The sequence below is a fragment of the Phaeobacter sp. CAU 1743 genome, assembly GCF_039839315.1.
GTDB lineage: Bacteria > Pseudomonadota > Alphaproteobacteria > Rhodobacterales > Rhodobacteraceae > Phycobacter > Phycobacter gallaeciensis_A.
Window position 1 is genome coordinate 1 of record NZ_JBDOQR010000012.1, and the last position, 56,788, is coordinate 56,788.

49 protein-coding genes and 1 pseudogene are annotated in these 56,788 nt (G+C 62.2%); 32 read left to right on the forward strand and 18 right to left on the reverse strand.

Annotated features, from left to right (window positions below; genetic code table 11):
- Nucleotides 1-107 (forward strand): annotated as a pseudogene (locus AAFO90_RS06820) (IS5/IS1182 family transposase); the annotation flags it as partial.
- 13 nt (nt 108-120) lie between these two features.
- Here the strand turns inward: AAFO90_RS06820 and AAFO90_RS06825 are convergent.
- From AAFO90_RS06825 to galE, 3 genes are read right to left on the reverse strand one after another with little or no spacing between them, the layout of a single operon-like run.
- Nucleotides 121-1,044, reverse strand: a complete 924-nt coding sequence (locus tag AAFO90_RS06825) for a glycosyl hydrolase (RefSeq protein ID WP_347508891.1) — start codon at nt 1,042-1,044, stop codon at nt 121-123.
- A 46-nt stretch (nt 1,045-1,090) separates the two neighbouring features.
- Nucleotides 1,091-2,911 (reverse strand): glycosyltransferase, encoded by a 1,821-nt coding sequence (locus tag AAFO90_RS06830; protein ID WP_347508892.1) that lies wholly within the window; start codon nt 2,909-2,911, stop codon nt 1,091-1,093.
- Nucleotides 2,898-3,797, reverse strand: coding sequence for a UDP-glucose 4-epimerase GalE (gene galE, locus AAFO90_RS06835; RefSeq protein ID WP_347508893.1), 900 nt, complete (start codon nt 3,795-3,797; stop codon nt 2,898-2,900). The genes AAFO90_RS06830 and galE overlap by 14 nt, the downstream gene beginning before the upstream one ends.
- A 14-nt stretch (nt 3,798-3,811) precedes the next feature.
- On the opposite strand from galE, the gene AAFO90_RS06840 reads away from it, so the two are divergent.
- The 6 genes from AAFO90_RS06840 to AAFO90_RS06865 all read left to right on the forward strand — a co-directional run bounded on the left by AAFO90_RS06840 (nt 3,812) and on the right by AAFO90_RS06865 (nt 8,039).
- Entirely contained in the window at nt 3,812-4,744 is a 933-nt protein-coding gene (locus AAFO90_RS06840; protein WP_274831134.1) for an IS5 family transposase, read from the forward strand.
- Between the two features lie 39 nt (nt 4,745-4,783).
- Complete coding sequence (locus AAFO90_RS06845; RefSeq protein ID WP_347508894.1) at nt 4,784-5,329, forward strand: hypothetical protein; 546 nt, start codon at nt 4,784-4,786, stop codon at nt 5,327-5,329.
- Between the two features lie 261 nt (nt 5,330-5,590).
- Complete coding sequence (pssA, locus tag AAFO90_RS06850; protein ID WP_065271682.1) at nt 5,591-6,334, forward strand: CDP-diacylglycerol--serine O-phosphatidyltransferase; 744 nt, start codon at nt 5,591-5,593, stop codon at nt 6,332-6,334.
- A 31-nt stretch (nt 6,335-6,365) separates the two neighbouring features.
- Nucleotides 6,366-6,989, forward strand: coding sequence for a class I SAM-dependent methyltransferase (locus AAFO90_RS06855; RefSeq protein WP_347508895.1), 624 nt, complete (start codon nt 6,366-6,368; stop codon nt 6,987-6,989).
- A 132-nt stretch (nt 6,990-7,121) separates the two neighbouring features.
- Nucleotides 7,122-7,388 (forward strand): hypothetical protein, encoded by a 267-nt coding sequence (locus tag AAFO90_RS06860; protein WP_065273607.1) that lies wholly within the window; start codon nt 7,122-7,124, stop codon nt 7,386-7,388.
- 9 nt (nt 7,389-7,397) lie between these two features.
- Nucleotides 7,398-8,039, forward strand: coding sequence for a DUF1523 family protein (locus tag AAFO90_RS06865; protein ID WP_347508896.1), 642 nt, complete (start codon nt 7,398-7,400; stop codon nt 8,037-8,039).
- A 48-nt stretch (nt 8,040-8,087) separates the two neighbouring features.
- Here AAFO90_RS06865 and AAFO90_RS06870 read toward each other — a convergent pair whose 3' ends face one another.
- A complete protein-coding gene (locus AAFO90_RS06870; RefSeq protein WP_347508897.1) occupies nt 8,088-9,665 on the reverse strand; it encodes a DUF5928 domain-containing protein in 1,578 nt (525 codons plus the stop codon).
- A gap of 140 nt (nt 9,666-9,805) precedes the next feature.
- On the opposite strand from AAFO90_RS06870, the gene AAFO90_RS06875 reads away from it, so the two are divergent.
- On the forward strand, nt 9,806-10,624 hold the full coding sequence (locus AAFO90_RS06875; protein ID WP_347508898.1) for a sulfotransferase family protein: 819 nt from the start codon (nt 9,806-9,808) through the stop codon (nt 10,622-10,624).
- Nucleotides 10,625-10,940: 316 nt separating this feature from the next.
- Here the strand turns inward: AAFO90_RS06875 and ilvD are convergent, their stop codons facing one another.
- Nucleotides 10,941-12,785 carry a dihydroxy-acid dehydratase gene (gene ilvD, locus AAFO90_RS06880; protein ID WP_274830474.1) on the reverse strand — a complete coding sequence of 615 codons (1,845 nt, stop codon included), beginning with the start codon at nt 12,783-12,785 and terminating at the stop codon, nt 10,941-10,943.
- A 111-nt stretch (nt 12,786-12,896) separates the two neighbouring features.
- Nucleotides 12,897-14,078, reverse strand: coding sequence for a benzoate/H(+) symporter BenE family transporter (locus AAFO90_RS06885; protein WP_347508899.1), 1,182 nt, complete (start codon nt 14,076-14,078; stop codon nt 12,897-12,899).
- Nucleotides 14,079-14,249: 171 nt separating this feature from the next.
- On the opposite strand from AAFO90_RS06885, the gene AAFO90_RS06890 reads away from it, so the two are divergent.
- From AAFO90_RS06890 to AAFO90_RS06910, 5 genes are all read left to right on the forward strand, one after another.
- Nucleotides 14,250-14,804, forward strand: coding sequence for an XRE family transcriptional regulator (locus tag AAFO90_RS06890; protein ID WP_347508900.1), 555 nt, complete (start codon nt 14,250-14,252; stop codon nt 14,802-14,804).
- 121 nt (nt 14,805-14,925) lie between these two features.
- Nucleotides 14,926-15,795 carry a DMT family transporter gene (locus tag AAFO90_RS06895; RefSeq protein ID WP_274830477.1) on the forward strand — a complete coding sequence of 290 codons (870 nt, stop codon included), beginning with the start codon at nt 14,926-14,928 and terminating at the stop codon, nt 15,793-15,795.
- A gap of 43 nt (nt 15,796-15,838) precedes the next feature.
- Complete coding sequence (gene smpB / locus AAFO90_RS06900) at nt 15,839-16,315, forward strand: SsrA-binding protein SmpB (protein ID WP_065271673.1); 477 nt, start codon at nt 15,839-15,841, stop codon at nt 16,313-16,315.
- A gap of 199 nt (nt 16,316-16,514) precedes the next feature.
- Nucleotides 16,515-17,366, forward strand: a complete 852-nt coding sequence (gene sseA / locus AAFO90_RS06905) for a 3-mercaptopyruvate sulfurtransferase (RefSeq protein WP_347508901.1) — start codon at nt 16,515-16,517, stop codon at nt 17,364-17,366.
- Nucleotides 17,366-18,550, forward strand: coding sequence for an amino acid aminotransferase (locus AAFO90_RS06910; RefSeq protein ID WP_347508902.1), 1,185 nt, complete (start codon nt 17,366-17,368; stop codon nt 18,548-18,550). Before sseA ends, AAFO90_RS06910 begins: the two co-directional genes overlap by 1 nt.
- Nucleotides 18,551-18,950: 400 nt before the next feature.
- Here the strand turns inward: AAFO90_RS06910 and amt are convergent, their stop codons facing one another.
- Nucleotides 18,951-20,270, reverse strand: coding sequence for an ammonium transporter (gene amt, locus AAFO90_RS06915; RefSeq protein ID WP_347508903.1), 1,320 nt, complete (start codon nt 20,268-20,270; stop codon nt 18,951-18,953).
- Between the two features lie 25 nt (nt 20,271-20,295).
- Nucleotides 20,296-20,634, reverse strand: coding sequence for a P-II family nitrogen regulator (locus AAFO90_RS06920; RefSeq protein WP_065271668.1), 339 nt, complete (start codon nt 20,632-20,634; stop codon nt 20,296-20,298).
- A 269-nt stretch (nt 20,635-20,903) separates the two neighbouring features.
- Between AAFO90_RS06920 and AAFO90_RS06925 the strand changes: the two genes are divergently transcribed.
- Nucleotides 20,904-23,150, forward strand: a complete 2,247-nt coding sequence (locus tag AAFO90_RS06925; RefSeq protein WP_347508904.1) for a PBP1A family penicillin-binding protein — start codon at nt 20,904-20,906, stop codon at nt 23,148-23,150.
- A 193-nt stretch (nt 23,151-23,343) separates the two neighbouring features.
- Here AAFO90_RS06925 and AAFO90_RS06930 read toward each other — a convergent pair whose 3' ends face one another.
- Nucleotides 23,344-23,931: an ABC transporter substrate-binding protein gene (locus AAFO90_RS06930; protein WP_065271666.1), complete on the reverse strand. Its 588-nt coding sequence runs from the start codon at nt 23,929-23,931 to the stop codon at nt 23,344-23,346.
- 3 nt (nt 23,932-23,934) lie between these two features.
- A complete protein-coding gene (locus AAFO90_RS06935; protein ID WP_347508905.1) occupies nt 23,935-24,699 on the reverse strand; it encodes a VacJ family lipoprotein in 765 nt (254 codons plus the stop codon).
- A gap of 188 nt (nt 24,700-24,887) precedes the next feature.
- Between AAFO90_RS06935 and AAFO90_RS06940 the strand changes: the two genes are divergently transcribed.
- The 6 genes from AAFO90_RS06940 to AAFO90_RS06965 all read left to right on the forward strand — a co-directional run bounded on the left by AAFO90_RS06940 (nt 24,888) and on the right by AAFO90_RS06965 (nt 30,779).
- The gene (locus AAFO90_RS06940) at nt 24,888-26,621 is read left to right on the forward strand and encodes a type I secretion system permease/ATPase (protein ID WP_347508906.1); all 1,734 of its coding nucleotides are present in this window, start codon (nt 24,888-24,890) and stop codon (nt 26,619-26,621) included.
- Complete coding sequence (locus AAFO90_RS06945) at nt 26,618-27,922, forward strand: HlyD family type I secretion periplasmic adaptor subunit (protein WP_347508907.1); 1,305 nt, start codon at nt 26,618-26,620, stop codon at nt 27,920-27,922. Before AAFO90_RS06940 ends, AAFO90_RS06945 begins: the two co-directional genes overlap by 4 nt.
- 93 nt (nt 27,923-28,015) lie before the next feature.
- The gene (locus tag AAFO90_RS06950) at nt 28,016-28,474 is read left to right on the forward strand and encodes a RidA family protein (protein WP_274830393.1); all 459 of its coding nucleotides are present in this window, start codon (nt 28,016-28,018) and stop codon (nt 28,472-28,474) included.
- Complete coding sequence (locus AAFO90_RS06955) at nt 28,471-29,244, forward strand: glycerophosphodiester phosphodiesterase family protein (RefSeq protein WP_347508908.1); 774 nt, start codon at nt 28,471-28,473, stop codon at nt 29,242-29,244. The genes AAFO90_RS06950 and AAFO90_RS06955 overlap by 4 nt, the downstream gene beginning before the upstream one ends.
- Nucleotides 29,245-29,289: 45 nt before the next feature.
- Entirely contained in the window at nt 29,290-30,477 is a 1,188-nt protein-coding gene (locus AAFO90_RS06960) for a GNAT family N-acetyltransferase (protein WP_347508909.1), read from the forward strand.
- Entirely contained in the window at nt 30,474-30,779 is a 306-nt protein-coding gene (locus AAFO90_RS06965) for a 4a-hydroxytetrahydrobiopterin dehydratase (protein WP_274830390.1), read from the forward strand. The genes AAFO90_RS06960 and AAFO90_RS06965 overlap by 4 nt, the downstream gene beginning before the upstream one ends.
- Before the next feature lie 128 nt (nt 30,780-30,907).
- On the opposite strand, the gene polA is transcribed toward AAFO90_RS06965, so the two are convergent.
- A complete protein-coding gene (polA, locus tag AAFO90_RS06970) occupies nt 30,908-33,745 on the reverse strand; it encodes a DNA polymerase I (RefSeq protein ID WP_347508910.1) in 2,838 nt (945 codons plus the stop codon).
- A gap of 394 nt (nt 33,746-34,139) precedes the next feature.
- Between polA and AAFO90_RS06975 the strand changes: the two genes are divergently transcribed.
- A complete protein-coding gene (locus tag AAFO90_RS06975; RefSeq protein ID WP_347508911.1) occupies nt 34,140-35,048 on the forward strand; it encodes a hypothetical protein in 909 nt (302 codons plus the stop codon).
- A 133-nt stretch (nt 35,049-35,181) separates the two neighbouring features.
- On the opposite strand, the gene AAFO90_RS06980 is transcribed toward AAFO90_RS06975, so the two are convergent.
- Entirely contained in the window at nt 35,182-35,364 is a 183-nt protein-coding gene (locus AAFO90_RS06980) for a zinc-finger domain-containing protein (protein WP_065271657.1), read from the reverse strand.
- A gap of 71 nt (nt 35,365-35,435) precedes the next feature.
- Between AAFO90_RS06980 and AAFO90_RS06985 the strand changes: the two genes are divergently transcribed.
- Nucleotides 35,436-36,365, forward strand: coding sequence for an ABC transporter ATP-binding protein (locus tag AAFO90_RS06985; protein WP_347508912.1), 930 nt, complete (start codon nt 35,436-35,438; stop codon nt 36,363-36,365).
- Between the two features lie 11 nt (nt 36,366-36,376).
- Nucleotides 36,377-36,844: a GNAT family N-acetyltransferase gene (locus tag AAFO90_RS06990; protein WP_347508913.1), complete on the forward strand. Its 468-nt coding sequence runs from the start codon at nt 36,377-36,379 to the stop codon at nt 36,842-36,844.
- Nucleotides 36,845-36,946: 102 nt separating this feature from the next.
- On the opposite strand, the gene AAFO90_RS06995 is transcribed toward AAFO90_RS06990, so the two are convergent.
- A complete protein-coding gene (locus tag AAFO90_RS06995; protein ID WP_274830386.1) occupies nt 36,947-37,411 on the reverse strand; it encodes a DUF1203 domain-containing protein in 465 nt (154 codons plus the stop codon).
- A 242-nt stretch (nt 37,412-37,653) separates the two neighbouring features.
- On the opposite strand from AAFO90_RS06995, the gene AAFO90_RS07000 reads away from it, so the two are divergent.
- From AAFO90_RS07000 to AAFO90_RS07015, 4 genes are all read left to right on the forward strand, one after another.
- Entirely contained in the window at nt 37,654-40,548 is a 2,895-nt protein-coding gene (locus AAFO90_RS07000) for an error-prone DNA polymerase (protein WP_347508914.1), read from the forward strand.
- 196 nt (nt 40,549-40,744) lie between these two features.
- Complete coding sequence (gene gpmI, locus AAFO90_RS07005; protein WP_347508915.1) at nt 40,745-42,277, forward strand: 2,3-bisphosphoglycerate-independent phosphoglycerate mutase; 1,533 nt, start codon at nt 40,745-40,747, stop codon at nt 42,275-42,277.
- Nucleotides 42,274-43,422 (forward strand): peptidase M23, encoded by a 1,149-nt coding sequence (locus AAFO90_RS07010; protein WP_274838203.1) that lies wholly within the window; start codon nt 42,274-42,276, stop codon nt 43,420-43,422. Before gpmI ends, AAFO90_RS07010 begins: the two co-directional genes overlap by 4 nt.
- Nucleotides 43,423-43,429: 7 nt before the next feature.
- Nucleotides 43,430-44,767: a S41 family peptidase gene (locus AAFO90_RS07015; RefSeq protein ID WP_347508916.1), complete on the forward strand. Its 1,338-nt coding sequence runs from the start codon at nt 43,430-43,432 to the stop codon at nt 44,765-44,767.
- A gap of 133 nt (nt 44,768-44,900) precedes the next feature.
- On the opposite strand, the gene AAFO90_RS07020 is transcribed toward AAFO90_RS07015, so the two are convergent.
- A complete protein-coding gene (locus AAFO90_RS07020) occupies nt 44,901-45,512 on the reverse strand; it encodes a glycine zipper 2TM domain-containing protein (protein ID WP_347508917.1) in 612 nt (203 codons plus the stop codon).
- Between the two features lie 296 nt (nt 45,513-45,808).
- Here AAFO90_RS07020 and AAFO90_RS07025 point away from each other — a divergent pair, with 296 nt between their 5' ends.
- On the forward strand, nt 45,809-46,891 hold the full coding sequence (locus tag AAFO90_RS07025) for a trifunctional transcriptional activator/DNA repair protein Ada/methylated-DNA--[protein]-cysteine S-methyltransferase (protein WP_347508918.1): 1,083 nt from the start codon (nt 45,809-45,811) through the stop codon (nt 46,889-46,891).
- On the opposite strand, the gene AAFO90_RS07030 is transcribed toward AAFO90_RS07025, so the two are convergent.
- The 3 genes from AAFO90_RS07030 to AAFO90_RS07040 all read right to left on the reverse strand — a co-directional run bounded on the left by AAFO90_RS07030 (nt 46,870) and on the right by AAFO90_RS07040 (nt 48,990).
- A complete protein-coding gene (locus AAFO90_RS07030) occupies nt 46,870-47,247 on the reverse strand; it encodes a hypothetical protein (protein ID WP_347508919.1) in 378 nt (125 codons plus the stop codon). The genes AAFO90_RS07025 and AAFO90_RS07030 overlap by 22 nt on opposite strands.
- Before the next feature lie 11 nt (nt 47,248-47,258).
- Complete coding sequence (locus AAFO90_RS07035) at nt 47,259-48,020, reverse strand: DUF6478 family protein (protein WP_347508920.1); 762 nt, start codon at nt 48,018-48,020, stop codon at nt 47,259-47,261.
- Nucleotides 48,021-48,096: 76 nt separating this feature from the next.
- On the reverse strand, nt 48,097-48,990 hold the full coding sequence (locus AAFO90_RS07040; RefSeq protein ID WP_347508921.1) for a hypothetical protein: 894 nt from the start codon (nt 48,988-48,990) through the stop codon (nt 48,097-48,099).
- 182 nt (nt 48,991-49,172) lie between these two features.
- Between AAFO90_RS07040 and AAFO90_RS07045 the strand changes: the two genes are divergently transcribed.
- The 4 genes from AAFO90_RS07045 to AAFO90_RS07060 all read left to right on the forward strand — a co-directional run bounded on the left by AAFO90_RS07045 (nt 49,173) and on the right by AAFO90_RS07060 (nt 55,598).
- A complete protein-coding gene (locus tag AAFO90_RS07045; RefSeq protein ID WP_347508954.1) occupies nt 49,173-52,319 on the forward strand; it encodes an ABC transporter transmembrane domain-containing protein in 3,147 nt (1,048 codons plus the stop codon).
- Nucleotides 52,309-53,199, forward strand: coding sequence for a type II CAAX endopeptidase family protein (locus tag AAFO90_RS07050; RefSeq protein ID WP_347508922.1), 891 nt, complete (start codon nt 52,309-52,311; stop codon nt 53,197-53,199). Before AAFO90_RS07045 ends, AAFO90_RS07050 begins: the two co-directional genes overlap by 11 nt.
- A gap of 60 nt (nt 53,200-53,259) precedes the next feature.
- Entirely contained in the window at nt 53,260-54,222 is a 963-nt protein-coding gene (gene accD, locus AAFO90_RS07055; protein WP_065271643.1) for an acetyl-CoA carboxylase, carboxyltransferase subunit beta, read from the forward strand.
- A gap of 101 nt (nt 54,223-54,323) precedes the next feature.
- The gene (locus tag AAFO90_RS07060) at nt 54,324-55,598 is read left to right on the forward strand and encodes a folylpolyglutamate synthase/dihydrofolate synthase family protein (RefSeq protein ID WP_347508923.1); all 1,275 of its coding nucleotides are present in this window, start codon (nt 54,324-54,326) and stop codon (nt 55,596-55,598) included.
- A 98-nt stretch (nt 55,599-55,696) separates the two neighbouring features.
- Here the strand turns inward: AAFO90_RS07060 and zapE are convergent, their stop codons facing one another.
- A complete protein-coding gene (gene zapE / locus AAFO90_RS07065; RefSeq protein WP_347508924.1) occupies nt 55,697-56,767 on the reverse strand; it encodes a cell division protein ZapE in 1,071 nt (356 codons plus the stop codon).
- Nucleotides 56,768-56,788: the final 21 nt, after the last annotated feature.

The following is a 56,788-nucleotide window of genomic DNA, read 5'->3' on the forward strand; positions in this document are numbered from 1 at the left end:
TCGCAAAGATCAAGGAATTCAGAGCCATAGCGACCCGCTACGAAAAGACAACGTCCAGCTACGCCGCCAATTGGCATCTCGCGGCTGCCATCATCGCCTCACGATGAATGTCCACAGACCCTAGTTGCCAACCTCCTGATCGTCGCCGATCACTCGGTTTTCCAGGCGCCAATCCGGCAAACCATATCCATCTGGCCAGGGGTAGACCTCTTTCTGGTTGAAGTAGACCACACCGGACAACAGCGGTTTGTCGGGCTGTGGTTGCCGAACTTCCCCTTCCCACTGCGCCACGTAGGCGGCGCTGCCGACAAAGCCAAGCTCTGCAACGATGACCGGCTTGCCGAAAACTTCTACACGAGCATAGGTTTCGTCCAGCCACTGTTGGTACTTGCGCGCGCCGCCGAGAATATCGATCTCCCATTGCTCGAGACCGAAAATCGACAGGCCTACAATATCAACGTAGTCGTCACCGGGGTAATAATCCTCCAGCCCGTCATCCCCTGCAGGCGACCAGACAACAGTGATGTCGGGGGCCTGATCACGGCAGATGTCAATCATCCGCTTGTACGAGGTGATATAGTCTTCCGGGTCCCAATCTGACCAAATGAATTGGCCTTCGTTGCGCTCCATTTCATGCGCCCACCGCACAGAGATCGGGCTTTGCAGATCCTTGAGCACCTGGCAGATGCCGCGCATATTGGCGTCATAATAGCCATTCAGGATGCCATTGCGCAGAAAATCCGGTGTGTTGCGTTCGTCCACGGTCCAGGTCCAAGGTTCGATCGTGACCATCAGGGCGCGCCCGCGTTCCAGCGCATATTCATCGGCATCCAGAAGGGAAATCAGCGACACGTCCTCCCAGGGCAGGAAGACATGCTCAATCACCGCATCGGGTTCGTCGCTATAATCTCCCTCAGGGTCAAATGCGCCATAGGGCATGTTGCCGGGCGGAAGAGGCGCAGCGGACAGGATGAGGGGAGATCCCGCGATTGCAATCGCAGCAAGTGTGCGCCTCGCGCGAGAGACTGGTTTGAAACGTTTCATAGACCCGGTCCTCCTATACTGTGGTCACCGCACTGGGTTTCTTCGGTCACCACGCTGGGGTGCGTTCATCACCCCAGTCAAAATTAAACCTATATCCAAACGGATCTCGATGTGCGCTGCCAGCCCCTGCGACGTTGACCTGCACGTCGACGATTTGCACCGATTCAAGGCCAATCGACAGGGCATAGGCGCTTTCTGCTGCGCGGATCGTAAAGGCGCTGAACAGCAATGTCGCTGTGGTCGCCGCAACCCCCGTCTGCACTACAACATCCCGCCACTGTAATCTGACGGGCCATCCGTTCTCGTAAAAATGTCTCAACACCGTCACGGTCAGTGTGGCGGTATAAAGGCTCCCGGAAAACAACGTCAGGAGATAAAAACCCTGCGCCTGTTCCAGATGTTCCGCCAGCAATACCGGTAGGATACACCCTAAAGCCAGAATCGCATAGACCGCCCAGACCTTGACCGGCAAACGGGTTGGCCCGGTATTGCCCTTGGGGGTGATCCGGAAATCGACAAAGCGCCCTGTTAGGCTGTCTCGTAGGGCTGAAATGCATCCCCACAATACCCAGGGCCATTGCAGCATCAGGAACAGGGTCCGTTCCCAGCTGATAAGGGGGGCATTCACGGGGCGGAAAACCTTCAGCCGCCGCAGGGCGCTTGCCAGCAGCAGCAAGGCTGCGATCTGTGGCACCGCGTGGAGCAGGTACTGAGGAAACGTGATTTCCGCGTAACGGACATCGAACACAACCGCGAGAATGGGCAGCAGGTACATCAGCAAGAAAGTCACGCCGAAGATGGGGTAGAGCATCTGGCAGAACAGGAACTGCCATTTCAGCCGCAGTGGCAGTTGTCGCAGATAGTGCGGCGTATGCACCAGCAACAGGGTCACCAGGCTGCGGGACCACTGGAACTCTTGGGTCGCGAGATCGGCCACCGTTGCCGGGCCGTCGCCGATGGCAATCGCATCCAGCGCATGCACCCCCCGCCAGCCTACCGCATTGATCAGCATTGTTGTGGAATGATCCTCGGCCAGCTCAGGCCCCAATCCGCCAGCCTCCTGCAAGGCACGGGTCCGCACGGCGTAGTGGGATCCGATACACATCGGTGCAAACCCGGCGGTATAGCCCGCCTGCAGAACTCCGTGAAACGCTCCTTCGGTGTGGAGACGCGTGCGCGCCGCCCAGTTCCGGGAGGCGTTTGACGCACAGATGGATGGGGCGCTGACATAGCCCACATCCGCATCTGCAAAGGGGCGCAACATTTCGCGCAGGTAGCCCGGTTGCGGCACGTGGTCGGAGTCTAGCTGGCTTACGATATCGTATTCCGCGTAGCCCCAGTGATCGTAGAAATAGGCAAGATTGCCTTCCTTGCAGCGTGTGCGCCTTGGCCAGGTTGCCTGATGATACTCTTCCACTCCTTTGCGGCTGGAAATCTTCACGTCGTGACGGGTGCACCAATCTATGGTGTCGGCGCTGGGGTCTTCATCCGCGAGCCAGGTGTCATGCGGATAATCCTGCGCCAGCATCGCCTCAAGCGTGGCCTGCACAACCGCGAACGGTTCTGAGGGCGTCTTGGTCACGATCATGGCCACGCGGAATTGCCCAGGCTCTGGATCGGGCGCGCAGGAGCGAACTGCGCGCAACGCGAAATAGACGAAATAGCATTGCAGGAAGCTCAGCCAGCCCAGCAACCCGGTCACAAGGGCAAACCGCCAGGGTGATGCGATGTGCTCAGGCGAGAACCACCATGTCCAGAACCACAGGGTTGCGCCCGCCCATATCCCCAGCAGGGCCCAGAACAGGACCCGTTTGCGTCCCACGATTATACGGGACAGGTTGCGATATCGGGGGTCACGCTGCGACATTGCATTTCAGCCCGAACCACGGGGCCGCATCTTCAATGATCTGGTCCAGCGAAGACAGCTCGGCACGGAACCCCAGCACCTCGGCGGCGCGGGAAGGGTCTGCAGTCAACGACGGCGGATCACCGGCGCGACGAGGTTCGATCCGGATGGGTAGCTTCCGGCCGGTCTTGGCCTCGATGGCGCGCACGATTTCAAGGATCGAATGCCCCCTGCCGCTGCCGAGGTTCAGCTTGATCGATGGCTTTCCCTGTATCAGGTGCTGCAGGGCCAGAACATGCGCCCTGGCCAGATCCGCCACGTGAATATAGTCGCGAATGCAGGTCCCATCGGGTGTCGGATAGTCATCCCCAAAGATCGAAAGGACCTCGCGTCGCCCCGACGCTGCCATCAGCGCAAGGGGGACAAGGTGGGTTTCGGGATCATGTTGCTCGCCCAGCTCGCCTTCGGGATCTGCCCCCGCCGCATTGAAGTAGCGCAGGCAGGCAAATGTCAGATCCGTCACATGGGCGAGATCTTCCAGCATCTGCTCGCCAATCAGCTTGGTCCGGCCATATGGATTGATCGGCCGTTGCGGCGTTGTCTCGACGATCGGCAATGTCTCCGGCACACCGTAGGTGGCACAGCTTGAGGAGAATACAATCCGCTTGATGCCGGTCGCGCTTGCTGCCTTCAGCAAGGAGATCATGCCGCCGACGTTATTGTCGTAATAGGCGTTCGGGTGCTGAACGCTCTCTCCGACATAGGCGGAGGCTGCAAAATGAAAAATCGCGGTGATCTTGTGCTTTGAGATCGCGGCCGCAACCGCATCCTGGTCGCGTATATCGCCCTTTACGAAGGGGCCTTGTTGCACAAATCGGTTGGGGGATTCACTGCATGAATCCAGCATGATAGCTGGGAGGCATGAGCAGCTGGGCCCCTACGAAGTACAAGACCACGAACTGGTCGGCTTACAATGAAGCACTGTGTCAGCGCGGATCGCTGACGATCTGGTTCGATCCCGAGATGGAGTGGGTCCCTCCGCCGACCGGGAAGCGCGGTCGCCAACAGAGCTTCAGCGATGCCGCGATCCAGGCCTGCCTGACGATGAAGGTGCTCTTTGGCATGCCTCTGCGACAGACGACGGGGTTCGTTCAGAGCCTCTTGCGCCTGGTCGGGCTGGACTGGACCGTGCCGGACTTCAGCACGCTCTGTCGCCGCCAAAGGGCGCTGAACGTGAATATCCCCTACCGTGGCGGCGCGGGTCCGCTGAACCTGCTGATCGACAGCACCGGTATCAAGGCTGAGGGCGAAGGTGAGTGGAATGCCCGTAAGCACGGTGGTTCCAAGCGCCGTATCTGGCGCAAGATACACATCGGCATCGACGAGGAAACGCTGGAGGTCCGGGCCGTCGAGGTCACCGGAAGCAACATCGGCGACGCGCCAGTCTTGTCCGACCTTCTCGACCAAATCCCGGCAGACGAAGAGATCGCCTCGGTGACCGCAGACGGCGCCTACGACACCCGGAAATGCCACGAGGCAATCGCCGCGCGCGGTGCCGCTGCAATCATCCCGCCCCGCAAGAATGCCAAGTCGTGGCGGCCTACGAGCCCGGGCGCCATCGCCCGCAACGAAGCGCTGCGCGCCTCGAAATACCTGGGCCGCGCCATCTGGCGACGGTGGAGCGGATACCACCGCCGGAGCCGTGTCGAGAGCAAGATGAACTGCATCAAGCTGCTCGGCCAATCCCTGATGGCGAGAGACTTCGAGCGCCAGGTCGCCGAGCTGCAGGTGCGTATCGCCGTGCTCAACGGCTACACGGCACTTGGAATCCCCGTCACAGAGCCCGTAGAGTAAGTCCGTCCGGGGAAGGGGAAAGCTCGCACATCAGCCGATTTGTGCAACAAGGCCGGAGATAGCCCAAGTTGGTTTTTGCCAAAAACACGGATTGAGCCAAATGCAAATTTTGTTTTCATCTTTGAGGACTTGGACCGATCGCTGGGTGGCAATCGTGAAACGATCACACTAGCGGATTTGGGTCTGGATATTCAGAGCAAAAGCTCTCCGTTGGCAAATCTGGTGAGTAAGGGCATTCCAAGTTTGGGACCAGGATGTTTTGGGGATTGGCTGGTAGAGAGGGGGAACGAAATTGTTGCAAATATACACATCGTGGATACGAGCATGCCGGATGATGTGCAGCGCGAATGTGTCAAGTACGGCGCTTCATCGTCATTCGGGGTCTACTACACGGTTAACACACTGACCTTCACAGGAGTATCGGGGAGAGATACTCCTGCAGTTTTCCTTGACGAAAGCGAGTTGGTCTTTTTGCTGAGAGCCGCTTCTTTCTGCCGGGATGAGCTTGGCGACTCTTCAATCGAATGTCCCAAAAAAGTTTTAAGTCACGTCTACGAGTTCCACTCAAAGCTCCTGACTAAGTAATACCCAGCATTTGCGTAGCGAAAGCCCGTAAGATGGCGTCGCCACAAGAGTGAAGGCCCATTAATGTGACGCACTACAAATTGGCTACCGCCCTCAGGATGCTTTTCCGCTTGGTGCGATACCTCCTCCCATTGCACGCCCCCCTGTGATCAGGCATAGCGTGGGCGCCTCTGCTGCGCTATGCAGAGGAGGGCGGGGCTTTGGATGATGCCTCCCCCGCCATGACCTCATATGACCTCTGACAAGACTGACCTCCGCCCCATGGACGATCTGCCCAAGAAGACCAAGAATGAATTCGCTCTGATCCAGCTTCTCCCCAACATCATGACGGTGGGGGCGATCTGCGCGGGGCTTTCGGCGATCCGGTTCGGGGTGCAGGGCAATTACGTGCTGGCGGTGCAGCTGATCCTGCTGGCGGCGCTGCTGGATGGTCTTGACGGGCGGTTGGCGCGGGCCCTGGGCAGCGACAGCAAGATGGGAGCCGAGCTGGATTCGCTCGCGGATTTCCTGAACTTCGGCGTCGCGGCGCCGCTGGTGATCTATTTCTGGGCCTTGCAGGACATGCGTAGCGCCGGGTGGATTTCGGTGCTGGTGTTCTCGGTCTGTTGCGTGGTGCGGCTGGCGCGGTTCAACGTGGCGGCGAAATCGGATGAGCCGGTCGTGGGCGAACGCCTTGGCTACTTCACCGGCATCCCTTCGCCTGCCGGGGCACTACTGGCGATGCTGCCGATGTTCGTCTCCTTCTCCTTCTCCGGCGGGCTGGTCGTTCCGGATCTGCTGATCTGCTTTCACATGGTTGTCATAGGTTTCCTTATGATCAGTCGCATCCCGACCTGGTCGCCCAAGGCGGTGAAGATCAGCCGGGAGAATGTGAAATACTTCCTGGTGGGCTGTGCCTTTGCCGGGGCGGCGGTTCTGACCTATGCTTGGACGACGCTGGTTGTGTTGTGCCTTGTTTACGTGGTTTTGGTGGTCTGGGGGCTGATCCGAAAGGTACCGGATTGAGCGGGTAACAAGAAAACGGGGAGGCACGGGATTGGAACTGAAGGCGGTTCAATCATCCTACGCGCGCTGGGCGCCAATTTATGACAGGACATTCGGGGCGGTTACCAATGCCGGGCGGCGCCGGGTCGTGAACTATATCAACCGGCGTGGCGGCAGCGTGCTGGAGGTTGGCGTTGGCACCGGGCTGTCGCTGCCACATTACGGCGCGGATCTGTGCGTCACCGGCATCGATTTCAGCACCGAAATGTTGGCAAAGGCGGAAAACCGCGTGGCCGAGATGGGGCTGGCCAATGTCGCCGGGTTGCGGCAGATGGATGCCCGCGATCTGGATTTTCCCGATGCCTCCTTTGACACTGTGGCGGCGATGCATGTGCTGTCGGTGGTGCCCGAGCCGCAAAAGGTGATGGCTGAAATCGCCCGGGTGCTGAAACCCGGCGGCGAGGTGGTGATCAGCAACCATTTCAAAAGCACCCAGGGCGTTCTCGCCTCGCTTGAGAAGATATCGGCCCCCTTTGCCAATGTACTGGGCTGGCATTCCGATTTCGAGATCGGGACCATCCTTGGCGAGGAAACGCTCAGCATCAAGGAGCAGGAAAGCCTGCCGCCCTTTGGGATGATGACCTTTCTGGTGCTGAAGAAAGCCCGCCAAAACTGATCTTGCCTCTGGCTGGCGGGATTGGCATCGCAGCAAAAACGCTTATGTTCAAAGGGGTAAGCCAGCGGGTTGGCCGGGTTCTGCTGTAGCGCAGCGCCGCGGGGTCGGGCCGCGCTGGTGCTGGGGGCGGTGATGCTGGGCTTTTTTCGGCTGTTTTTCTTTTTGATGATCGGGCTCACGGTGGTCTACGGCGCCGTGTCGCTTTATTCGCGGGAAATGCGTCGGGCCAAACTGAAACGCCGCTGGGCCGAGAAGGGCTTGACCGGAGATCGCGCGGCCTTCATCCAGCGGGGGTTGCGGCGGTATGACCATTCGTTCCGGCGTCGGCTGATCCTGCTTGTCTATGTGGTGCCGCTGGGGTTGATTGCGACGCTGATCTATATGGTGAATTTCAGATAGGAGGCCTTTATGGGCTACATCAAATGGGGATTTCTGATCACCGCCTGGCTGCTGTTCGGGGCCTTCCTGCACTATACGCTGCCGCAGTATGACGTGGTGCGGATCGTCAACACCTACGAGGAACGTCAGGAGCTGAATGACTGGACGCGGATGTTCTGGTCGACGCCGGACACCCAGTCGACCGAGCAGAGCAACCGGGATGTGCAGTTCATTCAGGCAGTGCGCCCCGATGGCAGCGCGATCGTCTACCGGAACGAGGACACCGGCTGGAACTGGCCGCCCTATTTCAAATTTGACACCGCCAATCTTTATACCGAAGCCAATGACGCGATCTCGAACAAGGCGGCGCCGGAATGGGTGGCGGTGCTGCATTATGGTTGGCGCAACGAATTCCTGTCGGCCTTTCCCAATGCGGTTGGGATCAAACCCGTTGCCGGTCCGGACGACAAACCTCTGAACTGGGTCAGCATCCTGATCCTTGTGCTGATCGCGGCGCTGTTCTGGGCTATCTACGTGCGCTGGCGCCGGTTCCGCCGCAACCGGCTCGACCCGATGATCGATGATGTGGAAGATAGCCTTTATGCCGCCGGGGACGCCATATCAGAGCGCCGCAGCAGGCTGCGCCGCTGGTTCGGGGGCGGCAACAAGTGAGCCTGCCCGCCGCGCCGGGGGTGCGGTGGCCCTGCTGGCTGACGTCGATTAATCGCTGAACAGACCGGGGTTCTGGCTGATGTCCTGTGCCTGCTCCGCCGTCAGGCCAAACACCTGGGCTAGCTTGGCGACCTTGTCTTCTGCAGTGTCCGCCTCGTGCAGGGTGACGAAGGGATCAAACCCGGCATCCCGGATCCGGTCGGTTTCATGCAGGATATCATTGCGGATCGTGGGCAGGATCCGGTCGAGGGTCTGTTTCGGTGTCTGCGCGCCAACGAGGCCGGATCGCTGGGCGTGGGCGATCAGATAGTCATCGGTGAAATTGCAGTCGAGGTGCAGCACCTGCGTCACTGAGCGGTCAGAGGCGAAATCATTCATCAGCTCCAGCCCCGACGGATCAATGCAGACGATCAGCCGGTTGCTGTCGTAGTATTCGAACAGCATCCGCATCAGGGCGCGGCGGTGGCGGGTGCGTTTCCACAGTGAGGCCTCGATCCCGCCAAGATCGGGTAAGGGCGTGTCTTCCTCGTGAAAGAGATAGGCGATGGCAGGAACTTCGGTGCGCTCGTTGACTTGCCGGATCAGCCTCTTGGCCACGTGCCATTTCTTGCACACGACCATGGTCAACTCGCGTTCGCGCCCCAGACTGCTTTCGGTTTCCCAGAACCGCGGCGCAAAGCGGCGTCCGTTGCGCCCACGCTGGGTAAGAAACTGGAACAGGCTGCGCCCCTCGTTCGAGATCTGGAACTCCACGCCCTCGGCCGCGTAAAGCCGACCGAGACGGCGTTTCAGATCCTTGGCATCCGGGCTGATCTTGCGGGCAAAGAGGTAATCCTGGCTCAGCAGCAGATCGTAGTGATCGTTGTAGAAATTCACCGGCATTCCGTAATCGGTGAACATCAGAAAGGTGAGCGTCCGGCACTGGATCTCATCACCCGGGATCAGGTGGCGGACCAGCGTCTGGAAAAAGGTCTCATCCGGGATCCATGTGGTGCGGAAGAAGCGCACCACATCGCGCCGGTCGCGCACGAATTGCAGGATCGCCTCGACGGTACGGCGCCGCAGGCACCACCACTGGCTGCCGATCTGGACCTGAATGTCCGACGGCACTGCCCGGTGCAGGCGGAGCTTTTTCTGCAGGTTATGGCTCCAGTCGAACAGAGCCTTGTTCTTGCGCTCGTTGAAAACATGCCGGTAGATCAGCCGGTCTTCCTTCATGCCGGTCTTGATCCAGTTGCTTTCGAAGAAATCAAAGCTTTCGATGAAGTCGAAATCGTTCTGGTCCAGATAGTCATGCGCGTATTGGGCGGTCTTGATCGCCATGCAATCGCCCGAGAGCATGTAGAAATGGGTGGCCCGGGGGAAGTTGTCGGCGGCGGTGCGCATGGCGGCAAGGGTGGCACGGACCAGCGACCATTCCCCCCAGCCGCATTTGATGCGCCGCCGCGGAAAGCAGACGTTGGGATTGTCGTCGAGAGCGGCGCGGATCTCGGCATAGTCCTGATCGCTGGCGCGGCCGTCGAAATGGATCACCATGTAATCGCCGACCGCCGTCAGCCGTTCGGCCTGCTGGATGATCGCCTCGGGGTCCTTATGGCAGAGCAGTATGTATGCAATTTTTGCCATTCTGACGACGGTACGCCCCTGTTTTGCCGGATTGTCTTCTTGATAAAGCTCGGAGCTGTTTGAAGAAACAAGATTATTTGTCTTTTGGTCGCGATGTGGTCATTGTTGCGTCGAGTGGACAGGAACGGAGTTGGTTGCGGATGGGATTCCCAGGAACCTGGATGACCGAGAGCGAAAGCGTGATTTACCGGGTGGTGCCGAAATGCGCCTGTTCGACCATCGGTCAGATACTCTATTATTCCGATCACGGCAGGTTCTTTGATGGCGATATTCACGATTCAAAGGAAGGCCTGCACAAATGGGCGCAGGAGGCCAGTCAGGAGCCGATCAGCCGCAATGTGCTGGGCCAGCGCACCTATGCCTTCACCTGCGTGCGCAACCCCTATACCCGGGTGCTCAGCTCCTTCTTTGACAAGATCTGCGGCATCCAGCGCAACGGCAAGCGCTATCGTGGCAATCTGGTGCCACGGCTGGTCTATGATTACGGGATCGAGGTCGGCGGCGAGGATGGCCAGCAGGAGTTCGACCAGATCAAGAGCTTCCGGCGGTTCCTTTTATTCGTGCGCGATACCATCCGGTTCCGGCGGCCGATGGAGCCGGATATCCACTGGTCGGCGGCCTCGGGGCATGTGTCGACCTTTATCGTGAATGGCGGACGCTACAACAAGATCATCTGGACCGAGGCCTTCAACGACGGCATGAGCCAGGTTCTGGACGCCATCGAGACGCCGCATCCCGTGGACCTTGCGGCAATCCCGCGCTTCAACGAAAGCGAAGGCCATGGCCCCAAACGCGCGCATCCGGTCGAGGATTACTTCGACGATCTGTCGATGCATCTGATCTATGAGATCTACAAGCGCGATTTCGACTTGTTCAAATACGATTTTGAAAACCCCGCCAACAAGATGCCCATCGGAGAGATCGATCTGGACGAGGTGCACGCCAAGCTGGGAGACTGATCGCGCTGCTTTTTACGCTGCGAAAGGGAAGGCTCCCGCCCATCGTCGGGCATTGAAAATGCCCATCCGCTGGTTGGGCGTGGCGCCGCTGGCGCGGCGCGAAGGGGTTTGCTGAGAAGCGGTTGAGGGGCAGGTCTGCCCTCAACGCGCCCTATCGATTTTCTTTGGGCTAGGCGCGTCAAGGGTGAACCGCGCGTGCCGCGCGGCGGCCGGGCCGCCCTTGACCCGGGCCGCAGATGCTGCGGTCGAAGGCCGGGTAAGAAAAAGGCCCCTCAGCCGGGTTGGCGAGGGGCCTTCGTCATTCATTCAGAGGTGGTCACTCGTCGTCTGGCAACGCGCGCACGGCGCCCTTGGCGGCGCTGGTGGTCAGCATCGCGTAGGCCTTGAGCGCGGTCGAGACCTTGCGCTTGCGCGGTTTCGCCGGTTTCCAGCCAGCGGCCTCTTGCGCGGCGCGGCGGCTGGCGAGTTCCTCGTCCGAGACGGCCAGGTGGATCGAGCGGTTGGGGATGTCGATCTCGATGGTGTCGCCCATCTGAACCAGACCGATTGCGCCGCCTTCGGCCGCTTCGGGGGAGACGTGACCGATGGAGAGACCCGAGGTACCGCCGGAGAAACGCCCGTCGGTCAGCAGGGCGCAGGCTTTGCCGAGACCCTTGGATTTCAGGTAGGAGGTCGGGTAGAGCATTTCCTGCATGCCCGGACCGCCGCGCGGGCCCTCATAGCGGATCACCACCACATCGCCTTCCTTGACCTTGCCGGTCAGGATGTCGCTGACGGCCTGATCTTGGCTTTCGCAGACATAGGCCGAGCCGGTGAATTTCAGGATGCTTTCATCGACGCCCGCGGTTTTCACGATGCAGCCATCGAGCGCGATATTGCCGAACAGAACTGCAAGGCCGCCGTCCTTGGAAAAGGCATGTTCGGCCGAGCGGATGACGCCGCCCGCGCGGTCGGTGTCGAGCTCTTTGTAGCGGTTGGATTGCGAGAAGGCCTCGGTCGTGCGCACGCCGCCCGGCGCCGCCTTGAACAGCTCTTCGGCCTCGGGGTTGTTGGCGACCTTGACGTCCCATTTGGCGATGGCTTCGCCCATGGTGCTGGAGTGTACGGTGGAACAGTCATCGTGCAACAGACCGGCGCGGCTGAGTTCGCCGAGGATCGAGAAGATGCCGCCAGCGCGGTGCACGTCTTCCATATGGACGTTTTCGATGTTCGGAGCCACCTTGCACAGGCACGGCACCTTGCGGCTGAGCTGGTCCATATGGGACATGTTGAAATCAACCTTGCCTTCATTGGCGATGGCCAGAAGGTGCAGCACGGTATTGGTGGAGCCGCCCATGGCGATATCAAGGCTCATGGCGTTTTCAAAGGCTTCGAAGGTCGCGATTTCGCGCGGCAGCAGGCCCTTTTCCTCGCCCACGTAGTGGCGTTTGGTGATGTCGACGATCTTGCGACCAGCCTCCAGGAACAGGTTCTTGCGGTCGGCGTGGGTGGCGAGCGTGGAGCCGTTGCCGGGCAGGGCAAGACCCAGCGCCTCGGCCAGGCAGTTCATCGAGTTGGCCGTGAACATGCCCGAGCAGGAGCCGCAGGTGGGGCAGGCGTTTTCCTCGATATGCTGGACCTGTTCGTCGCTCAGCGTGTCGCTGGCGGCGGCGACCATGGCATCGACGAGGTCGATCTTTTTGGCATCCAGATCGGCGATGTCGATCTTGCCCGCTTCCATCGGGCCGCCAGAGACAAAGATCACCGGGATATTGAGGCGCATGGCGGCCATCAGCATGCCCGGAGTGATCTTGTCGCAGTTGGAGATGCAGACCATGGCATCGGCGCAATGGGCGTTGACCATATATTCCACGCTATCCGCGATCACTTCGCGCGAGGGCAGGGAGTAGAGCATGCCGTCGTGGCCCATGGCGATGCCGTCGTCCACCGCGATGGTGTTGAATTCCTTGGCAACGCCACCTGCGGCCTCGACCTCGCGGGCGACCATCTGGCCGAGATCCTTGAGGTGCACGTGACCGGGCACGAACTGGGTGAAGGAGTTGACGATGGCGATGATCGGCTTGCCGAAATCATCGTCTTTCATACCGGTTGCGCGCCAAAGGCCACGCGCGCCGGCCATGTTGCGTCCATGGGTGGAGGTTCTGGATCGGTACATTGGCATGTGGCTATTTCCCCTTTTTACCCTCAGGGACATGATTCGCGAAACAAACGCAATAACTGAGGGGCGATTTTGGTTATTTTGCTCCGATTTCCGGGGCGGTTGCGGAATGGGTTATGCGGGTTTTCTGAACAGGGGTGACGGGCGGCTCAGCGTGAGGTGACAGGCAAGGCCGATCAGCAAGGCCCAGAAGGGCGCGCCGATCCCGAGGAAGCTGATGCCCGATACCGTGCCCATGAAACACAGCAGTGCCGCCTCGCGCCCTTCGGTCGGGGTCAGCGCATGGGACAGCCCGTTGCCGATGGTCGACAAGAGCGCAAGGCCTGCAATGGTGGCGACCAGCGCGTGCGGCGCGATCAGGAACAGGGAAATCACGGCGCCGCCGCCCAGCCCCACGAAGCAATAGATCACCCCGGCGGACACCACGGCGAGGTAGCGGGTGTCTGGATCCTCATCCGCTTCGGGTCCGGCGCAGATGGCGGCGGTGATGGCGGCAAGGTTGAAGGCATAGCCGCCAAAGGGGGCGAGGATCAGCGAGGCGATCCCGGTCACCGTCAGCGCGGCCGAAACCGGCGGAACGTAACCGGCGCTGCGCAGGGTCACCACGCCGGGCATGTTCTGGGAACACATGGTGACGATATAGAGTGGCAGGCCAAGGCCGATCAGCGCTGAGAGAGTGAATTCGGGCATCACCGCGTCGGGGGTGGCGAGGGTCAGGTTCAGCTGCTGCAGGTCTCCGAAGCTGCCGGCTGCGGCGGCCCAGATGACACCCGCCAGCAGAACCAGCGGGATCGTGTAGCGCGGGGCATAGACCTTGCCGATCAGAAAGACCGCGCCCATCACGGCGACCAGCCAGACGTCTTCTTCAAGCGAGGTGAACGCCTCCAGCCCAAAGCGGAACAGGATCCCGGCTAAAAGCGCATTGGCCAGCGTGTCGGGGATCAGCCGCGCCAGCCGCTCGAACCAGCCGGTGAGGCCGGTCAGCGTCAGCAAGGCGGCGCAGAAGAGAAAGGCGCCCGTGGCCTCGGGCAGGGTGGTCGCGCCACCGCCCACCGCCAGAAGGGCGGCGCCCGGCGTGGACCAGGCGGTCAGAACCGGCAGGCGGAACCACAGCGACAGGATCAGGCTGGTGATCCCCATGCCAAGCCCGAGGACCAGAAGCCAGCTGTTGGCCTGCGCCTGATTTGCCTCCAGCGCCGCGATGGCCTGAAAGATGATCGCCACCGAGCTGGTGTATCCGACCAGAACGGCGACGGCGCCTGCCGTAATATGAGAGAGTTTCAGCTGCGGCATCATGGGGATCCTGAATGGGGTTTTCCCGGGCGTCGGGCTCTTGTAGGGTCAGTTCGTGCGTTATAGCGCACATTATCTTCTGTGCGCTATAACGCACAAGGCTTTTTTGAAGAGATCGACAGACCGATGCCAACGCAGCCCGCGTCCCCGCCTGTAAGCCCCGCGTCCCCGCCGGTGAGTGAAGACAAGATTTCGCAGAATCTGAAGCAGATCCGGGCCGAGGCCGGTTTCAGCCTGTCGCGGGCAGCCGAGGTGACGGGGGTCTCCAAGGCGATGCTGGGGCAGATCGAACGAGGCGAATCCAGCCCGACCATCGCCACACTCTGGAAGATCGCCAAGGGGTTTCACCTGCCGTTGACCGCCCTGATCGAGGACAGCAGCCAGCCCAAGGTTTTGGGCGAGAGCGTGTTCCGCACGGTGCAGTTTCCCGGCAGTATCGCGGTCAAGATCGTCTTTCCCTTTGATCCCAACCTCGGGGCCGAGACCTTTCACGTGCGCCTGCGACCGGATCAGTGCCACCAGTCCCAGGCGCATGACGCGGGCGTGACCGAAGAGGTCTTTGTGCTCGAAGGGCCTGTGGAGGTGCTGAGCGATGGCGCGTGGGTGCGGCTCGACGTCGGGGAGGGGCTGCGCTTTGCGGCCGATCAGCCCCATGGGTACCGCGCCGGGCCGGAGGGGGCGGCCTTTCTCAACATGCACCATTATCGCAGACCGGACCCGGCTGGCTGAGCACACCCTGCGCCCGCACAAATCACAATTCCGTATGGCACCACACGGCAGCGCTTGCCGAAGTCTCACCTTGCGACTAGGGCTGTGGCAGGGACGTAAAAGCCGATTGGGGGAGGCACCGATGGAAACGCTGCGCGGCAGCCTATTGATGGTGCTGGCCATGGGGGCCTTTGCGCTGGAGGATATGTTCATCAAATCCGCGGCTCAGGCGCTGCCGGTCGGGCTGATTCTGGTTTTCTTCGGTCTTGGCGGTATGGTGCTGTTTGCATTGGTGGCGCGTGCGCAGGGGCAGGCTTTGTGGCACCCGGCCTATTGCACGCGCGTGATGCTGTTGCGCTCTCTGTCAGAGGTCGTTGGGCGCCTGTGTTTTACCCTGGCCCTTGCGCTGACGCCGCTGTCCTCGGCCTCGGCCATCCTGCAGGCGACGCCGCTGGTGGTTGCGGCGGGCGCGGTGGTGTTCTTTGGCGAAACCGTGGGCTGGCGGCGCTGGCTGGCGATTCTGGTCGGCTTTGCCGGTGTGCTGATCATCCTGCGCCCTGGGGTCAGCGGCTTTGAACCCGCCTCGCTGTTCGCCGTGGCTGGAACGCTGGGCTTTGCCGGGCGCGATCTGGCAACGCGGGCGGCGCATGTGTCGATGCACAACAGCCAGCTGGGCATGCTGGGTTTTGCCATGCTGGCAGTAGCGGGCATTATCGCGCTGGGCTGGACCGGGCTTGACGGGTTGGGTGACGGGGCGTTGACCGATCCGGGCGTCTGGCTGGATGTGGCCTGCGCCACGGTGATCGGCGTGATCGCCTATGGGGCGCTGACCGGCGCCATGCGGCTGGGCGAAATCTCGGTCGTGGCGCCCTTCCGCTATACGCGGCTGGTCTTTGCCATGGTGCTGGGCATCCTGGTCTTTGGTGAGCGGCCCGATACGCTGACGCTGATCGGCAGCGCTGTGATCGTGGCCAGCGGTGTCTTTACCCTGATCCGCAGCCGCAAGGCCTGAGTCATCTTGCGTCCGGTCCCGGGCGCGCTTACATCTGCCTGCCATGGCCAAGCAGAAATCAGACCCGAACTACAAAGTGATTGCAGAGAACCGCCGGGCGCGGTTCGATTACGCGATCGAGGAAGATCTCGAATGCGGGATCGTTCTTGAGGGGTCGGAGGTGAAATCCCTGCGCGCCGGGGGCGCCAATATCGCGGAATCCTATGCCACCGTCGATGACGGGGAGCTGTGGCTGGTGAACTCCTATATCGCGCCTTATGCGCAGGCCAAGGTGTTCAAGCACGAGGAGCGCCGCCGTCGCAAGCTGCTGGTGTCGCGCAAGGAGCTGGCACGCCTGTGGAATGCGACGCAGCGCAAGGGCATGACCCTGGTTCCGCTTGTGCTCTACTTCAACCACCGGGGCATGGCCAAGATGAAGATCGGCATCGCCAAGGGTAAGAAGAACCACGACAAGCGCGAGTCCCAGGCCAAACGCGACTGGTCGCGCCAGAAACAGCGGCTGCTGAAGGACGCGCGCTGACGCCATCTGGCAGCGCAGCCGCCACTATCCGGGGTCGGAACGTGGCCGGGCGGGGCAGGCCGGGCGGGCCGTTTGTCGCCGGGGCACCACGTTTGGCGTGTGTTGCATGGAAATATTGTACCGGAACAGCCGCTTCTCTTGCGACTCCGCGCGGTGGGCTGTACCCATGCGCCAGCGAACCTGAGGGGAGGCGTTTTTGATGGATGATCCGAAAACTCTTGTGTCAACCGAATGGCTGGCCGCCCATCTGAAGGATCCCGATCTCAGGATTCTGGACGGATCATGGTATCTGCCCAATGAGAACCGCGATCCCAAGGCGGAATATGACGCGGCCCATATCCCCGGCGCGCGTTTCTTTGATATCGATGATATTTCGGACCACCGCTCGGAATTGCCGCATATGGTGCCCCCGGTCGAGAAATTCATGTCCCGCCTGCGCGCGATGGGCGTGGGCGACGGGCATCAGGTGGTGGTCTATGACGGCGCCGGCCTGAAATCGGCGGCCCGTGTCTGGTGGCTGTTCCGGCTGATGGGGCAGATGAATGTCGCGGTGCTGGATGGCGGTCTGCCGAAATGGCAGGCCGAAGGGCATCCGGTCGAAGACCTGCCGCCGATGATCCGCGACCGCCACATGACCGTGCGGGTGCAGAACCAGCTGGTCCGCGATGTGACGCAGGTCTCTGCGGCCACCAAGCTGGGCGATCACGAAATCATCGACGCCCGCGCTGCCGAACGGTTCCGCGGCGAGGTGCCGGAACCGCGCGAGGGGCTGCGCTCGGGCCATATCCCCGGCTCGAAGAACGTGCCCTATGTGACCCTTTTGAACCCCGATGGCACCCTGAAAGACGTAAACGGCATTCGCGCCACCTTTGAAGGCGCCGGTGTCGATCTTGCGAAACCTGCCATCACCACTTGCGGCTCGGGTGTGACCGCCGCCGTTCTCAGCCTGGCCCTGGAGCGCATCGGCAAGACCGATCACGCGCTTTATGATGGATCCTGGGCGGAATGGGGCGCCTTCCCGACCCTACCCGTTGCAACCGGAGAGAACTGATGTTCGAAGCCCTGAAACCGCAGCCAGCGGATAAGATCCTGGCGCTGATGCAGATGTACCGCGAAGATCCGCGGGAGCAGAAAATCGACCTTGGCGTCGGTGTTTACAAGAACGCCGAAGGCGTCACCCCGGTGATGCGCGCGATCAAGGCCGCCGAGCACAAGCTGTGGGAAGAAGAAACCACCAAGGCCTATACCGGTCTGGCGGGTGATCCCGGTTATAGCGATGCAATGATCAAGCTGATCCTTGCGGGTAGCGTGGAGCGCGGCAATGTTGCAGCCGCCGCGACCCCGGGCGGCACCGGTGCGGTGCGCCAGGCGTTCGAGCTGATCAAGATGGCCAACCCCAAGGCGCGCGTCTTTGTGTCGGATCCGACCTGGCCGAACCACATTTCGATCCTGAAATACGTCGGCATCGAGACCGTCACCTACCGCTATTTCGACCGCGAGACCCGCGGCGTGAACTTCGATGGTATGATCGAGGATCTGAAGGGCGCGGAGAAGGGCGACGTGGTGCTGCTGCACGGCTGTTGCCACAACCCGACCGGTGCCAACCTCAACACCACCCAGTGGCAGGAGGTGATCGACCTTCTGAACGCGCGCGGCCTGATCCCGATGATCGACATTGCCTACCAGGGCTTTGGCGATGGTCTGGAAGAAGACGCAGCGGGTGTGCGCATGGTGGCTGCCCAGACGCCCGAATGCCTGATCGCGGCGAGCTGTTCCAAGAACTTCGGCATCTATCGTGAGCGCACCGGTCTTCTGATGGCGGTCAGCCAGGATGGCGGTGCTCAGGCGCTGAACCAGGGCACGCTGGCCTTCCTCAACCGGCAGAACTTCTCCTTCCCGCCGGATCACGGCGCGCGCCTGGTGACGATGATCCTGAACGACGACGCCCTGCGCGCCGATTGGGCATCCGAGCTGGAAGACGTGCGTCTGGGCATGCTGGGCCTGCGTCAGCAGCTGGCGGATGAGCTGCAGCGCCTGAGCGGCTCGGACCGCTTCGGCTTTATCGCGCAGCACCGCGGCATGTTCTCGCTGCTGGGCACCACGCCCGAGCTGGTCGAGAAAATGCGGGTCGACAACGGCATCTACATGGTGGGCGACAGCCGCATGAATATCGCGGGTCTCAACAAGACCACGGTGCCGCTGCTGGCCAAGGCGATCATCGACGCGGGCGTTTGAGCCGCGACGGTTTCGTACTGAGAATTGAGACTACAGGAACGGGCTCCCGATCCGGGGGCGCGTTTTTTGTTGCGCAGACTTGGGGCAGGGGCTCCCGCGCCCGCTGGTGCCTTGCCTTTGGCAAGCCTCCTTGGCGGCCTTGGGCGTGGCGCCGCTATCGCGGCGCAAGGGGGAATTGGCTGAGAAGCGGTTGAGGGGGCAATCTGCCCCTCAACGCGCCTTTACAAGGGTGAGGCGCCCTCTCTGCGCCTCAAGGGGAGGCCCGCGCGCTGCGCGGCGGCTCCGCCGCCCTTGACCCGCAGAGAGGTCTTCGGTGGTAACAAGAGACGGGAAGGGGGCAAAGGAAAACGCGGCCCCCGCAGGAGCCGCGTTTCGATGGTTTTCGAGAGGTGGGAGGCGTTTAGCCTGCCTTGAACTCCGGATAGGCTTCCATGCCCAGTTCCGCCATGTCGAGACCGTTGATCTCGTCTTCTTCGGTGACGCGGATGCCCATGGTGGCCTTCAGGATCAGCCAGACGACGGCGGAGACGATGAAGGTGAAGGCGCCGATGGCAACAAAGCCGGTGATCTGGGTCACGAAGGAGGTACCTTCGGTGTAGAAGGGAACCGCGAAGGTGCCCCAGAAACCTGCAACCAGGTGCACCGGGATGGCGCCAACGACGTCGTCGATCTTCAGCTTGTCCAGCATCGGCACAACGAAGACCACGATCACACCACCAACTGCACCGATCCAGAGTGCGCCGAACAGCGAGGGATCAAGCGGACCCGCGGTGATCGACACCAGACCGGCCAGGGCGCCGTTCAGGGTCATGGTGAGGTCGGGCTTCTTGAACATGATCTGGGTCAGCAGCAGGGCAGCGACAGCACCGGCAGCTGCAGCCATGTTGGTGTTGGCGAAGATGCGCGACACGTCGGTCACATCGCCCACGGTGCCCATCGCCAATTGCGAGCCACCGTTGAAGCCGAACCAGCCGAGCCACAGGATGAAGGTACCCAGGGTCGCCAGAGCCAGGTTGGAGCCGGGCATCGGGATGGTTTTGCCGTCTTTGTACTTGCCGATACGCGGGCCGAGGATCAGAGCGCCTGCCAGGGCTGCGAAACCGCCTGCTGCGTGCACCAGGGTGGAGCCGGCGAAGTCGGAGAAACCCATTTCAGACAGGAAGCCGCCGCCCCACTGCCAGGAGGCTTCGATCGGGTAGATGACGCCGGTCAGGATCGCGACGAAGATCAGGAAGGGCCACAGCTTGATACGCTCGGCCAGGGTGCCGGAGACGATCGAGGCGGTGGTGGCGCAGAACATCAGCTGGAAGAAGAAGTCGGAGCCAACCGAGGCATAATCGAGCGAGGCATCTGCTGCCGCCAGACCAACCGGTTCAAGCGAGGTGACGGAGAACCAGGGGCCCATCACGCCGGAGATCACCCAGTCGCCGGGGTACATCAGGTTGAAACCGATCAGCCAGTACATGATGGCCGCGATCGAGAACAGCGCGATGTTCTTGGTCAGCTGCATGGTCACGTTCTTGGAACGCACCAGGCCTGCTTCGAGCATGGCAAAGCCTGCAGCCATCCAGAACACCAGGAAGCCGCCGATCAGGAACAGCAGGGTGGTAAAGATATAGGGGTTGATGTCGGGGGTTTCTGCTGCCGCGTCCTGCGCCAGTGCCAGGCCCGGAAGGGCGGCAAAGGCCGTGGCGGCAAGAGAGAGTTTCAGTTTACGCATCTGTATTTTCCTCCGAAATGGACGCTTAAAGCGCCTCGAGGTTGGTTTCGCCGGTGCGCACCCGCACGGCCTGTGCCACATCCAGGACAAAGATCTTCCCATCGCCGATCTTGCCGGTGCGGGCGGTGGACGAAATGGTGTCGACCACCTGATCCGCCAGCTCCCCTGGCACCACGATTTCCAGTTTGACCTTGGGGACGAAGTTTACTTCGTATTCCGCGCCACGGTAGATTTCCGTGTGGCCCGCCTGGGCTCCAAAGCCTTTGATTTCCGTCACCATCAGACCTGAAACGCCGATTCCGGTCAGCGCTTCGCGGACCTCCTCGAGTTTGAAGGGTTTGATGGCTGCTATGATCATTTTCATCTCGACACCCTATTTCTGGACCACTTAGGCCGCTCCATTCGCACCTGCAGCAAAGCGGCCACCCCGAGTCGGGGGAACCGGAAGAGCCTGTTTGCAGGGCGGAATGGCGGCCTCTGGCCTAATTATTTTGCTTAAAAAGTGGTCAATGCCTGCATTTTGAGCGTTTTGAGGAGGGAGTTTCCGGCAAAACTGCCCCTCTACAAAGCAGTGGGATCGGTTTATTGTCGCCAAAACGGGCAAACCGGGCAGGACACTGGCAGGATACTGACATGGCACAAGGATCAGGGCGCAAGCCGCTGGTGGCGGATAAACGCTATCCCAAAAGCAGATCCGGCAAAGGGGCAAAGCCCGCGCGCCGGGGCGCACGAAAAGGCAGCTCTGGTGGTGGGATCTTTGGGTTCCTCTTCGGGCGCCGCAAACCTGCCGCAGCGCCCAAGAAGGCCGCGCCGCGGAAAAAGGCAGCAGCGACGCGCAAACCAGCCCCCAAACGCAAACGCGGGCTGATCGGGACCCTGCTGGCACCGTTTCGATGGCTGCTGCGTCTGGTCTGGGGCTTTACCTGGCGCGTCGGGCTGATCTGCACTGGCATCGTCGCCCTGGCGGTCGGCTATCAATACATGAAGCTGCCCGAGGTGACGCAGCTGCTGGATGGGCGGGCGCGTGGCTCGGTCACCCTGCTGGATGCCAAGGGAGAGGTCTTTGCCTGGCGCGGGGATCAGTTTGGCGGCGTCGTAACCACGCAGACCGTGTCGAAACACCTGAAGAACGCGGTGGTCGCCACCGAGGACAAGCGGTTCTACCGGCATTTCGGCGTTTCGCCGCGCGGGATCGCCAGCGCGGTGCGCATCAACCTGAGCGAAGGGCGCGGGCCGCTGTCCGGGCACGGTGGCTCGACCATCACCCAGCAGACGGCAAAGCTGCTGTGCCTGGGCGAGGTCTATGATCCCGACGTCTGGGAGAGTGAACGCGCCTATGAGGCGGACTGCCGTCAGGGCTCCCTTTGGCGCAAGGCGACCGAGGCCGTTTACGCCATGGCGATGGAGGCCAAGTATACCAAGGACGAGATCCTTTCGATCTACATGAACCGGGCCTATATGGGCGGCGGCGCCTATGGCGCCGAGGCGGCGGCGCAGCGCTATTTCGGAAAATCCGCGAACCAGCTGAACGCGGCCGAGGGTGCGATGATCGCCGGTCTTCTGACCGCGCCGTCCTCGCTGGCACCGACCAATAATCTCAAACGCTCGCAGGACCGCGCCGCCACCGTGCTGCGCCTGATGAACGAACAGGGCTATCTGACAACCAAGGAAACCCAATTCGCGCAAAGTCACCCCGCCGAGCTGAGCGAAGCTGCCGAGGCGCGGGCCGGGGGATATTTCGCCGATTGGGTGATGGATACGATCCCCAGCTATTTCGGCGATCAGACCACCGAGGACGTGGTGATCCGCACCACATTGGACCAGCGCCTTCAGAAAGCCGTGGAAGGCGCGGTGGATCATGTGTTTGAGAACAAGGTGCGCGAAGGGTCAAAGGCCCAGGCCGCCATCGTGGTGATGAGCGCCGATGGCGCCGTGCGCGCCATGGTGGGCGGGCGTAAGACGCGCGTGTCCGGCGTCTTCAACCGCGCCACCCAGGCTAAACGGCAGACCGGCTCCGCTTTCAAACCCTTTGTCTATGCCACGGCGCTGGAGCTGGGATACTCGCCGCTCGACCGGGTGCTGGATGCGCCTTATTGCATGGATATTCCGGGATCGGGCGAATGGTGCCCGCAGAATTATACCCGCAAATACTACGGCGAAATCACCCTCACTCAGGCGCTGCGGGATTCGCTGAATATTCCTGCGGTGAAAATTTCCGAAGCGGTGGGCCGCGATCTGGTGCGCCGGGTGGCTGGCGATTTTGGCATCGACAACGAGATGGCCGAAGGTCCGGCGCTGGCGCTGGGCGCCTCGGAAAGCACGCTTCTGGACATGACCGGCGCCTATGCCGGGATCCTCAACGGCGGCTCTTCGGTAACCCCCTATGGGGTGACCTCGCTGAGCCTTGTGGAAGACAGCGAACCGCTGATGGGCTCCAGCGGCGGTATGGGAGAGCGGGTAATCCGCACCAAGGCGGCGCAGCAACTGGTCTGGATGATGGAAAAGGTGATCGCCGAAGGCACCGGACGGCGGGCGCAGATCCCTGGCTGGCAGGCGGCGGGTAAGTCCGGCACCACCCAGGCGGCGCGGGACGCCTGGTTCATCGGCTTCACGGCGGATTACGTCGCCGGGGTCTGGATGGGCTATGACGATAACACGCCGCTGACCGGTGTGACCGGAGGCGGGCTACCGGCCGAGATCTGGCACGAGGCGATGGTGCGGGTGCACGAGGGCCTGGAGCCGAAACCGCTGCCGATGCAGGCGCCGGATCCATTGCCCACGCCGCAACCCTCAGACAGGGATCAGCGTCGCGGCCCCCGGATTGGTCAGGAGCTGGGCCGCGCGGTGGATGGCATCCTGAGGGATATCTTCGGCAACTGAGTTGGCGCCCCCGCCAGGCTGGCGGGGAGAGGTCGCGGCGACCCGTGCAGTCGCGATGCCGCGACCACAGGCAAGGCAACCAGTGGATCATAGTGAAATGTGGCAGGGAGCGGCTCCCGCCCGCTGTTGCTGCCCTGCCGGGCTGCCGCAGCCGTTGGGCCGTGGGCCGCGCATTGCGCGGCGCGGGCAGGGATCAGCTGAGGCGTTTCAGCTCTGAGATCATCTTGTCGATGTCGCCGCGGTTGCGGTCGAGAATGGCGCCGATCTCGGTCCGTTCGGTCAGCAGAAGGTTTACGCCCTCAATATACATATTGAAGAACAGATCCTTGCCGGAGCGGTTGGAGACCAGGAAGGTCACTTCGAACGGCGCCTGCCCCTTGAGATAGGCGGTGGTACTGACCTCGAACCATTTCTTGACGCGCTTCACACCGGTCACCTCGAGACGACCGCCGATGAATTCACGGAACCGCTGCCCATACTTGCGCGAGATATAGCCCTGAAAGGCGTCAGAGAAGGCCCGTTTCTGCGCTGCCGAGGCGCGGCGAGCATCGACGCCCATCGCATAGGCAGCAATATAAGAGGTGTCGCTGTACTGGCCAAAGATCCGCTCGAAATCGCGGTACATGGCATTTTCGGACTTGCCCGAGGCAATGACGCGATTGATGTCAGTGACAAGATTGTCGATCAACCGGCTGGCCGAGTTTTCGTTCAAAGCCCAGAGCGCACTGGGCGCGGTGATGGTTGCAGCACCAGCTGCGGCAAGAAACATACGGCGGTTCATCGTTCAAAACCCTTCGGTATCCAGTTCAAACGGATCGATCTCTGTGATCTCACTGCTTTCGCCCAGCTCAAAACGGCGGTTCTGAAGGTAGATCAGACGGGCCTGCGCATAGCTGTCGGCGCTTTCGTAGAGAATCGAATCCACGGTATCAGAATATCTTCCACGGTCTCCAAGCCGACGCACGATCTCTGCGTAGACACCGATGTTGTCGGCTGGATTATGCTCAGCAAAGGAAATGGGATTGGTGAAAAAATCAACGGCGATGCCCACCGCGTCACGGGTTGTTGAAGGACCGTAAACCGGCAGTTCCACATAGGCGCCTTCGCCGACGCCCCAGACGTGCAGCGTTTCACCGAAATTGGTATCGACCGGCGGAATGTCAAAGGCACTGGCCGGATCGCCGAGGCCGCCGACGCCGACGATGGTGTTGATGGCAAACCGCGCCAGTGCGATGCCGGATTCCTTTAGGTTACCCTGAAGCAGTGCGTTGACCGCTTGGCCCGGCATCGAGAGGTTCTCAGCAAAATGTGAAAAGCTCGTGACCATGGGGTCGGGGACGATCGCGACATAGCTTTTGGAGGCCGGACGGAAGGCCACGCGGTCAAGGCCAAGGTTGAACCGATGCACTGCCCGGTTCGTATTTTCATAGGGATCGAAGATCTCGCCCGCAGCTTTTGCCGCCGGATCCTGTGTCGCGCAGCCAGCCAAAAGCAGGGCTGATACAAGCAGGGCAGAGAGCGTTGCAAATGATCGCGTAAAAAAAGTCATCGGGTCTGGGTTTCCCTTGGTCCAAATTTGGAGCACACCGTGCGCACTTATTGGGAATCCTTCTGCTTCCCACCCTTTGAAGGCCTTGATTGTGAAACTGTGGCAGAATTGGAACAGGTTTTCTGCGGGCAGCTCGCTGCCCTGCTTTAGTATGAACAGGCGCGCTTGAACAGGTATTGGAACGAGAGATGAAGGAAAAAAATATAAAACCGGGATTTGATGAGCTTCGGTATGTGCGTCGCCGCAACCGTGGGCTTTTCTGGTCTACCGGAGTCTTCAGCTTTTTCGTGAACATGCTGATGCTGACCGGCCCGCTTTATATGATGCAGGTCTATGACCGGGTCCTGGGCAGCCGCTCAGAAGCAACCCTGGTGGCCCTGTCGCTCCTGGTGGTGTTCCTTTACGGCATGATGGGTCTTCTGGATTACGCCCGTGGCCGGATCCTGGCCCGGGCCGGAGCCCGGTTCCAGGCGGCGCTGGACCAGCGGGTGTTCGATGCCATGATCCGCCGCTCGGCGGTGGCGCGCGACCCGGTCGCCCAGACCGGCCTCAGCGACCTGGAATCCATCCAGCGGCTGATTTCCTCGCCGGTTCTGGGCGCCGCTTTCGACCTGCCGTGGACTCCGGTGTTTCTGGCCGGGATTGCCCTCTTTCACCCCTATCTGGGGCTGCTGGCGCTCACCGGTGGCGCGGTGCTGATCGGGATTGCCCTTCTCAACCAACTGCTGAGCCGTACGCCGCTGCAAAAAGCCAATATGTCCGGCCACAAGGCCAACCTGATGTCCGAGGAAATCCGCACCGAGGCGGAGATGATCCAGTCTATGGGGATGCGCGGCGCCGCCTTCCAGCGCTGGCAGAAGGCGCGTTCGGCCGCGCTGAAGGACAATATCGCGGCCAATGACACCGGCGGCGGCTTCACCACCCTCACCAAGACGCTGCGATTGTTTCTGCAATCGGCGATGCTGGGGCTGGGCGCCTATCTGGTGCTGCAGGGCGAGATGACGCCCGGGGCGATGATCGCCGGGTCGATCCTGATGGGCCGGGCGCTGGCCCCGATCGAACTGGGTCTCGGCCAGTGGCCCATGGTGCAGCGCGCCATGAAAGGCTGGAGCAACCTCGGCGAACTTCTGGCCAAGGTGCCGCCGGAACAGGAGCGCACCGCGCTGCCGCAACCCAAGGCGCTGCTCGAGGTGCAGGGGCTGGCGGTGGTGCCGCCCGGTGACAACAAGGCGCAGCTGCGCAACGTGTCGTTCCGGGTGCAGCCGGGACAGGCCATCGGCGTGATCGGCCCGTCGGGATCGGGTAAATCCACCCTGGCCAAGGCGCTGACCGGGGCCTGGCGCCCAGCGGCGGGCACGGTGCGGCTGGATGGGGCTTCCATTGATCAATATGCGCCGGAGGTTCTGGGCCGCCACATCGGTTACCTGCCGCAGCGGGTACAGCTGTTTGACGGCACCATCGCCCAGAACATTGCCCGGCTGTCTCAGGAGCCTGATGCCGAAAAGGTTGTTGCCGCCGCCAAAAAGGCTGCCGCGCATGATATGATCGTCAAGCTGCCTGACGGCTATGACACCGCGGTTTCTTCCGGTGGAGGGCGTCTGTCCGGCGGTCAGATGCAGCGGGTTGCTTTGGCGCGCGCGCTTTATGATGATCCGGTTTTCGTCATTCTGGACGAGCCCAATTCGAACCTCGACAATGATGGATCGGTGGCGCTCAATCAGGCGATCAAACAGCTCAAGGCCGAAGGAAAATCGGTGATGATCATGGCCCACCGTCCAGCGGCCATTCAGGAATGCGATCTGCTGCTGGTGATCGACCAGGGCGTGCAGACCGCCTTTGGCCCCAAGGACAAGGTACTGCAGGAAATGGTCGCGAACCATCAGACGATCCGCAAGGCACGGGCCCCCGGAGGTGTACAATGAGCGTAGAAAAAGACTGGTCCGCCCGGCGTCCGCTGGCCATCGGGCTTCTTGGACTACTGATCCTGGTCGGTGGGTTTGGAACCTGGGCGGTGATGTCCTCGATTGCGGGCGCAGTTGTGGCGACCGGCCGGATCGAGGTGGATCGCAACCGTCAGGTGGTTCAGCATCTGGATGGTGGCATCGTATCGGAAATCCTGGTCGATGAAGGCGATACCGTTGCCGCCGGGCAGACGCTGCTGCGTCTTGATGCGGCCGAACTGCACTCGCGGCTGGTGATCACCGAAGGCCAGCTGTTCGAGATGATGGCCCGCCGTGGGCGGCTTGAGGCCGAGCGCGACGAGGCGGAGGAAATCACGTTTGACGCCGAACTGGTGGCTCTGGCCCCCGAGCGGCCCGAGGTGCGCGACCTTATGGAGGGGCAGCAGCGTCTGTTTCTGGCCCGCCGGGATTCCACTGCCCGCGAGATCGAGCAACTGGAAAAGCGCCGCGCCCAGATCAACGATCAGATCGTCGGGATCAAGGCGCAGCAGGATTCCATGCGGGTGCAGCTGGAGCTGATCGGCGAAGAGCTGAAGAACCAGCAGACCCTGCTGGAGCGCGGGCTGGCTCAGGCTGGAACGGTTCTGAACCTGCGCCGCACCGAGGCGAACCTCAGCGGCTCTCTGGGGGAGCTTCTGGCCAATCAGGCCCAGGCCGAAGGCCGTATCACCGAAATCGACATCCAGATCCTGACGCTTGGCTCGCGCCAGCGCGAGGAGGCGATCACCCGGCTACGTGATCTGCGCTATCAGGAACTAGAGCTGGCCGAAACCCGCCGCTCGGTTCTGGAGCGGCTGAACCGGCTCGATATCACCGCGCCGGTCTCGGGCGTTGTCTATGGTATGCAGGTCCACACGCCGCGCTCGGTGATCCGCCCGGCAGAGCCGGTGCTGTATCTGGTACCGCAGGACCGGCCGCTGGTGATCGCGGTGCAGGTCGTGCCGACGGATATCGATCAGATCTTTGTCGGTCAGTCGGTTACGCTGCGCTTCTCGGCGCTGGATCAGCGCCAGACTCCGGAACTCTTTGGCAAGGTGACGCAGGTCTCTGCTGACGCTTTTGAGGACGAAGGCACGCGGGTCTCTTACTACCGCGCCGAGATCGAGTTGAACGAAGGCGAGCTGGAAAGACTGCCTGCGGATACCGCCCTTATCCCGGGCATGCCGGTGGAAAGCTATATCCGCACCAAGGATCATTCGCCCATGGCCTATCTGCTGAAACCGCTGAGCGATTATTTCGTCAAGGCCTTCCGCGAAACCTGATCACGCGGGCCGCCGACAGAGCGTTTTGCTCTTTTCGGCGGCCTGCTTCGGCGCTAGCGTCGCCTCCAAACAGTGATCTGGAGGACAGCCGTCATGAGCATCGAAGCCAAACTTGCAGAACTGGGCGTTACCCTGCCCGAAGCCCCGGCACCGGCGGCAAACTACGTGCCCTACGTCGTGGCAGGGGACATGGTTTATGTCTCCGGTCAGATTTCGGCGGATGAAAGCGGGCTGATTACCGGCACCCTTGGCGATGACATGGAGGTCGAGGCTGGTCAGGCGGCGGCAAAACGCTGCGCCATCGCGCTTCTGGCACAGTTGAAGGCGGCTTGCGGCGGTGATCTGGAGCGTCTGGTGCGGGTCGTGAAACTGGGCGCCTTTGTCAATTCCACCGCCGATTTCACCCAGCAGCCGCAGGTGGTGAACGGTGCCTCCGATTTCCTGGTGGCGGCGCTTGGCGATGCCGGTCGGCACGCGCGCTCCGCCGTCAGCAGCCCCTCTCTGCCGCTCGGCGTTGCTGTTGAAATCGACGCGGTGTTCCAGATCAAATGAGGCCCGCGCTACCCGCCCCGTTCCTGAAGCTGCCGGTGGCGCATCGCGCGCTGCACGATCTGGCGGCGGGGCGGCCTGAAAACAGCCGCGCGGCGATCCGCGCGGCCATCGCGGCGGGTTATGCGATCGAAATCGATCTGCAACTCTCTGCCGACGGGCAGCCGATGGTGTTTCACGACGATACGCTGGAGCGGCTGACCGAAGAGACCGGCCCGGTCCGGGCGCGCACGGCAGAGGCGCTGCGCCGGATCCCACTGAGCGGCGGCGATGGTGAATGCATACCGGATTTCGCCGAAGTGCTGCAGCTGGTGGCGGGGCAGGCGCCGCTGCTGATCGAGATCAAGGATCAGGACGGCCAGATGGGCGCGAACGTGGGGGCGCTGGAACGGGCCGCCGTGGCGGCCTTGCAGGGCTATGACGGGCCGGTGGCGCTGATGTCCTTCAACCCGCATTCGGTGGCGGAACTGGCGCGTCTTGCGCCTCATATCGCGCGCGGCATCGTCACCAGCGCCTATGTGCCGGAAGAGTGGCCTGAACTGCCCCGCGCGGTCTGCAACGATCTGCGCAATATCCCGGATTTTGACCGGGCAGAGGCCTGTTTCATCAGCCACGAAGCCAGCGATCTGGCACGGCCCCGGGTGCAGGCGTTGCGCGATGCCGGGGTTCCGGTGCTGTGCTGGACCATAACCTCGCCTGCCGAAGAGGCGGAGGCGCGCAGCTATGCTGACAATGTGACCTTTGAGAATTATCTTTCCCCGCTGCCGTCTTGATCCGCCCCGTACAGGGGCCAGATACTGATGAGCAAAGGAGGCCGCATGGATCAGGCACAGATCGAAATTCAGGTTCTGGAGTCCCTGTCGCAGATCGCGGCCAAGGACTGGGACGCCTGCGCCTGCCCCGAGGCCGCGGATGGTGGGCGCCCGCTCGATCCCTTTACCACCCATAGGTTTCTGCTGGCCTTGGAGCAAAGCGGATCGGTCGGGCGCGGCACTGGCTGGCAGCCGCAGTATCTGACCGCCTATCAGGACGGGCAGCTGATCGCCTGCGCGCCGCTTTATGCCAAATCGCACAGCCAGGGCGAATATATCTTCGATCACAACTGGGCCCATGCCTATGAGCAGGCGGGCGGGCGTTATTATCCCAAGCTGCAGATCGCGGTGCCCTTTACCCCCGCAACCGGTCGCCGCCTGCTGGTGCGTCCAGGGGCCGAGGGCATCGGCCATTCGGCGCTGGTGCAGGGCGCGGTGCAACTGGCGGCGGACAATCGTGTTTCTTCGCTGCACGTGACCTTCTGCACCGAGGAGGAAGCGCAGATCGGTTCCGAAATCGGATTGATGAGCCGCGCCACCCAGCAATATCACTGGCTGAACGACGATTATGCCGATTTCGCCGATTTCCTTGCAGCCCTGTCGTCACGCAAGCGAAAGACCCTGCGCAAGGAACGGCGGCAGGCGCAGGCGTTTGGCGGTGAGATCGCCTGTTACACTGGCGCTGATCTGCGCCCCGAACACTGGGATGCCTTCTGGGAGTTCTATCAGGACACCGGCAGCCGTAAATGGGGCTCTCCCTACCTCAGCCGCGCCTTCTTCGAAATCGCGCATGAGGTCATGGCGGATGACATGTTGCTGGTGCTGGCCGAACGGGACGGGCGCCCGGTTGCCGGGGCGCTGAACTTCATCGGTCGTGAGACGCTCTATGGCCGCTACTGGGGCTGCATCGAGCATCACCCGTTCCTGCATTTCGAACTGTGCTATTATCAGGCGATTGAACAGGCCATCGCGATGGGGCTGAAGCGGGTCGAGGCCGGCGCGCAGGGTGAGCACAAGCTGGCGCGCGGTTATTTGCCGACGCAGACGCACAGCCTGCATTGGATTGGTGATCCCGGGTTCGCAGATGCGGTACAACGCTATCTGGAGGCCGAGCGGGCTGCGGTCGAGGAAGAGATCGAGATCCTTACCGACTATGGTCCGTTCCGAAAGGCACAAGTGGAGGAACAGGAATGACCGAGAAACTCTCCGAGGCCACCCGTGGCCCGCTGCTGGATCCGCTGTTCGCTGCGGGCTGGAGCATGGTGGAAGGGCGCGATGCCATCACCAAGGTCTACCTGTTCGCAGGTTTCGACGAGGCCTTTGGCTGGATGACCCGAGCGGCGATCTGGGCGGAAAAGTGGAACCACCATCCGGAGTGGCGCAATATCTACAATCGGGTCTGGGTGGTTCTAACCACCCATGATGTGGGCGGGCTCAGCGCGCAGGATGCCAAGCTGGCGCGCAAGATGGATGCTCTGTTTGGCCGGGTTGAGTAGGCGCGCGGCCAACCCAGCCTGCAGGTAAAAAGCCAGTAACTGAAAGATATACCCCCGGCTGCTTGGCAGCCGGGGGTACTTCTAGGCCTGGGATCAGGTTGGAACAGGTTGGATCAGGGCGGGCGCGCTTAGTGGGCTTCGGCCCAGTTGTCGCCGGTGCCGGCATCGACGGTCAGTTTCACATCCAGATGCACCGCCGGATCTGCGGCGCTTTCCATTACCCGGCGAGCGGTCTCGGTGGTTTCCTCCACTGCCGACTCGGGCACCTCGAAGATCAATTCGTCGTGCACCTGCAACAGCATCTTGGCGGGCAGGTGGGCGATGGCATCCGGCATCCGGACCATGGCGCGGCGGATCACGTCGGCGGCTGTGCCCTGGATGGGCGCGTTGATCGCGGCCCGTTTGGCAAAACCGGCGCGCGGTCCCTTGGCGTTGATCTCGGGCGTGTGGATCTTGCGCCCGAACAGGGTCTGCACGTGGCCGTGCTCCTTGGCGAACTCCACGGTGCTGTCCATGTATTTGCGGATACCGGGGAAACGTTCGAAATAGCGGTCGATGAAGCCCTGCGCCTCGGCCCGCGGGATGCGCAGATTGCGCGCCAGGCCAAATCCCGAGATGCCGTAGATCACACCAAAGTTGATCGCCTTGGCCTTGCGGCGGATGTCGGGCGTCATTTCATCCAGCGGCACGTCAAAGACCTCGGAGGCGGTCATGGCGTGAATGTCCAGCCCGTCGGCAAAGGCCTGTTTCAGCGTGCCGATATCGGCCACATGGGCGAGAATGCGCAGTTCGATCTGGCTGTAGTCGAGCGACAGCAGCTTGTTGCCGGTCTCCGCCACGAATGCCTCGCGGATGCGGCGGCCTTCCTCGGAGCGGACGGGGATGTTCTGCAGGTTCGGATCGGCGGATGCCAGCCGTCCGGTGTTGGCGCCGGTCTGCACGTAGGATGTGTGCACCCGGCCCGTTTCCGGGTTGATGTGATCCTGCAGCGCATCGGTGTAGGTCGATTTCAGTTTCGACAATTGCCGCCAGTCCAGCACCCGCGCGGGCAGCTCGTGCTCGGTGGCGAGTTCTTCCAGGATATCGGCGCCGGTGGCATAGGCGCCGGTCTTGCCTTTCTTGCCGCCTTCGATGCCCATCTTGTCGAACAGGATCTCGCCCAGCTGTTTCGGGCTGCCGACGTTGAAGCTTTCACCGGCGAGGGTGTGGATCTCATCCTCCAGCGCCGCCATTTTCTGGGCAAAGGCGTTGGACATGCGGCTCAGCGTGTCGCGGTCCACCTTGATGCCGTGACGTTCCATCCGGGCCAGCACCGGCGACAGGGGGCGTTCCAGCGTTTCATAAACGGTGGTGACCTTTTCGCGGTGTAGCTGCGGCTTGAACGTCTTCCACAGGCGCAGGGTGATATCGGCGTCCTCGGCTGCGTAAGGCACGGCATCGGCAATCGGCACCCGGTCGAATGTGATCGCGGATTTGCCTGTGCCCAAGAGAGGCTTGATCGGGATCGGCGTGTGATCGAGGTACCGTTCCGAAAGCGTGTCCATTCCATGGCCATGCTCGCCCCCGTGCAGGGAGTATGACAGCAGCATGGTGTCATCATAGGGCGCCACGGTGATGCCATCCGCAAAGCCCGCTCCGCGTTGGCGGGCCATGATCTTGGCATCGTATTTCATGTTCTGGCCGATCTTGATGATCGCGGGATCCTCAAGCACCGGTTTCAGCATCGAAAGTACCGTGTCGAAATCCATCTGGCCCTCGGCCAGCGCGTCCGATCCAAAAAGATCGTCGCTGCCTGCCTCGGCCTTGTGGGTGAGGGGGATATAGCAGGCTTCGCCCGGCTCCACACACAGGGAGACGCCAACCAGATCAGCGGTCATTTCATTGAGGCCGGTGGTCTCGGTGTCAAAGGCAACCCAGCCGCGGCCCCGGATCCGGTCGATCCAGACCTGCAGCGCCTCGGCATCGCGCACGCATTCGTATTTTTCGGCGTCGAAAGGCACGGCCTCTGCCGGATCGTCCTCTGCTGCCGCAGCGGGGGTAGCGGTGGGTTCCGGGATCACCGGCGCTTCGCGGCCCATCTGCTTGGCCATCCGGGCGCTGAGGGTGCGGAACTCCATCTCGGTCAGGAAATTCAGCACCGTATCCGGATCGGGTTCGCGCAGTTCCAGATCATCAAGCGAAAAGTCGAGCGTCATGTCGCAGTCCAGCTGCACCAGCTTTTTCGACAGTTCGATCTGGTCGCGTTTCTCGATCAAGGTTTGGCGGCGCTTGGGCTGTTTGATTTCTTCGGCGCGGTCCAGCAGCTCATCAAGGCTGCCGAACTCATTGATCAGCAGCGCGGCGGTCTTGATCCCGATGCCCGGCGCGCCGGGGACGTTATCGACGCTGTCACCTGCCAGTGCCTGCACATCGACCACCCGGTCGGGGCCGACGCCGAATTTTTCCATCACGCCGTCACTGTCGATGCGCTTGTTCTTCATCGCGTCCAGCATTTTGACGCCGCCGCCGACCAGCTGCATCAGGTCCTTGTCCGAGGAAATGATGGTGCAGCGCCCGCCCGCATCGCGTGCCTGATGGGCCAGGGTGGCGATGATGTCGTCGGCTTCGAAACCTTCGATCTCCTTGCAAGCGATGTTGAAGGCACGGGTGGCGTCGCGGGTCAGCGGGAACTGCGGACGCAGGTCTTCGGGCGCAGGCGGGCGGTTGGCCTTGTAAAGATCATAAAGATCGTTGCGGAAGGTCTTGCCCGAGTGATCGAAGATGACTGCCACATGTGTGGGCGCATCGGGGCCGGTATTGGTCTCGATATATTTCACCAACATGTTGCAAAAACCCGCGACGGCGCCGATTGGCAGCCCGTCGGACTTGCGCGTCAGCGGCGGCAGCGCGTGGTAGGCCCGAAAGATGAAGGCCGAGCCGTCGATCAGGTGAAGATGGCAGCCTTTGCCGAATTGCGTACCGCTCATGACTGTCGCGCTCCTTCCCGGGAAACTGTTCGTGTTCTGTTTTCGGGTTATCGGTGATCCGATGGCCAAGGGCAATTGGAGTTTCCGCAAAGCCGGGCAATCAGCAGGATTGCGGCGCATGGGTAAGGACGGCCCGCTTCCCTTTTGCCGGGGAGGGGCGGGGGCTGTCCGGCCTATCGGCCTGACGAGATACCAAGATTGGCGGCACGAAAACCGGGCATCAGGCCAGCTGTAAACAGTCTGTTTCCACCCTGTGTTGGCGGTTTTTCTCCGGCATTTTAAGTTTCTGGTGTATCAAGCGTCAATCGCGCGTGCCCGAGGTGGGAGCCTGGGGGGACGCTGAATTTGGAAAAATCTGTTCCACCAACCTTGCGTTTGAGTGAAGGAGAACCGGATGCCGGATTATGCAAAGGTCTTCAATTATGAAGCAGAAGGGCTGTCCTACACGGTCTCCCTTTATGAGGAAAATGGCGAATTCTTTGCCGATATTTCGGTCGTCGAAGGGGCGATGGATGTGAATGCCGTCTATTTTGGCGACGACGACTTTTCGGGTGACAGCGCCTCGCTGGATGGTCCGCTCAACATGAACGGGACCCGGCTTGAAGGCGATAAGATCCAGTGGGACGATGCTGCAGCGCTGAGCGATCCGGGTCTTGGTCCGGAGGGGGAAGACAAGGAAACCTATCTGTCGGATGGCGATACGCTGACGGTGTCTCTGGATGTCGATAGCCTTGAGGATATTGATATTTTCGGTATTCGGGCCACCTCGACAACCACTGATGCGGGATCGATCAAGGGCGTTTCCACGGACCCCGAAGAGCCGGAGGTGCCCGAGGAGCCGGAAGACCCCACCTACAGCAAGATCTTCTTTGGTGAGGAGTTCTCTGACACGGGCGCGCCCCTGGGCGGTACCTATATTCTGGACGAAGAACCCGATCCGAACCCCTATAACAACATCGCACTGCCCGAGGGCACCGAGCCGACCTTTGAAAACTACCTGTCCTACTTCGATACGGACGAGGTCTATGGCGAAGTAACCTCAATCGAATCCATCATCTTCTATGGCGATGGCGCGGATGGGGAACCCGAGGAACTGTTCCGAATCGATGCACCCGAAGGCGGCTTTCAGGATGCTGATGAGGTGCTGATGGCCTATGATGACGCGCTTGAGGGCCTCTCGGCCTCTGGCGATGAGTCCGGTCAGGAGCTCATGGCGGCGCTGAGCCTTGAGCCGGATGCAGAGAGTGACGCGGGCGCGGGCGAAGAGGCGGCTATGGAAGAGGACGAGCTCGACATGGTCTGAGCCCACGGGCCAGATAGCGGATAATTCCGAGCTGACTGGCCCAAATGACGATAGAATATAGAAAAGGCGCCTCCGGTCTCCCGTGGGCGCCTTTCGTCGTCTCAGGCATGCTGATCTGCCGGAAAAGGTGGGATCAGTTGGCTTTACCTTCGAAATCCTTGTGGATGTACTTGCAGTCGCAATAGGGGCATTCGACCCAGCCGGTATCCTCGGGGATCTGCAGGTAGACCCGCGGATGTCCCAGCGCGCCTTCGCCGCCGTCGCAGGCGACACGGTAGCTGTCAACGATCTTGGTTTCAGGCGCTTCGATGGTCATCGGCTGGCGATCCTCTTGCTGATGGGGTAGGGGCTTTATGTGACAGGACAGCCGAGGGAGCAAGAGCCGCGATGACTGATGATGCAATCCGGATCGAAAGCTTGCGCAAAACCTACAAGGGCGGCAAGGGCCAGCCCGAGAAACACGCGCTGAAGGGCATCGATCTGACGGTGCCGCGCGGATCGGTCTTTGGGCTGCTCGGGCCGAACGGGGCCGGCAAGTCCACCCTGATCAACATCCTTGCGGGGCTGGTGGTAAAAACCAGCGGCAAGGTGACGATCTGGGGCTTTGATCAGGACGAAAATCCGCGCCAGAGCCGCGCCTCGATCGGGGTGATGCCGCAGGAGCTGAATCTGGACCCCTTCTTCACCCCACGCGGCGCGCTGGAGGTGCAGGCGGGTCTTTATGGCGTGCCGAAATCCGAACGCTACAGCGATGAGATCCTGCGCATGATCGGGCTGGAGGACAAGGCCGAAGCCTATGCCCGGACCCTGTCGGGCGGCATGCGGCGGCGGCTGTTGCTGGGCAAGGCGCTGGTGCACCGCCCCAATATCCTGGTGCTCGATGAACCCACCGCCGGGGTGGATATCGAGCTGCGTCAGATGCTGTGGGAAAACGTGCGCAAGCTGAACCAGCAGGGCATGACCATCATCCTCACCACCCATTATCTGGAAGAGGCCGAAGAGATGTGCGACGAGATCGCCATCATCAACCAGGGCGAAGTGGTGGCGCGCGACAGCACCGCGAATCTGCTGGGCCGTCTCGATGCCCGCGCCATGGTGGTGCATCCGGCCGCACCGGTGAACGATCTGCCAAAAGGCGAAGGCATCGAGTCCGAGCTGCGCGGTGATGGCGCCGTGGTACTGCGCTATCACAGCCAGAAAACCAGCGCCGAGGATGTGCTGGCCGCCGTGCGCGCCGCCGGGATCTCGATTCGCGATGTGAAGACCGAAGAGGCGGATCTGGAGGATGTCTTCCTCGCGCTTACGAAATCTGCCTGAGGGGCACCCCGATGCGCATTCGTCCATTCGAGCAGCGTGATGCGGCGGATTGGGGCCGCATCTTTCATGCCGCCGTGCACGGGATCGGCGCGCGGGACTACACCCCGGCGCAATGCGTGGCCTGGAGCCCGGAGGAAGCGCCCGCCGATGTGATCGAGCAGCGCGCAACTGATGGGCGGCAGATCTGGGTGGCGGCGGATGAGGAGGGCGTGGCGCAGGGGTTCATCGAGCTGGAGCCGGATGGCCATATCGACTGTTTCTACATCGCGCCGGATCATGCGGGCACCGGGATCGGCGCCGCGCTTTATGCCGCGCTGGAAGAAGAAGCCCACAGGCGTGGTCTTGATAGCCTTTACGTCGAGGCCAGCGAAGCCGCCCGCCGGTTCTTCCTGCGGCAAGGCTTCACCGAAAAGGGGCGCCGCGATTTCATCCGCCGGGGCGTGGCCATGCATAACTATGCCATGGGGAAAGCGCTGTAGGCGCCAACCTGTTGGTCCGGCCGCCAGGCCGGGCAGCGCCCAACCCTCGCCCAGGGAGGGCGCGTTGCACCCACCCTGGGTCGGGCGCTGGCCTACTTGCATTCACTCTCGATCAATTCGCGCCTGATAGCAGTTGTTGCGGGCCGATCGGATGTGGATATAGGCGATGCGGGGATCGGCGAAGATCTCCTCGGCCTGTCCCATCATGCGCTCCGCCTCCACCACCGCGCCGGTGCCATAGACGATACGGTCATCCTGTCCGTAACCCTTGATCAGATAATCGGGAGAGCCTTGCAGCACCTCGGGCATCGCGTCCCCTTCGTGGCGGGAGCATTCCTCTGCACAAAGAAAAATCGGCCCGACCTCGGCATAGGGCTGCGGGGTGGGAAAGGGACGGTGGGCAAGGATCAGCATCCCGGCGCCTTCGGGGATGTAGCGCAGGCAGTGGCGGCAGGGATTTCCGGCTCCGCCTGATGTGCTACGTTCCGGTGTCTGGCCGTTTGCATCAAGGCCTCCGGCCTGCAGGGCGCGGGCGGTGTCGGTTGTAAGGGCGGTGATTGTCAGCATGTCTGTCTCCTGTTCTGACGCGACATTGCCCGCAGTGTCAGGGCGGTGGCGACCCGGATCCTGCGCATCTGGCTGATGGTGAAAGCAGGCAGAGGCTCCCGCCTGTTTCAAAACCGGCAAGGCCGGATTTTCCCCGGTTGGGCGTGGCGCGGATCCCCCTTCGGGCGGGATCCGCGGGGCGGCACCCTGTAGCGGAATGGGTGACTCGAAATGAGAACAAAACGTGAATATATACTGGAGGCATGTCTGTTGAATTCGCGATTCTGTCCAACTTCACCTTTCTCACCGGGGCGTCGCACCCGGAGGAGTACGTGGAGCGTGCGGTGGGGCTGGGGATTGAGGCGCTGGCGATCGCAGACGAGAATTCGGTGGCGGGGATCGTGCGCGCGCACAGCCATTGCCGCGATATTGCCCGGCGTGTGGCAGAGCGACAGGCCTGGGACCGGGACAATACGCCCATCGGGCCGCCCCGGCCTGCGGATGTGTCACCCGCGCCCTCCTTTCCGATTTATGCGGTGCCACGGCTGATCCCGGCAGCGCGGCTGGTGTTCGCCGATGCGCCGCCGCTGATCGCCTTGCCAGAGGATCGTACAGGCTGGGGGAGCCTGTGTCGGCTGATCTCGGCTGGGCGGTTGCGGGCCGAGAAAGGTGCCTGTCATCTGGAACTGGCTGATCTTCTGGAGCAGGGCGAGCGGTTGCACCTGCTGCTTTTGCCACCGGCGGGACACCTACCGGGCGGCGCGGGCGGATGGGCGCCGCATATGGAGGCGCTAACGCGCCGCTTTGCCGGGCGGATGCACCTGATGATGGCACCTGCTTATGATGGGCGGGATGGGCGTCGCTTTGCCAGGCTGGAGGAGCAGGCAAATGCGCTGAACCTATCCACGATTGCCAGCGCCGCCCCGCGCATGCACCACGGGTCGCGCCGCCGCCTTGCGGATGTGCTCAGCGCCATTCGCCTGCGCTGCCGGGTCGAGGATCTGGGCCGCGCCGCCCTTGCCAATGGCGAACAGCGCCTGCGTGCACCGCATGAGATGCAGCGGATCTTTCGCGGGCATGAGGGGGCGCTGACCCGGGCGCAGGATCTCGCAGCGCGGCTCACGTTCTCGCTGGATGAGTTGCGCTATGACTATCCGGATGAGGGGCTGGAGGGTGAAACCCCGTCCGCGCGTCTGCGCCGTCTGGCAGAAGAGGGGCTGATCTGGCGCTATCCCGCAGGCGCGCCGCCAAAGGTGCGCGACATGCTGGAGCATGAGCTGACCCTGATCGCCCGTTTGAAATACGAGCCTTATTTCCTGACTGTGCGCGACATCGTCGATTTCGCGCGCTCCCGCGGGATCCTGTGTCAGGGGCGCGGCTCGGCGGCGAATTCGGTGGTGTGTTATTGCTTGGGCGTCACCTCGGTCAGTCCGGAAACCGGCACCATGGTGTTTGAGCGCTTTGTCTCCGAGGCCCGCGATGAGCCGCCCGACATCGATGTGGACTTTGAGCATGAGCGCCGCGAGGAGGTGATCCAGTGGATCTATGACCGCTATGGCCGCCACCGGGCGGGGCTCTGCGCGACGGTGATCCATTACCGGGGCAAGCGCGCCATCCGCGAGGTGGGCCGCGCCATGGGGCTGAGCGAAGATACCATTGCTGCCATGTCCTCGCAGCTGTGGGGCAGTTTTGACCGCAGCGGCGGCGGCGATGCCCGCCTGCGCGAGATCGGACTGGATCCCGACGCGCCCCGCCTGCGCCAGACGCTGGATCTGGTGGGGCAGATCATCGGCTTTCCGCGGCACCTTAGCCAACATGTAGGCGGATTCATCATCACCGCGGGCCGACTGGACGAGTTGGTGCCGATCGAGAACGCTACCATGGAGGGGCGCACGGTCATTTGCTGGGATAAGGACGATATCGACGCGCTGGGCATTCTCAAGGTCGATGTCTTAAGCCTTGGCATGCTGACCTGCATCCGCAAGGCCTTTGACCTGATGCGGCAGCATCACCGGCTGGATTACGCGCTGGCGACGCTGCCGCCCGAGGATCCGGCGGTCTACGACATGCTGTGCCGGGCTGACAGTATCGGCGTTTTTCAGGTCGAAAGCCGGGCGCAGATGAATTTCCTGCCGCGCATGCGACCGCGCAATTTCTATGATCTGGTGATCGAGGTGGCGATCATCCGCCCCGGCCCCATTCAGGGCGATATGGTGCATCCCTATATCCGCCGCCGCAATGGCGAGGAGCCGGTGGAGTTCCCTTCCGATGCGTTGGGTGAGGTGCTGGGCAAGACCATGGGCGTGCCGCTGTTTCAGGAGCAGGCGATGCAGATCGCCATGGTGGGGGCGGGCTTCACCCCCGAGCAGGCCGACCGGCTGCGCCGTTCGCTGGCGACCTTCAACAAGCACGGAAATGTGTCGGAATTCCGCAGCCTGTTCCTGCGCGGCATGGCGCGCAATGGCTATGATGCGGAGTTTTCCGAGCGCTGCTTTTCCCAGATCGAAGGCTTTGGCGCCTATGGGTTCCCCGAAAGCCACGCCGCCAGTTTCGCGCTCTTGGTCTATGCCTCGGCCTGGACCAAATGCCACCATCCGGGGATCTTTGCCTGCGCGCTTTTGAATTCGCAGCCGATGGGGTTCTACGCGCCTGCGCAGATCGTGCGGGACGCCCGCGCCCATGGGGTGGAGGTGCGCCCCATCTGCATCAACGCCAGCTATTGGGACAATGTGATGGAGCCGGACGGGCAGGGCGGGCTGGCGTTGCGCCTTGGCTTTCGCCAGATCAAGGGGCTGAGCGATGAGGATGTCAGCTGGCTCACGGCGGCGCGCGGCAATGGCTATACCGAGGTGCAAGACGTCTGGCGTAAGGCGGGCCTGCCGCCGCCGGTGATCGAACGACTGGCCGAGGCCGATGCCTTTGCCGTGCTGGGGTTGTCGCGTCGTGAGGCGCTGTGGCAGGCCAAGGCGATTACCGCAAAGAAACCCCTGCCGCTGTTCGAGCGCGAACTGGAAGGTGAGGCCATTGATGAACCCACCGCCCATCTGCCGCAGATGACTCTGGGCGAAGAGGTGGTAGAGGATTACGTCGCCATGCGCCTGTCTTTGCGTGCCCATCCTGTTGCGCTGCTGCGGCATATCCTGACGCCAGAGGGGTAAGCGGCACCGAGCCAGGGATCGCGCCCGACCTTGGGTGGGTGCAAAGCGCCCTCCCATGGGGGAGGGTCGGGCGCGGCCCTCACGCTTACCTGCGCCCTTTGCCACATCTGGCGCTAACGGCGGTTTCCCATTTCGCGGCAAGCCTGTAGAAGGCCTCTCAACGCTGACACAGCCCGACCATGGCGGAGATGAACCGATGAGCAGACCGAAACCCGTTGTCCCCAAACCCGTCGTACTCTGTATTCTTGATGGCTGGGGCGCCGGGGAGCCGGGGGTGGCGAATGCGCCCTATCTGGCCAAGACGCCGACCTTTGATGCGATCATGGAAAACGGCCCCACCGCGCGGCTGATCACCCATGGGCCGGATGTGGGTCTGCCCTCGGGGCAGATGGGCAACTCCGAGGTCGGCCACACCAATATCGGCGCCGGCCGGGTGGTGGCGATGGATCTGGGCCAGATCGACCTTGCGATCGAGGACGGCTCTTTCTTTGACAATGCTGCCTTGCAGGAGTTTATCGCCAAGCTGAAGAAAACCGGCGGCGCCGCGCATCTGATGGGGCTGGTCTCGGACGGGGGGGTGCACGGGCATATCACCCATATCCTGGCGGCGATCAAAGCGATCCGCGACGCAGGCGTGCCGGTCTGGCTGCATGCCGTGACCGACGGCCGTGACGTGGCCCCGAAATCGGCCTTTGGTTATTTCGAGGAACTGAAGGAAAAGATGCCCGAAGGTGCCCGCGTGGCCACGGTCACGGGGCGCTATTATGCCATGGACCGCGACAACCGCTGGGAACGCGTCAAGGAAGCCTATGATGCGATGATCAAGGGCGAGGGCCGTGCGGTGCGCGATGCCCACGACGCGGTGGATCACGGCTATAACCAGTCGGAAACTGATGAATTCATCAGCGCCAGCGTGGTGTCGGGCTACACGGGCGCACAGGATGGGGATGGCTTCTTCTGTCTCAACTTCCGCGCCGACCGCGCGCGTGAGATCCTGCGCGCTATCGGCGAGCCGGGCTTTGCCGATTTCGACACCGGCCCGCGTCCGCAGTGGGCCGGGCTGCTGGGAATGGTGGAATACTCCGAAGGACATAACGCCTATATGACCACCTGCTATCCCAAGGCGCCCATCGTCAATACGCTGGGGGAATGGGTTGCGAAACAGGGACTCACTCAGTTCCGCTTGGCCGAGACCGAGAAATACCCGCATGTGACCTTCTTCCTCAATGGCGGCAAGGAAGAGCCGGAGGTGGGCGAGGACCGTTACATGCCGAAATCGCCCAAGGTCGCGACCTATGACCTTCAACCCGAAATGTCGGCGCCTGAGGTGACCGAGAAATTCGTTGAGGCGATCGAGAAGGGCTATGACCTGATCGTCACCAATTACGCCAACCCGGATATGGTCGGCCACACTGGCGATATTCCGGCGGCGATCAAGGCCTGCGAGGCGGTGGATCAGGGGCTGGCCAAGGTCGTCGCAGCGCTGGAAAAGGCGGGCGGCGCCATGCTGGTGACTGCGGACCACGGCAATTGCGAAGTGATGATTGACCCGGAAACCGGCGGCGCCCACACTGCTCATACCACCAATCTGGTGCCGCTGGCGCTGGTCGGCGGCCCCGAAGGCGCCAAGCTGCGCAACGGACGGCTGGCGGATCTGGCGCCGACGCTGCTGGAGCTGATGGGCCTGCCGAAACCGGATGAGATGACCGGAGAGAGCCTGCTTGCATGATTGACCGTGCCTTTCGCCTGATCCCGGGGCTGGCCCTGTGCCTGCTGATGGCCGCACCGCTGCGCGCCGAGACGGCAGCTGCCCGCGCCGCGCGGGAGGCCGCCGCCCAGCTGGAGGCAGCAACGCTGCGGATGGAACAGGCCGATGGCGCCCGCGACCGGGTCAAGGCGCTGAGCGAGACGATCCACGCCTATGAGGCCGGTCTGGCTGCCATGCGGGACGGGCTGCGCGGCGTGGCACGGCGGGAAACCCAGCTCACCGCGCAATTGCAGTCGCGCGAAGGCGAAATTGCCGAGCTGCTGGGGGTCATCCAGACCATTGAAACCTCCTCGCCGCCGGTGCTGATGCTGCATCCTTCGGGGCCGCTGGGCGCGGCGCGCTCGGCGATGATGCTGGCCGAGGTTGCACCGGGGCTCAACGCGCGGGCCGAGGCGCTGCGCGCGGATCTGGAAGAGGTGCAGACCCTGCGCCTGTTGCAGCAGGCGGCGGCTGGCAAGCTGGAAGAGGGGCTGAGCGGCATCCAGCAGGCGCGCACCGCGCTTTCGACCGCGATTGCCGACCGCACCGATCTGCCACGGCGGTTTACCGAGGATCCGATGCGCACGGCGGTGCTGATCTCCTCGACCGAGACACTGTCCGGCTTTGCCAGCGGGCTGTCGGAAATTGCCGACGGTGCGGTGATCGAAAGCCGCGCCGACATCAGCGATCTGCGCGGCGATCTGCCGCTGCCGGTCGAAGGGCTGGTGCTGCGCGGCTATGGCGACCGCGATGCTGCCGGGATTGCCCGCCCGGGTCTGCTGGTTGCGGCCCGTCCGCGGGCGCTGGTGACCAGCCCCACGGCGGCGACGATCCGCTATCGCGGGCCGCTGCTGGATCTGGGCAACGTGGTGATTCTGGAACCGCAGCCGGACACGCTGTTTATCCTGTCAGGGCTGGCAGAGGTCTATGGCACCGCCGGTCAGGTCATTCCCGAAGGTACCCCGGTGGGTTTGATGGGCGGTCAGACCCCGCAGGCTGGTGCGATTTTGTCACTAAGCGGTGAAGGGGGTGGAACTGACCGCACAGAAACGCTCTATATAGAAGTCAGAATGGACAACAGTCCGGTGGACCCGGAAACGTGGTTCCGCACCGGAAAAGGTGGATGAAGGTTTCATGAAAAAATTTGCGATGGCCGCATTTGGCGGCACGCTGGCAGGGATCGTTGCAACAACCTATGTCGCAGGCCCGCTGCTGGCGCAGGAAAGCACCCGCGAGACAACGGTCTATGAACAGCTGGACCTGTTCGGTGACATCTTTGAACGGATCCGCTCCCAATATGTCGAAGAGGTCGACGAGAAAGAGCTGATCGAAGCTGCCATTGGCGGCATGCTCTCCTCGCTAGATCCGCACTCAAGCTACCTGTCGCCCGACGACGCCGCCAATATGCAGGTGCAGACGCGCGGTGAATTCGGCGGTCTCGGCATCGAGGTCACCCAGGAAGAGGGCTTCGTCAAGGTTGTCTCGCCCATCGATGGCACCCCCGCCGATGAGGCCGGGATCGAAGCGGGCGATTTCATCACCCACGTGGATGGCGAAAGCGTCCTCGGTCTGTCGCTGGACGAAGCGGTGGAAATGATGCGCGGCCCGGTCGGCTCCGAGATTATCATCACAGTGGTGCGCGAAGGTGAGGCGGAACCCTTTGACGTGTCGATCATCCGCGACACCATCAAACTGACCGCCGTGCGTGCCCGCACCGAAGGCGACACTGTGGTGATGCGGATCACCACCTTCAACCGTCAGACCACGCCGAACCTGGAATCCGGTCTGAAAGAGCAGATCGAAGCCGCCGGTGGCATCGACAATGTGAACGGCATCGTTCTGGATCTGCGCAACAACCCGGGCGGCCTTCTGACCGAGGCGATCCAGGTGGCCGACAGCTTCCTTGAAACCGGAGAGATCGTGTCGACCCGTGGCCGCAACCCGGAAGATGGCGAACGCTTCAACGCGACGCCCGGCGATCTGTCGGGTGGCAAGCCGATCGTGGTACTGATCAACGGCGGCTCTGCCTCTGCGTCGGAAATCGTCGCGGGCGCGCTGCAGGATCACCGCCGCGCCATTGTGGTGGGTACCAAATCCTTCGGTAAAGGCTCGGTTCAGACCGTGATGCCGCTGCGGGGCGATGGCGCCATGCGCCTGACCACTGCACGCTATTACACGCCGTCGGGCCGGTCGATCCAGGCGTTGGGCGTCAGCCCCGACATCGTGGTCGAGCAGCCTCGCCGTCGTGTTGGCGAGGAAGAAGAGGAAAGCTCGGTTGCAAACCGCTCCCGCTCCGAAGCGGACCTGCGCGGGCGTCTCAACAACGACAGCCTGACCGAGGATGAAATCCGTCAGATCGAAGAAGACCGCGCCAAGGCCGAAAAGGCCGCCGAGCTGCGCGAACAGGATTATCAGCTGGCCTATGCCATTGACATCCTAAAAGGTCTGTCGGCGCTGGGTCCGAACGACTGATCCCAAAATCCACCTGATTGTCCAAAGGCCGCTCCATCCGGGGCGGCCTTTTTCAATGGTTTTGTTATGCAGGCGTAGGCCCCTGAGACCGGATGTATGGTATCGGGGGCTGAACCCGTCCGCTGTCAGGGCGTCACTTCAAATCGGTGAAGATCTGCGAAGCAACACCAGCCTCAAGCAGGGCTGCCCTGATCTCATCGATTGCATTGATGTCGGCTGAACTGACGATGACCACGTCATTGACTACCAGCGAATAGAGCGGCGCGTCGGGCGCAAGGTTTGCCAGATATTTCTCTGCCGCCAGCTGAGACTTCGGCCCCCATTTGCCATCGTAGGCCACGCCAATCGTGTATTGCGCGTCCATGGTCATTTCCTTGCTGACGGGTTTGCCGTCATTCAGATCCAGCAAGACCTTCTGAAGCTGCGCGTCATCGGTGATGCGGTCCGGAATGAAGACATTGGTGCAGGTCTCGACTTCTCTGTATTTGGTGACGGTGTTCTTGCTGGTTTCATTGGCGATGGCGCCGCCAACAATCGCACCGACGGCAGCGCCGGCATTCTTGTCGGTCACCACCTTGCCGATCACGCCGCCAACAATCGCCCCGCCAATGACCTTTTCGGGACTGCCGCCTTTGACGGTCTCCTGATACGGCACCATCTGGGTTTCGCATCTTGTTTCGTATGAACCGGCAAATGCCTGGGATGCCATCAGAACAGCTGTCGCTGCTGTCGCCAAAAGTTTCATGTCACTTTCCTCCTTATGCAGGCAGCATGGTCTTGCCTCTGCATCTTATGACCATCAGCCGTTCACCGTCTGGCCAGGCACAGGCCTTGCCGGGGATCCAGTCGGTATTCCCGAACTCCCTATAAAATAAGTGTGCGCTCAACTGTTATTCAATATCATGGGCAGATTCTCCGTGTGCCTAGGCCCGAGGTGCGCGATGCCGGAGAGAGGCCGGTATCCTCCGTTTCCTTGCATTTGATGAGAAGAGATGCCCGGAAACCGGCGGCAACTGGCACCGGTCTGCGTTAGGGTAGGGCATGATGTTCGACCTGCCTGATTCCGAAACGCTTTATGCGGCGCTGCTGGCGCGTGATGAAACCTATGAAGGGCGCGCCTATGTGGGCGTGACCTCGACGGGGATCTTCTGCCGCCTCAGCTGCCCGGCGCGTAAACCAAAGCGTGAGAACTGCCAGTTCCACGCCACACCCGGCGCCTGTATCGAGGCCGGGTTCCGTCCCTGCAAACGCTGCACGCCGCTGGCGGCGGCAGCCGGGGAGGATCCGATGGTGCAGCAGCTTCTGGCGGCGCTGGAGGAGCGCCCCGCCTATCGCTGGCGCGAAGGGGATGTGGCGCGCATGGAGTTTGATCCCTCTACCGTGCGGCGCAGTTTCCGGCGCCATTTCGGGATGACCTTCCTGGAAATGGCCCGCCAGCGACGCCTGCGCGAAGGCTTTACCACGCTCAAGGCTGGAGAGCCGGTGATTGCCGCCCAGATCGAAGCGGGGTTCGAGTCCCCTTCAGCCTTTCGCGCGGCCTTTGCCCGGCTGACCGGGCTGGCGCCGGGCAGCTTCCGGCAGGACGCGCTGCTGCTGGCGGATTGGATCGACACGCCGCTGGGCGCGATGATCGCGGTCAGCTGTCCGCACCGGCTGCATCTGCTGGAATTTGCCGACCGCAAGGCGCTGCCGCAGGAAATGGCCCGACTGCAATCCTCGCAGCCAGGCGGCATTGGCTTTGGACGGCCTGCGCCCACCCAGCAGGTCGCTGAAGAACTGCAGCGCTATTTCAGCGGTGACAGCGCCCGGTTCGAAACGCCCATCGCGCTGCATGGAAGCGCCTTTCAGCGCGAGGTCTGGGATTACCTGCGGGCCATTCCGGCAGGAGAGACCCGCAGCTATTCCCAGATTGCGCAGGAGCTTGGCCGCCCTTCGTCCAGCCGCGCGGTGGCGCGGGCCAATGGCAGCAACCAGCTGGCGCTGGTGGTGCCCTGTCACCGGGTGCTTTCGGCGGATGGCAACTTGACTGGCTATGGCGGCGGATTGTGGCGCAAACAGCGGCTCATTGAAATCGAAGCCGACCTTGCAAAGCGTGCACGGCCTCAGGCGGTTTCCACGCAGTGACGCCGAAAGGCGCGTTTCAGCATATCAAGCTCGGCCCGGAGCAGCTCCACTTCACAGCGCATATCCTCGGCTGCCACATCACCGCCGATCAGGGTAAAATGCGCCAGCGTCTGGTCCGCCGCCGCGTCGGTGATGACAAAGCTGTGCACCCCATCGGCGATGGCTTCGGTGGGTACGGTGATGACCAGCTCCCATTCGCCGTCGCGGCTGCCTTCGCTGAGCGCGACCTGTTCAACCGGCTGATCCAGATACAGAACCAGGATGTCCGGCGGTGTTCCCGTGACGGGGGCGTTGCTGATCCGGCCTTCCCATTTGCCATTGCGAAAGCGGATCTTGGTGACGCTCAGGTCGCTCATGTCACGGGTCCTCACAGGTTGGCGCGGCGGTGGCGCGCAAAAGTCAGGTCGCGCAAGACCACCTGGTTCATGTCCGGTGCTTCGAAAATCAGGTCCAGCCAGATATTCTCGATGCGCTTTTCGTTGAGGTTGGAATAGGCAAGATCGTACTCGACCGTCACCTTGCGGTCGCCCAGCGGCAGTTCCCGCACGATCTGTTCGGTGTTGGGGCCATGGCTGATGTTGAGCCGGGCAAAGATTTCCAGCGGTTTCTCGGTTTCGATGATACTGTCGACCCGGATCAGATGTTGCCGGGTCAGCCCGCTGCCCGCGTCCTTGGGCAAGGCGACCACCAGCGACAGGAAGGAACCATCGAAACTGAACACATCCATGCGCAGGCCAAAGGGCGCGAGGTCTTCTTCACGGGTGTTGCGCAGCTGGCGCAGGGTCAGCTCGGAATAGCTGCAATCGTGGAACATCTGCACATCCTCGCCCAGCTTGGCCTTGGACGGGACCGAAGACAGACCAGCGACCGGCAGCGGCCCGCGCCAGGGTTCGGGGCGCCAGGACCAATCGGTGCCATGCGGGCGCGCAAAGGAGGAGGAGCCGATCTGCGGCAGGGCGAGACGTCCGTCCGCAACATGGATCAGCTGGTCCAGCTCGGTCTTGAGTTGTCGCGCCTCTGTGCGTTGGCGGCGCAATTCGGTCAGGGAAATGCTGCCAGCTCCTGCAACGATCCGGCGCCAACGGCGCAAGGCGCGGCGGTGCAGCAGTTTGTCCAGGATCCTGCTCATGACTTTGGTTGCCCTGCCTTTATCGTTGCCGTGGTGGTGTTGCGGTTGGTGCCTGCGCCAATCTAGCCCTGCAACATCAGTCAAATAAACCGGCAATCCGCTTTCTTAGGGAGAGTTTTCCGCCACTGTCACCTTCGGGTGCGCCTGCATGACTGGCCCGGGCATCAGGGCGGGCGAGGGGACGCAATGCGCCTGAGGCGGTGCGGCGGGGGCTGCGATCTGCAGGGGTGCGTTGTGCGACTTCCTCGGGGGCGGGTTCTGGTCGGGATGCTTCCCGTGTCAGCTCCGCCATCTGCTCCAGCAGCGCGGCGCCGCGCTCGGTCAGCAGGGGGCTTTTTGCCGGGGCATAAAGCGCCAGCACGATCACGTGACCCTCCAGCACCATGGCGCCGCGCCAATGTTCGGGGCTGGCTCCGGCGGCGCTGTGTCCCGGCATATCCAATTTAACCAGGGGCAACGGGCCATTCTCGCGGCGGGCGACGATATGGGCGCCGGGCGTGCTGTCGGCCAGATCGGAAACTGACGGTGCCCTGCCTTTGGCCGGAAGTTCTCCAATAGTGGCGGTGATAACGCCCGCGTTGCGACTGCCAAAGAAACCGGGCCCGCCCAGCAGGTCACAGCGCGGCAGCAGGGCAAACCCGTCTGCCGCATCGCGCCGCAGCATCTTGGGGTCAAAGCAATAACCTCGTGGCGCCGCAAGCACCACCTCGGCGCCCTGCATGCGGACCTCTGTCAGCCTGGAAGGCGTACCTGTGCCACCGGGCGCCGCAAAAGAAAATCCGCCGCCGGGCACCTGGCCGCAGGCGCTGAGCAGGGCGCAGAGACCAAGCGCAACAATGCCCAGACGGGGTTGCGGGCGCTGCTGCGCGCAGGGCATACTGTCCCGCCGCGCAGAGCACATTGTCCTGATCGTGCCTGTGACAGCCGTCATGATTGCTTTGTCGCGCAGATCCCCTGCTCCCCCCGGCATCAGATTATCGTTATCCTGCGTTTACAAAAGGGATAAAGGCCTGAAACACTTACGACAAGAGTGAACACCCGCCCGAGGGGTACCTTGCCAAGGCGCAGCCAGATGCATAGTTACGCAGGATTCTTTCAGACCGGCACAGGCCCGGCCGTGGCACAGGTATCACGATGAAACGTCCGACGCCCATGAGGGCGGGCAGCGGGCCGCTTAAGCGCCCGCAGGATCTGCCCGCGACTCTCTTTTCTTTTATTTGGGCGTATTCGCGCCGCCAGCAGCTGGTCTTGCTGGCGCTGACGGTCTTGACCTTTCCGTTTCTCTACGCCTCGCTGGAGCTGCCCAAGCGGATCATCAACGACGCCATCGGGGCCGAAACGCCTGTCATCATGGTCTGGGGTCAAGATATCGCTCAGGTGGAATACCTGCTGATCCTGTGCTTTGGCTTCCTTGCAGCGGTGGTGATCGGCGGCATGATGAAGATGCGGCTCAACACGCTGAAGGGGATCGTAGCCGAACGCCTGCTGCGGCGGCTGCGCTACACGCTGATCAACCGGATGCTGCGGTTCCCGAAACCCTATTTCCGCACCACCAGCCAGGGTGAGCTGGTGTCGATGATCACTTCCGAAAGCGAACCCATGGGCGGGTTGATGGGGGATGCGGTGGCGCAGCCGGTGTTCCAGCTGGGGCAGATGCTGACCATCGTGGCCTTCCTGTTTATGCAAAGTGTTTGGTTCGGGCTGGTCTCGATCGCGCTGATCCCGCTGCAGGCCTGGCTGATCCCGATGTTGCAGCGGCAGATCAACCTGTTGAACAAGGACCGCATCCAGGAGGTGCGGATGCTGGCCTCGGAAATCGGAGAAACCGCCGCCGGGATGAGCGATCTGCGCGCCAATGGCGGCTGGCGTTACCGGATGGCGCAAGTGTCGGACCGGCTGGGGCGTCTGTTCGAGATCCGCCGCCGGATCTACACCAAAAAATACTTCATGAAGTTCCTCAACAACCTGATCGGCCATATGACACCCTTCGTGTTTTATTCGGCCGGCGGGGTGCTGGCGATCCGGGGCGATATCACGGTGGGCGCGCTGGTGGCGGCGCTGGCCGCTTACAAGGATCTGTCGGCCCCGTGGAAGGAACTGCTGACCTATTACAATCAGGTGCAGGACATGAGTCTGCGCTGGAAAATCATGCTGGAGCGGTTCGCGCCGCGCGGCATGATCGATGCCGAGCTGATCGAAGGCGAGCCGAGCGAGATCCCGCATCTGCGCGGCGATATCGAGTTGCGCAATGTCTCGGTGCGCGATGCCGACGGGACGGTGGTCCTGCAGGATATTTCGCTGACCATTCCGGCGGGCGCCCGCGTTGCGGTCAAAAGCACCAGTGACGCAGAGCGTGCGGCGTTCGGCCAGTTGCTGGTCCGTGAAACCTTGCCGTCGCAGGGCAGCATTCAGGTCTCGGGGCACCGGCTCGACAGCCTGCATCAGGGGGTGATCGCGGCCCGGATCGGCTATGCCTATTCGCATCCCTATCTGTTTTCCGGATCACTTGGCGACAACGTGCTGATGCCGCTGCGCAGCCGCCCGGGCAAGATCAGCCGGGATCAGGCCACCCTTCGCAAACAGGTCGAATCCAAGCGCGCAGGCAACAGTGGCGATCTTCTGGAGGCGGATTGGGTCAATCCCGAATTGGCAGGGCTGGGATCCGAAGGCGATGTGCGCGATTGGTGGTTCCAACTGATCGAGGCAATGGGCATCGACGAGCAGTTGTTCCAGCGCACCCTGCACGCGCGGTTCCAGGATGGCACCCACCCGGCGCTGGTGCAGCATATCATCCGCCTGCGCCCGCTGATCCGTGAACGGCTGGAGGCCGAAGGTCTGGATGATGCCGTCCACCATTTCGATCCCGAGCGTTTCAACCCTGCCATGCCACTGGCGGGCAACCTTTTGTTTGCGGCGCCGTCGCGCGACATCCCGGTCGAAGAATTGCTGGCACCGGACGGGCTGTTGCTGCGACTGGTACGCGAGCAAGGGCTGACCGGGGAAACCATGGGGATCGGTCTTGGCGTGGTGGAAACCCTGATCAAGACCTTTGGGCGCGAAGATATCGATCACCCGCTGTTCCAGCGGCTTGGCCTTGAAGAAGATCTCTATCGCCGGATTTGCAGCGCTGCCGAACGCTATGCCGCGCAGGGGGCTGATGATCTGCCCGAGGCAGAGCAGGCGCTGCTGATGACGGTGCCGTTCCTTTTGACTGAAGAGCAGATCGGCAGCGGGCTACCGGCCGGGTTCAAGGAACGTATCCTTAAAATCCGCCAGAGTCATGCGGCCCAGTTGATCGCCCAGACCGGCGGCTTGTTCCGACCTCTGGATCCGAAATCCTACTTTCCGCGGCTGACGGTTCTTGAAAATGTTCTCTTCGGCAAGATCTCGCTGCGGGCTGGGGCGCGGGCAGCGCAGGTTGAATCGCTGGTGGCCGAGGTGCTGGATACCCACGGGCTGCGCAAACGGCTGGCGTTGATCCTTTACGATCTGCCGACCGGACTGGGCGGATCGCTGCTGGAGCCGGTGTTTCAGGAACGGGCCGCCTTTACCCGCGCCGCGATCAAACGGCCGGACATTCTGATCCTGGACAAGGTATTGGCCAGCCACACGGCGGAAAACCGGCTGCGTACACGCGAAAAGCTGCGCGATCTGATGCCGCAGACCACGATGGTCTTCATGGAAGACACCATTCAGCACCCGGAGCGCTACGATCTTTATGTCGAAATCCGCGATGGCCGGATCGACGGGGTCGAGCGGCGCCCACTGGGCAGCCCGGAAGGCGCCGCCGCGGCGGATTTCTCTGCCAAGTTCGATATCATCGCCGCAACCGAGCTGTTCTCGCAGTTGGATGCGCGCAACCAGCGTCTTCTGGCATTTTCGGCTGGCTGGCACGAGGTTCCGGCCGGACAGATGGTTTTTTCCCACGGCGACAGCGGTGATGCAGTGTACCTGTGCCTGTCGGGCCGGGCCGATCTGACCTTCCCCGATGCGCCCGCCGGGGCGCCGCCGGTGACGGTGATCGAACCGGGGCGGCTGATCGGGGACCTGGCGGTGATTCTGAATCAGCCGCGGACCATGAACCTGCGCGCCACCGAGGATTGCCGTTTCCTGCGCATCGGTGCTGCGGAATACCGCGCGGTGATCGAAAGCGATATCAACGTCGCTCTGCGCTTGTTAGAGACGGTGGCGGGTAATCTGGCCACTGCCCGGGACAAAATGGTGTCCATTGCTCACCAAACGGGCGGTACGATTAGTGAAGACAGACCTCTGAAGGATGCGGATCCGAATGCTGAATAGACAGAATTATTCTGCCCATGAGGCGCTGGTGCGCAGCGCCCGCAGGAAACCGCAGCTGTGGCGGCTGGGGCTTGGGCTGGTTCTGATCTACCTCATCAGCTTTGCCCTCTCCTCGATAGTGCTGCCGCTGCTGGCGGCGCTGTTCCCCGGCGTCTGGCTGCAGGGGCTGCGCGATGGCAGCACGCCGGGGGCGATGCTGGTGCTTCTGGGCGGGTTCCTGTTCATCACCGTGGGCGTGGCGCTGTGCGCGCGGCTGTTGCAGGATCGGTCCTTCCTGTCGGTCGTCGGTCATCCGAGACCGCTGGTCTGGCAGTTCATCCGGGTTAGCCTGTACCTTCTGGCGCTGGGCATCGCCCTGTCGCTGCTGCCGCCCTATGACATGGGGGAACCGCTGCAGCCCAATCTGGAACCGGGGTTGTGGCTGTCGCTGTTGCCGGTGTCGCTGCTGGTGGTGCTGATCCAGACCAGTGCCGAGGAAATCGTCTTTCGTGGCTATATCCAGCAGGGGCTTGCGGCGCGCTTCAAAAGCCCGGCGGTCTGGATCCTTGGCCCGTCGGCCCTGTTCGCGCTGGGCCATTACCTGCCGGCCGAGGCCGGAGAGAATGCGCTGTTGATCACCCTCTGGGCCGGGGTGTTCGGCTGCATGATGGCGGATCTGACCGCGCGGGCGGGCACATTGGGACCTGCCATCGCGGTGCATTTCTTCAACAACGTCACCGCGCTTCTGGTCTTTGCCTCTCCCACCAGTCTTTACGGACTGTCGCTCTACTTGATGCCCTATGAAATGTCCGATGGCGCTGCGCTGCGCCCCTGGCTGGCGGTCGACTTTGCCATGATGCTGGTGACATGGCTCACGGCGCGGCTTGCGATACGCCGCTGATTGCATTTGTGCGCAATGAGTCTTATCTGAGGGGCCAAACAGCCCCTACAGAGGCACGATATGAACTGGATCACCAACTACGTCCGGCCGCGGATCAACTCGATCTTCTCGCGCCGCGAAGTCCCAGAGAACCTGTGGACCAAGTGCGATGAGTGCGGCACCATGCTGTTTCACCGCGAGTTGAAGGACAATCTGAACGTCTGCACCAACTGCGGCCATCACATGCACATCACCCCGCGGGACCGGTTCACGGCCCTGTTCGACGGCGGTGTGTTCAGCGAGGTCGAGGTGCCCGAGCCGCTGGCGGACCCGCTAAAGTTCCGCGACCAGAAGAAATACCCAGACCGCATGAAGGCGGCGCAGAAGAAAACCGGCGAAAAAGAGGCCATGCTGGTCGCTGCTGGTGAAATGGGCCGTACGCCCATCGTGGCGGTGGCGCAGGACTTTTCCTTCATGGGCGGCTCCATGGGCATGTATGTGGGCAATGCGATCATTGCCGCCGCCGAAGAAGCGGTAAAGCTGCACCGGCCGCTGATCCTGTTCTCTGCCGCAGGCGGTGCCCGCATGCAGGAAGGCATCCTGTCGCTGATGCAGATGCCGCGCACCACCGTGGCGGTGCAGATGCTGAAAGAGGCAGGCCTGCCCTATATCGTGGTTCTGACCCATCCCACCACCGGCGGTGTGACGGCCTCCTATGCGATGCTGGGTGATGTGCAGATCTCCGAACCCAACGCGCTGATTTGTTTTGCAGGCCCCCGGGTGATCGAGCAGACCATCCGCGAAAAACTGCCCGAAGGGTTCCAGCGCGCGGAATACCTGCTGGATCACGGCATGCTGGACCGGGTGACCCCGCGCACCGAGCTGCGTGAGGAACTGATCACCATCGTCCGCATGCTGATGAGCATGCCACCGCAGGTGCACGGCGATCTGCCTGCGCCGGAACCGGTTGCCGAAGAGTTGCCTGCGCCAGAGGTCGAAAACGACGCGGGATCTGCCGCAGCCGCAGAGGCCGATAGCAAATAGCCCTGTCATAGAAAGAAGCGCCCGCGCTGGGCGCTTTGCCGCGCCCGTCTGCCTGATCCGGCGGGCGGGCTTTTTCATCAGATCCGGTTCGGGAGCCACCCATGACCAAAGCGAGTTCCGACGCCATCCTCGATCGCATGATGGCGCTGCACCCCAAGATCATCGACCTGACGCTGGACCGGGTCTGGCGGCTGCTGGCGGCGCTGGATAACCCGCAGGACAGGCTGCCGCCGGTGATCCATATCGCAGGCACCAATGGTAAGGGATCGACCCAGGCGATGATCCGTGCAGGCCTCGAGGGGGCCGGAAAATCGGTGCATGCCTATACCTCGCCGCATCTGGCGCGGTTTCACGAACGGATCCGTCTGGCCGGAGAACTGATCTCGGAGGCGCATCTGACTGAGGTGCTCGACGAGTGCTATGCCAAGAATGGCGGTGAGAATATCACCTATTTCGAGATCACCACCTGCGCAGCCCTTTTGGCATTTGCCCGCACGCCTGCGGATTACACGCTGCTCGAAGTCGGACTTGGCGGGCGGCTGGATGCCACCAACGTGATTGAAAAACCCGCCCTGTCGGTGATCACGCCTGTGTCGATCGATCACGAACAGTTCCTTGGCAATACCCTGGCCAAGATCGCGGGCGAAAAGGCAGGCATCATCAAGCGCGGCGTACCGGTGGTCGTCGGCCCACAAGAGGATGAGGCGATGGAGGTGATCGAGGATGTCGCCGCTCGCCTTGGCGCGCCGCTGATCGCCCACGGTCAGCACTGGCACGTCTACGAGGAACGCGGGCGGCTAATTTTTCAGGACGAAGCCGGGCTACTGGACCTGCCGATGCCCGCACTGATCGGTGCGCATCAGGTGCAGAATGCGGGGATGGCTCTGGCCGTCCTGCGCCATCTGGGCGCGGATGAGGTGGCTTGTGAGGCGGCGATGGCGCGGGCTGAATGGCCTGCCCGGATGCAGCGGCTGAAGACCGGTCCTCTGGTGGAGGCTGCCGCGGGCGCCGAACTCTGGCTGGACGGCGGGCATAACGCTGCGGCGGGTCATGCGCTGGCGGATGTGCTGGTGGGGCTGCCGAAACGGCCAACGCATCTGATCTGCGGCATGCTGAACACCAAGGATGTGACCGGCTACATGGCACCGCTCGCGCCCCATGTGGAGAGCCTAACGGCCATCTCCATCCCCGGCGAGGCGGCGACGCTGAGCGCTGAGGAAACCGAGGCAGCAGCGCAATCCGTCGGCATTACCGCGGCTCGGGCCGAAGATGCCCTGTCGGGGCTGCAGGCAATCATCGCCAAAGATCCCTCTGCGCGGGTTCTGATCTGCGGATCGCTCTATCTGGCGGGCCATATCCTGCGCGAAAACGGCTGAGGTATTTGGCAAAGGCGGGCAGGGGCGCTCCCGCCCGTCTTCGATCTTGCGATCTCATCCCGTTGGGCGTGGCGCCGCTTGCGCGGCGCGGGGCAGGCTCAGCCGTCCTGTCCCCAATCCTTGTCTTGCATTTCCCGCAGGCGCGAGGCGGTGCGCTCGAACTCGAAGGCACCGTCGCCTTCGACGTATAGATATTCCGGCTCGGCCGCGGCGGTGCAGATCAGCCGCACCTGCGCCTCGTAGAGCGCATCGATGAGGGTGACGAAACGCTTTGCCTCGTTGAAGTTGCTGCGCGACAGGCGCGGGATATCCTCGAGCACCAGCACCTTCACCTCTTCGGCGATGGCCAGATAATCGCCCGGCCCCAGCATCTTGCCGCAAAGGTCATAAAAACTTGCCCGTGCCACGCCATTCCTGAAACCGGGCAGCACCACCTCTCGGCCTTTCACCTCAAGCGTCAGGGGTTGGGCATCACCGCCCGACAGATCCTCCCAGATGGCGCGGAGCTGGGCGCGGGAGTCGGCATTCACAGGCGAGAAATAGACCGGTGAGCCCTTGAGCCGGTCCTGCCGGTAATCCACTGGGCTGACCATTTCCCAGACCTGCATCTTTTCCTTGATCAGATCGATGAAGGGCAGGAAGAGCTGGCGGTTGAGGCCGTTTTTGTAAAGATCATCCGGCACCCGGTTCGAGGTGGTGACCACGGTGACGCCTGCCTCAAACAGGGATTCAAACAGCCGCCCCACGATCATCGCATCGGTGATATCGGTGATCTGCATCTCGTCAAAGGCCAGCAGGCGCACCGACTCGGCGACCTCCTTTGCCACCGGCGCCAAGGCATCCTGAACGCCGTTCTGACGCGCCTCGTGCATCTTGGCGTGGATTTCCTGCATGAAGGCGTGAAAATGCACCCGCCGCGCGGGGATATCGCCGAGGCTATCGACAAAAAGATCCATCAGCATGGATTTGCCGCGCCCGACACCGCCCCAAAGGTAGAGGCCCTTGACCTCTTCCCGAGTGGCCTTGCGGAAAAGGCCCCGTTTCACCGGCGGGGCCATCAGCCCTTCGGCAATGCGGTCGAATTCCGGCAGAACAGCTTGCTGCGCCGGATCCGGGCGGATCTGGCCTGCCTCGCTGCGGGACTGATAAAGCGCGCTTACCTGGGTCATGGCGCCAGCCATAGCGCGCAG

Excerpts from the sequence above, each read along its gene's own strand:
- AAFO90_RS06825 (WP_347508891.1), bottom strand. The coding sequence starts at position 1,044 with ATGAAACGTTTCAAACCAGTCTCTCGCGCGAGGCGCACACTTGCTGCG.
- AAFO90_RS06830 (WP_347508892.1), bottom strand. The coding sequence starts at position 2,911 with ATGTCGCAGCGTGACCCCCGATATCGCAACCTGTCCCGTATAATCGTG.
- galE (WP_347508893.1), bottom strand. The coding sequence starts at position 3,797 with ATGCTGGATTCATGCAGTGAATCCCCCAACCGATTTGTGCAACAAGGC.
- AAFO90_RS06840 (WP_274831134.1), top strand. The coding sequence starts at position 3,812 with ATGAGCAGCTGGGCCCCTACGAAGTACAAGACCACGAACTGGTCGGCT.
- pssA (WP_065271682.1), top strand. The coding sequence starts at position 5,591 with ATGGACGATCTGCCCAAGAAGACCAAGAATGAATTCGCTCTGATCCAG.
- AAFO90_RS06860 (WP_065273607.1), top strand. The coding sequence starts at position 7,122 with ATGCTGGGCTTTTTTCGGCTGTTTTTCTTTTTGATGATCGGGCTCACG.
- AAFO90_RS06865 (WP_347508896.1), top strand. The coding sequence starts at position 7,398 with ATGGGCTACATCAAATGGGGATTTCTGATCACCGCCTGGCTGCTGTTC.
- AAFO90_RS06870 (WP_347508897.1), bottom strand. The coding sequence starts at position 9,665 with ATGGCAAAAATTGCATACATACTGCTCTGCCATAAGGACCCCGAGGCG.
- AAFO90_RS06875 (WP_347508898.1), top strand. The coding sequence starts at position 9,806 with ATGGGATTCCCAGGAACCTGGATGACCGAGAGCGAAAGCGTGATTTAC.
- ilvD (WP_274830474.1), bottom strand. The coding sequence starts at position 12,785 with ATGCCAATGTACCGATCCAGAACCTCCACCCATGGACGCAACATGGCC.
- AAFO90_RS06885 (WP_347508899.1), bottom strand. The coding sequence starts at position 14,078 with ATGATGCCGCAGCTGAAACTCTCTCATATTACGGCAGGCGCCGTCGCC.
- AAFO90_RS06895 (WP_274830477.1), top strand. The coding sequence starts at position 14,926 with ATGGAAACGCTGCGCGGCAGCCTATTGATGGTGCTGGCCATGGGGGCC.
- smpB (WP_065271673.1), top strand. The coding sequence starts at position 15,839 with ATGGCCAAGCAGAAATCAGACCCGAACTACAAAGTGATTGCAGAGAAC.
- sseA (WP_347508901.1), top strand. The coding sequence starts at position 16,515 with ATGGATGATCCGAAAACTCTTGTGTCAACCGAATGGCTGGCCGCCCAT.
- AAFO90_RS06910 (WP_347508902.1), top strand. The coding sequence starts at position 17,366 with ATGTTCGAAGCCCTGAAACCGCAGCCAGCGGATAAGATCCTGGCGCTG.
- amt (WP_347508903.1), bottom strand. The coding sequence starts at position 20,270 with ATGCGTAAACTGAAACTCTCTCTTGCCGCCACGGCCTTTGCCGCCCTT.
- AAFO90_RS06920 (WP_065271668.1), bottom strand. The coding sequence starts at position 20,634 with ATGAAAATGATCATAGCAGCCATCAAACCCTTCAAACTCGAGGAGGTC.
- AAFO90_RS06925 (WP_347508904.1), top strand. The coding sequence starts at position 20,904 with ATGGCACAAGGATCAGGGCGCAAGCCGCTGGTGGCGGATAAACGCTAT.
- AAFO90_RS06930 (WP_065271666.1), bottom strand. The coding sequence starts at position 23,931 with ATGAACCGCCGTATGTTTCTTGCCGCAGCTGGTGCTGCAACCATCACC.
- AAFO90_RS06935 (WP_347508905.1), bottom strand. The coding sequence starts at position 24,699 with ATGACTTTTTTTACGCGATCATTTGCAACGCTCTCTGCCCTGCTTGTA.
- AAFO90_RS06940 (WP_347508906.1), top strand. The coding sequence starts at position 24,888 with ATGAAGGAAAAAAATATAAAACCGGGATTTGATGAGCTTCGGTATGTG.
- AAFO90_RS06945 (WP_347508907.1), top strand. The coding sequence starts at position 26,618 with ATGAGCGTAGAAAAAGACTGGTCCGCCCGGCGTCCGCTGGCCATCGGG.
- AAFO90_RS06950 (WP_274830393.1), top strand. The coding sequence starts at position 28,016 with ATGAGCATCGAAGCCAAACTTGCAGAACTGGGCGTTACCCTGCCCGAA.
- AAFO90_RS06955 (WP_347508908.1), top strand. The coding sequence starts at position 28,471 with ATGAGGCCCGCGCTACCCGCCCCGTTCCTGAAGCTGCCGGTGGCGCAT.
- AAFO90_RS06960 (WP_347508909.1), top strand. The coding sequence starts at position 29,290 with ATGGATCAGGCACAGATCGAAATTCAGGTTCTGGAGTCCCTGTCGCAG.
- AAFO90_RS06965 (WP_274830390.1), top strand. The coding sequence starts at position 30,474 with ATGACCGAGAAACTCTCCGAGGCCACCCGTGGCCCGCTGCTGGATCCG.
- polA (WP_347508910.1), bottom strand. The coding sequence starts at position 33,745 with ATGAGCGGTACGCAATTCGGCAAAGGCTGCCATCTTCACCTGATCGAC.
- AAFO90_RS06975 (WP_347508911.1), top strand. The coding sequence starts at position 34,140 with ATGCCGGATTATGCAAAGGTCTTCAATTATGAAGCAGAAGGGCTGTCC.
- AAFO90_RS06980 (WP_065271657.1), bottom strand. The coding sequence starts at position 35,364 with ATGACCATCGAAGCGCCTGAAACCAAGATCGTTGACAGCTACCGTGTC.
- AAFO90_RS06985 (WP_347508912.1), top strand. The coding sequence starts at position 35,436 with ATGACTGATGATGCAATCCGGATCGAAAGCTTGCGCAAAACCTACAAG.
- AAFO90_RS06990 (WP_347508913.1), top strand. The coding sequence starts at position 36,377 with ATGCGCATTCGTCCATTCGAGCAGCGTGATGCGGCGGATTGGGGCCGC.
- AAFO90_RS06995 (WP_274830386.1), bottom strand. The coding sequence starts at position 37,411 with ATGCTGACAATCACCGCCCTTACAACCGACACCGCCCGCGCCCTGCAG.
- AAFO90_RS07000 (WP_347508914.1), top strand. The coding sequence starts at position 37,654 with ATGTCTGTTGAATTCGCGATTCTGTCCAACTTCACCTTTCTCACCGGG.
- gpmI (WP_347508915.1), top strand. The coding sequence starts at position 40,745 with ATGAGCAGACCGAAACCCGTTGTCCCCAAACCCGTCGTACTCTGTATT.
- AAFO90_RS07010 (WP_274838203.1), top strand. The coding sequence starts at position 42,274 with ATGATTGACCGTGCCTTTCGCCTGATCCCGGGGCTGGCCCTGTGCCTG.
- AAFO90_RS07015 (WP_347508916.1), top strand. The coding sequence starts at position 43,430 with ATGAAAAAATTTGCGATGGCCGCATTTGGCGGCACGCTGGCAGGGATC.
- AAFO90_RS07020 (WP_347508917.1), bottom strand. The coding sequence starts at position 45,512 with ATGAAACTTTTGGCGACAGCAGCGACAGCTGTTCTGATGGCATCCCAG.
- AAFO90_RS07025 (WP_347508918.1), top strand. The coding sequence starts at position 45,809 with ATGATGTTCGACCTGCCTGATTCCGAAACGCTTTATGCGGCGCTGCTG.
- AAFO90_RS07030 (WP_347508919.1), bottom strand. The coding sequence starts at position 47,247 with ATGAGCGACCTGAGCGTCACCAAGATCCGCTTTCGCAATGGCAAATGG.
- AAFO90_RS07035 (WP_347508920.1), bottom strand. The coding sequence starts at position 48,020 with ATGAGCAGGATCCTGGACAAACTGCTGCACCGCCGCGCCTTGCGCCGT.
- AAFO90_RS07040 (WP_347508921.1), bottom strand. The coding sequence starts at position 48,990 with ATGCCGGGGGGAGCAGGGGATCTGCGCGACAAAGCAATCATGACGGCT.
- AAFO90_RS07045 (WP_347508954.1), top strand. The coding sequence starts at position 49,173 with ATGAGGGCGGGCAGCGGGCCGCTTAAGCGCCCGCAGGATCTGCCCGCG.
- AAFO90_RS07050 (WP_347508922.1), top strand. The coding sequence starts at position 52,309 with ATGCTGAATAGACAGAATTATTCTGCCCATGAGGCGCTGGTGCGCAGC.
- accD (WP_065271643.1), top strand. The coding sequence starts at position 53,260 with ATGAACTGGATCACCAACTACGTCCGGCCGCGGATCAACTCGATCTTC.
- AAFO90_RS07060 (WP_347508923.1), top strand. The coding sequence starts at position 54,324 with ATGACCAAAGCGAGTTCCGACGCCATCCTCGATCGCATGATGGCGCTG.
- zapE (WP_347508924.1), bottom strand. The coding sequence starts at position 56,767 with ATGACCCAGGTAAGCGCGCTTTATCAGTCCCGCAGCGAGGCAGGCCAG.